This is a genomic window from Mesorhizobium sp. M0923 (genome assembly GCF_040319365.1).
Classification (GTDB): Bacteria; Pseudomonadota; Alphaproteobacteria; order Rhizobiales; family Rhizobiaceae; genus Mesorhizobium.
In genome coordinates, this window is sequence record NZ_JAMYNW010000031.1 from 1 (window position 1) to 56799 (window position 56799).

General features: G+C 59.9%; 56 protein-coding genes and 3 pseudogenes (1 of these 59 only partly in view). 15 read left to right on the top strand and 44 right to left on the bottom strand.

Annotated features, from left to right (window positions below):
• From NKH89_RS32350 to NKH89_RS32415, 14 genes are all read right to left on the bottom strand, one after another.
• A partial coding sequence (locus tag NKH89_RS32350; protein ID WP_352710931.1) for a hypothetical protein occupies nucleotides 1–237 on the bottom strand: 237 nt, incomplete at its 3' end.
• 415 nt (nucleotides 238–652) lie between these two features.
• Nucleotides 653–928: a hypothetical protein gene (locus NKH89_RS32355; protein ID WP_156948355.1), complete on the bottom strand. Its 276-nt coding sequence runs from the start codon at nucleotides 926–928 to the stop codon at nucleotides 653–655.
• Nucleotides 822–1040 (bottom strand): HK97 family phage prohead protease, encoded by a 219-nt coding sequence (locus NKH89_RS32360; RefSeq protein ID WP_084643140.1) that lies wholly within the window; start codon nucleotides 1038–1040, stop codon nucleotides 822–824. Before NKH89_RS32360 ends, NKH89_RS32355 begins: the two co-directional genes overlap by 107 nt.
• Nucleotides 1041–1055: 15 nt before the next feature.
• Nucleotides 1056–1298, bottom strand: a complete 243-nt coding sequence (locus NKH89_RS32365) for a hypothetical protein (protein WP_023722868.1) — start codon at nucleotides 1296–1298, stop codon at nucleotides 1056–1058.
• 34 nt (nucleotides 1299–1332) lie between these two features.
• A complete protein-coding gene (locus tag NKH89_RS32370) occupies nucleotides 1333–1701 on the bottom strand; it encodes a hypothetical protein (protein WP_156948351.1) in 369 nt (122 codons plus the stop codon).
• A gap of 24 nt (nucleotides 1702–1725) precedes the next feature.
• The gene (locus NKH89_RS32375) at nucleotides 1726–2337 is read right to left on the bottom strand and encodes a hypothetical protein (RefSeq protein ID WP_352468039.1); all 612 of its coding nucleotides are present in this window, start codon (nucleotides 2335–2337) and stop codon (nucleotides 1726–1728) included.
• Nucleotides 2338–2630: 293 nt separating this feature from the next.
• Entirely contained in the window at nucleotides 2631–3260 is a 630-nt protein-coding gene (locus tag NKH89_RS32380) for a hypothetical protein (protein ID WP_023722865.1), read from the bottom strand.
• Nucleotides 3261–3330: 70 nt separating this feature from the next.
• Nucleotides 3331–3510, bottom strand: coding sequence for a hypothetical protein (locus NKH89_RS32385; protein ID WP_031195317.1), 180 nt, complete (start codon nucleotides 3508–3510; stop codon nucleotides 3331–3333).
• Nucleotides 3511–3858: 348 nt separating this feature from the next.
• Nucleotides 3859–4305, bottom strand: a complete 447-nt coding sequence (locus NKH89_RS32390) for a hypothetical protein (protein ID WP_156948347.1) — start codon at nucleotides 4303–4305, stop codon at nucleotides 3859–3861.
• A gap of 77 nt (nucleotides 4306–4382) precedes the next feature.
• On the bottom strand, nucleotides 4383–4610 hold the full coding sequence (locus NKH89_RS32395; protein ID WP_156948345.1) for a hypothetical protein: 228 nt from the start codon (nucleotides 4608–4610) through the stop codon (nucleotides 4383–4385).
• Nucleotides 4611–4641: 31 nt separating this feature from the next.
• Nucleotides 4642–4848, bottom strand: a complete 207-nt coding sequence (locus tag NKH89_RS32400) for a helix-turn-helix transcriptional regulator (RefSeq protein ID WP_084643138.1) — start codon at nucleotides 4846–4848, stop codon at nucleotides 4642–4644.
• Between the two features lie 296 nt (nucleotides 4849–5144).
• Nucleotides 5145–5606, bottom strand: a complete 462-nt coding sequence (locus NKH89_RS32405) for a tyrosine-type recombinase/integrase (protein ID WP_051409784.1) — start codon at nucleotides 5604–5606, stop codon at nucleotides 5145–5147.
• On the bottom strand, nucleotides 5497–5883 hold the full coding sequence (locus NKH89_RS32410; protein ID WP_023722859.1) for a phage integrase central domain-containing protein: 387 nt from the start codon (nucleotides 5881–5883) through the stop codon (nucleotides 5497–5499). Before NKH89_RS32410 ends, NKH89_RS32405 begins: the two co-directional genes overlap by 110 nt.
• Nucleotides 5884–6231: 348 nt before the next feature.
• Nucleotides 6232–6498, bottom strand: coding sequence for a DNA -binding domain-containing protein (locus NKH89_RS32415; RefSeq protein WP_031195313.1), 267 nt, complete (start codon nucleotides 6496–6498; stop codon nucleotides 6232–6234).
• Between the two features lie 646 nt (nucleotides 6499–7144).
• Here NKH89_RS32415 and NKH89_RS32420 point away from each other — a divergent pair.
• Nucleotides 7145–7615, top strand: a complete 471-nt coding sequence (locus NKH89_RS32420) for a Ros/MucR family transcriptional regulator (protein WP_031195311.1) — start codon at nucleotides 7145–7147, stop codon at nucleotides 7613–7615.
• Between the two features lie 237 nt (nucleotides 7616–7852).
• Here NKH89_RS32420 and NKH89_RS32425 read toward each other — a convergent pair.
• From NKH89_RS32425 to NKH89_RS32500, 16 genes and pseudogenes are all read right to left on the bottom strand, one after another.
• Nucleotides 7853–8052, bottom strand: a pseudogene (locus tag NKH89_RS32425) (cold-shock protein).
• Between the two features lie 1687 nt (nucleotides 8053–9739).
• Entirely contained in the window at nucleotides 9740–10168 is a 429-nt protein-coding gene (locus NKH89_RS32430) for a DUF309 domain-containing protein (protein ID WP_031195309.1), read from the bottom strand.
• Between the two features lie 778 nt (nucleotides 10169–10946).
• Nucleotides 10947–11738 (bottom strand): calcium-binding protein, encoded by a 792-nt coding sequence (locus NKH89_RS32435; RefSeq protein WP_352468040.1) that lies wholly within the window; start codon nucleotides 11736–11738, stop codon nucleotides 10947–10949.
• A gap of 197 nt (nucleotides 11739–11935) precedes the next feature.
• Nucleotides 11936–12637: an IS6 family transposase gene (locus tag NKH89_RS32440; protein ID WP_023722851.1), complete on the bottom strand. Its 702-nt coding sequence runs from the start codon at nucleotides 12635–12637 to the stop codon at nucleotides 11936–11938.
• Nucleotides 12634–13155, bottom strand: coding sequence for a hypothetical protein (locus NKH89_RS32445; protein WP_198030579.1), 522 nt, complete (start codon nucleotides 13153–13155; stop codon nucleotides 12634–12636). Before NKH89_RS32445 ends, NKH89_RS32440 begins: the two co-directional genes overlap by 4 nt.
• A 158-nt stretch (nucleotides 13156–13313) precedes the next feature.
• Complete coding sequence (locus tag NKH89_RS32450) at nucleotides 13314–13691, bottom strand: hypothetical protein (RefSeq protein ID WP_156948343.1); 378 nt, start codon at nucleotides 13689–13691, stop codon at nucleotides 13314–13316.
• 93 nt (nucleotides 13692–13784) lie between these two features.
• Entirely contained in the window at nucleotides 13785–13988 is a 204-nt protein-coding gene (locus tag NKH89_RS32455) for a hypothetical protein (RefSeq protein WP_031195303.1), read from the bottom strand.
• Nucleotides 13985–14431, bottom strand: coding sequence for a hypothetical protein (locus NKH89_RS32460; protein WP_023722846.1), 447 nt, complete (start codon nucleotides 14429–14431; stop codon nucleotides 13985–13987). The genes NKH89_RS32455 and NKH89_RS32460 overlap by 4 nt, the downstream gene beginning before the upstream one ends.
• A gap of 435 nt (nucleotides 14432–14866) precedes the next feature.
• Nucleotides 14867–18337 (bottom strand): ATP-binding protein, encoded by a 3471-nt coding sequence (locus NKH89_RS32465; RefSeq protein ID WP_352911377.1) that lies wholly within the window; start codon nucleotides 18335–18337, stop codon nucleotides 14867–14869.
• The gene (locus NKH89_RS32470; protein ID WP_023722843.1) at nucleotides 18334–19593 is read right to left on the bottom strand and encodes a metallophosphoesterase family protein; all 1260 of its coding nucleotides are present in this window, start codon (nucleotides 19591–19593) and stop codon (nucleotides 18334–18336) included. The genes NKH89_RS32465 and NKH89_RS32470 overlap by 4 nt, the downstream gene beginning before the upstream one ends.
• 268 nt (nucleotides 19594–19861) lie before the next feature.
• A complete protein-coding gene (locus tag NKH89_RS32475) occupies nucleotides 19862–22867 on the bottom strand; it encodes a TrlF family AAA-like ATPase (protein ID WP_352911380.1) in 3006 nt (1001 codons plus the stop codon).
• 95 nt (nucleotides 22868–22962) lie between these two features.
• Entirely contained in the window at nucleotides 22963–23256 is a 294-nt protein-coding gene (locus tag NKH89_RS32480) for a hypothetical protein (RefSeq protein ID WP_023722841.1), read from the bottom strand.
• Between the two features lie 170 nt (nucleotides 23257–23426).
• A complete protein-coding gene (locus NKH89_RS32485; protein WP_352516077.1) occupies nucleotides 23427–25535 on the bottom strand; it encodes an N-6 DNA methylase in 2109 nt (702 codons plus the stop codon).
• Nucleotides 25536–25617: 82 nt separating this feature from the next.
• Nucleotides 25618–26424: a hypothetical protein gene (locus NKH89_RS32490; RefSeq protein ID WP_352516078.1), complete on the bottom strand. Its 807-nt coding sequence runs from the start codon at nucleotides 26422–26424 to the stop codon at nucleotides 25618–25620.
• Nucleotides 26425–26828: 404 nt separating this feature from the next.
• A complete protein-coding gene (locus tag NKH89_RS32495; protein WP_051409787.1) occupies nucleotides 26829–27158 on the bottom strand; it encodes a hypothetical protein in 330 nt (109 codons plus the stop codon).
• A 118-nt stretch (nucleotides 27159–27276) separates the two neighbouring features.
• On the bottom strand, nucleotides 27277–27720 hold the full coding sequence (locus tag NKH89_RS32500) for a hypothetical protein (RefSeq protein ID WP_023722837.1): 444 nt from the start codon (nucleotides 27718–27720) through the stop codon (nucleotides 27277–27279).
• A 261-nt stretch (nucleotides 27721–27981) separates the two neighbouring features.
• Here NKH89_RS32500 and NKH89_RS32505 point away from each other — a divergent pair, with 261 nt between their 5' ends.
• Nucleotides 27982–28188: a hypothetical protein gene (locus NKH89_RS32505; protein WP_023722835.1), complete on the top strand. Its 207-nt coding sequence runs from the start codon at nucleotides 27982–27984 to the stop codon at nucleotides 28186–28188.
• Here the strand turns inward: NKH89_RS32505 and NKH89_RS32510 are convergent.
• Entirely contained in the window at nucleotides 28185–29969 is a 1785-nt protein-coding gene (locus NKH89_RS32510) for a RecQ family ATP-dependent DNA helicase (RefSeq protein ID WP_023722834.1), read from the bottom strand. The two genes, NKH89_RS32505 and NKH89_RS32510, sit on opposite strands and share 4 nt — an antisense overlap.
• 21 nt (nucleotides 29970–29990) lie before the next feature.
• On the opposite strand from NKH89_RS32510, the gene NKH89_RS32515 reads away from it, so the two are divergent.
• Nucleotides 29991–30296 carry a hypothetical protein gene (locus tag NKH89_RS32515; RefSeq protein ID WP_352468043.1) on the top strand — a complete coding sequence of 102 codons (306 nt, stop codon included), beginning with the start codon at nucleotides 29991–29993 and terminating at the stop codon, nucleotides 30294–30296.
• Nucleotides 30297–30645: 349 nt separating this feature from the next.
• On the opposite strand, the gene NKH89_RS32520 is transcribed toward NKH89_RS32515, so the two are convergent.
• Entirely contained in the window at nucleotides 30646–31677 is a 1032-nt protein-coding gene (locus NKH89_RS32520) for an RHE_PE00001 family protein (protein WP_280940438.1), read from the bottom strand.
• On the opposite strand from NKH89_RS32520, the gene NKH89_RS32525 reads away from it, so the two are divergent.
• The 5 genes and pseudogenes from NKH89_RS32525 (at nucleotide 31585) to NKH89_RS32545 (ending at nucleotide 37901) form a co-directional block, all read left to right on the top strand.
• The gene (locus NKH89_RS32525) at nucleotides 31585–31782 is read left to right on the top strand and encodes a hypothetical protein (protein WP_031195293.1); all 198 of its coding nucleotides are present in this window, start codon (nucleotides 31585–31587) and stop codon (nucleotides 31780–31782) included. The genes NKH89_RS32520 and NKH89_RS32525 overlap by 93 nt on opposite strands.
• Nucleotides 31783–31817: 35 nt before the next feature.
• Nucleotides 31818–33470 carry a TnsB C-terminal domain-containing protein gene (locus NKH89_RS32530; protein ID WP_023722830.1) on the top strand — a complete coding sequence of 551 codons (1653 nt, stop codon included), beginning with the start codon at nucleotides 31818–31820 and terminating at the stop codon, nucleotides 33468–33470.
• A 7-nt stretch (nucleotides 33471–33477) separates the two neighbouring features.
• Nucleotides 33478–34355 (top strand): annotated as a pseudogene (locus NKH89_RS32535) (TniB family NTP-binding protein).
• 5 nt (nucleotides 34356–34360) lie between these two features.
• Nucleotides 34361–35428 (top strand): TniQ family protein, encoded by a 1068-nt coding sequence (locus NKH89_RS32540; RefSeq protein WP_023722827.1) that lies wholly within the window; start codon nucleotides 34361–34363, stop codon nucleotides 35426–35428.
• A gap of 154 nt (nucleotides 35429–35582) precedes the next feature.
• Nucleotides 35583–37901 carry a TOTE conflict system archaeo-eukaryotic primase domain-containing protein gene (locus NKH89_RS32545; RefSeq protein WP_352549423.1) on the top strand — a complete coding sequence of 773 codons (2319 nt, stop codon included), beginning with the start codon at nucleotides 35583–35585 and terminating at the stop codon, nucleotides 37899–37901.
• 82 nt (nucleotides 37902–37983) lie between these two features.
• Here the strand turns inward: NKH89_RS32545 and NKH89_RS32550 are convergent, their stop codons facing one another.
• Genes NKH89_RS32550 through NKH89_RS32560 form a run of 3 tightly spaced genes read right to left on the bottom strand, consistent with a single transcriptional unit; the run spans nucleotide 37984 to nucleotide 41458 of the window.
• The gene (locus NKH89_RS32550; protein WP_023722825.1) at nucleotides 37984–39801 is read right to left on the bottom strand and encodes an SWIM zinc finger family protein; all 1818 of its coding nucleotides are present in this window, start codon (nucleotides 39799–39801) and stop codon (nucleotides 37984–37986) included.
• Nucleotides 39798–40499 (bottom strand): SMC-Scp complex subunit ScpB, encoded by a 702-nt coding sequence (scpB, locus tag NKH89_RS32555; RefSeq protein WP_352911384.1) that lies wholly within the window; start codon nucleotides 40497–40499, stop codon nucleotides 39798–39800. The genes NKH89_RS32550 and scpB (NKH89_RS32555) overlap by 4 nt, the downstream gene beginning before the upstream one ends.
• Before the next feature lie 2 nt (nucleotides 40500–40501).
• Nucleotides 40502–41458 (bottom strand): DUF1403 family protein, encoded by a 957-nt coding sequence (locus NKH89_RS32560; RefSeq protein ID WP_352468045.1) that lies wholly within the window; start codon nucleotides 41456–41458, stop codon nucleotides 40502–40504.
• A 126-nt stretch (nucleotides 41459–41584) separates the two neighbouring features.
• On the opposite strand from NKH89_RS32560, the gene NKH89_RS32565 reads away from it, so the two are divergent.
• Nucleotides 41585–42700 (top strand): tyrosine-type recombinase/integrase, encoded by a 1116-nt coding sequence (locus tag NKH89_RS32565; protein WP_023723132.1) that lies wholly within the window; start codon nucleotides 41585–41587, stop codon nucleotides 42698–42700.
• A gap of 38 nt (nucleotides 42701–42738) precedes the next feature.
• Here the strand turns inward: NKH89_RS32565 and NKH89_RS32570 are convergent, their stop codons facing one another.
• The gene (locus tag NKH89_RS32570) at nucleotides 42739–43431 is read right to left on the bottom strand and encodes a nucleotidyl transferase AbiEii/AbiGii toxin family protein (protein WP_023723131.1); all 693 of its coding nucleotides are present in this window, start codon (nucleotides 43429–43431) and stop codon (nucleotides 42739–42741) included.
• Nucleotides 43431–43694 carry a hypothetical protein gene (locus NKH89_RS32575; RefSeq protein ID WP_084643174.1) on the bottom strand — a complete coding sequence of 88 codons (264 nt, stop codon included), beginning with the start codon at nucleotides 43692–43694 and terminating at the stop codon, nucleotides 43431–43433. The genes NKH89_RS32570 and NKH89_RS32575 overlap by 1 nt, the downstream gene beginning before the upstream one ends.
• A gap of 612 nt (nucleotides 43695–44306) precedes the next feature.
• Between NKH89_RS32575 and NKH89_RS32580 the strand changes: the two genes are divergently transcribed.
• Nucleotides 44307–45239, top strand: coding sequence for a recombinase family protein (locus tag NKH89_RS32580; RefSeq protein ID WP_031195486.1), 933 nt, complete (start codon nucleotides 44307–44309; stop codon nucleotides 45237–45239).
• 301 nt (nucleotides 45240–45540) lie between these two features.
• On the opposite strand, the gene repC is transcribed toward NKH89_RS32580, so the two are convergent.
• The 4 genes from repC to NKH89_RS32600 form a co-directional block, all read right to left on the bottom strand.
• On the bottom strand, nucleotides 45541–46884 hold the full coding sequence (repC, locus tag NKH89_RS32585; RefSeq protein WP_023723128.1) for a plasmid replication protein RepC: 1344 nt from the start codon (nucleotides 46882–46884) through the stop codon (nucleotides 45541–45543).
• A gap of 155 nt (nucleotides 46885–47039) precedes the next feature.
• Nucleotides 47040–48074 carry a plasmid partitioning protein RepB gene (repB, locus tag NKH89_RS32590; RefSeq protein ID WP_031195483.1) on the bottom strand — a complete coding sequence of 345 codons (1035 nt, stop codon included), beginning with the start codon at nucleotides 48072–48074 and terminating at the stop codon, nucleotides 47040–47042.
• A complete protein-coding gene (repA, locus tag NKH89_RS32595) occupies nucleotides 48071–49252 on the bottom strand; it encodes a plasmid partitioning protein RepA (protein ID WP_023749471.1) in 1182 nt (393 codons plus the stop codon). Before repA ends, repB begins: the two co-directional genes overlap by 4 nt.
• A 1006-nt stretch (nucleotides 49253–50258) precedes the next feature.
• Nucleotides 50259–51389, bottom strand: coding sequence for a site-specific integrase (locus NKH89_RS32600; protein ID WP_051409794.1), 1131 nt, complete (start codon nucleotides 51387–51389; stop codon nucleotides 50259–50261).
• Between the two features lie 275 nt (nucleotides 51390–51664).
• Between NKH89_RS32600 and NKH89_RS32605 the strand changes: the two genes are divergently transcribed.
• The 4 genes from NKH89_RS32605 to scpB (NKH89_RS32620) all read left to right on the top strand — a co-directional run bounded on the left by NKH89_RS32605 (nucleotide 51665) and on the right by scpB (NKH89_RS32620) (nucleotide 54453).
• On the top strand, nucleotides 51665–51961 hold the full coding sequence (locus NKH89_RS32605) for a hypothetical protein (protein WP_352468047.1): 297 nt from the start codon (nucleotides 51665–51667) through the stop codon (nucleotides 51959–51961).
• Nucleotides 51951–52544, top strand: a complete 594-nt coding sequence (locus tag NKH89_RS32610) for a type II toxin-antitoxin system VapC family toxin (RefSeq protein WP_023723123.1) — start codon at nucleotides 51951–51953, stop codon at nucleotides 52542–52544. Before NKH89_RS32605 ends, NKH89_RS32610 begins: the two co-directional genes overlap by 11 nt.
• Nucleotides 52545–52786: 242 nt before the next feature.
• A complete protein-coding gene (locus NKH89_RS32615; RefSeq protein WP_352516347.1) occupies nucleotides 52787–53737 on the top strand; it encodes a DUF1403 family protein in 951 nt (316 codons plus the stop codon).
• Nucleotides 53738–53739: 2 nt separating this feature from the next.
• A complete protein-coding gene (gene scpB / locus NKH89_RS32620; RefSeq protein WP_352468048.1) occupies nucleotides 53740–54453 on the top strand; it encodes an SMC-Scp complex subunit ScpB in 714 nt (237 codons plus the stop codon).
• A gap of 132 nt (nucleotides 54454–54585) precedes the next feature.
• On the opposite strand, the gene NKH89_RS32625 is transcribed toward scpB (NKH89_RS32620), so the two are convergent.
• The 3 genes and pseudogenes from NKH89_RS32625 to NKH89_RS32635 form a co-directional block, all read right to left on the bottom strand.
• Complete coding sequence (locus NKH89_RS32625) at nucleotides 54586–55020, bottom strand: RES family NAD+ phosphorylase (RefSeq protein WP_352516346.1); 435 nt, start codon at nucleotides 55018–55020, stop codon at nucleotides 54586–54588.
• Nucleotides 55017–55403 (bottom strand): hypothetical protein, encoded by a 387-nt coding sequence (locus NKH89_RS32630; RefSeq protein ID WP_023680933.1) that lies wholly within the window; start codon nucleotides 55401–55403, stop codon nucleotides 55017–55019. Before NKH89_RS32630 ends, NKH89_RS32625 begins: the two co-directional genes overlap by 4 nt.
• 89 nt (nucleotides 55404–55492) lie before the next feature.
• Nucleotides 55493–55729 (bottom strand): annotated as a pseudogene (locus NKH89_RS32635) (hypothetical protein); the annotation flags it as partial.
• A 246-nt stretch (nucleotides 55730–55975) separates the two neighbouring features.
• Here NKH89_RS32635 and NKH89_RS32640 point away from each other — a divergent pair.
• Nucleotides 55976–56799, top strand: the 5' portion of a protein-coding gene (locus NKH89_RS32640) for a Do family serine endopeptidase (RefSeq protein ID WP_031195538.1). Its footprint extends 571 nt past the window's final position; only the first 824 of its 1395 coding nucleotides appear in the window; the start codon lies at nucleotides 55976–55978; the stop codon falls past the right edge of the window.

Below are 56799 nucleotides of genomic sequence, written 5' to 3' on the forward strand. Positions count from 1 at the left end.
TGCATAGCCGAGCGACCGCTGAGGGCGATCGTGACGAATTGGTGGCGAGGAAAAAGTCCCTGTGGGTAACAGATCGGCGATCTGCAAAATTGGCTGCAAACCCGTCCGAAAGCTCGCCAGAACCCAAGGCAAGAGCGCGCGGTAAGTGAAGCGTGCCAGCCTCTTGCCGCGCGTACTTCGTTCGCATGGTTCGATTACATTAGCTTGATCTAATATACTAACCAGCCAGTCGAGCATTCCCGAACGCTCGCTGGTCAGGCCCAGCGGCCGCCCCCCTAACCCAAGCTGCTGGGCCGCCCGCTAAGGAAGTGCGTTGTATCACTGATACGGTCGTCGGTGACCGCCTCCGTACCGCGGCCGTGATCGCAACCACGTCACCGATGCCAACGCCCCGCATCGTACCACTCAAACGAATGGCCTGGATGCGTTTAGTATCCATTCTCGGGAGACCCACGCCTGGGTGTCGCTTGGGAGACAAGTGACTCCCCTTTAAAGGCATCGAGATGCTACGAGCGCCGAAAAGTCAGTTCCTTAACCTAAAGATCGGGCGATTTGCCAGCGGGTTGTCGACCAGATAACCGCCGACGCTAAATGGTACAGCACTTCGATAGACGGTCAGATTCTGGCCTCGACCACGCTGAATCTCTTTCAATCAGGGGTCGTAAACGAAACGAATTTGCTGGCACATGTTGGCGCGCGGCGCCACGACTTCACTAAACTGACAGGCTAGCTCCACCCGGGCGGAAACAGCGCGTTTCAGCAAATCGTGAATTGACCTGCATCCATGGAAGCCGGTTGGCGGCACGGCAGTTGGCTGAAGATCAAGAGCTACATGGTGGAAGAATATGACTTGCTCGGCGGGTGGACCGGCCGCTGCGATATTTGCTGTCGCGGCGGCCAACACACCCAAGTGGCCGGCTGCTGTCATGCGACCACAGAGCCGCCACGTCAGGATTGTGGAGCAATGAGTTGTCGAAAGATCCGCGCGCAAACTGTTCAACGAAGAGACCCGCGATAGTCGCGGGTTGGCTCCATTGGATGGCGTAGCCCGATACTCAGCCATTCGTCAGCCTCTGCAGGCGCTTCTCCGCTTTGTCTAGCGCAATGCGGCGCGCGATGACCTTTGCGCTGTCACCACGCTTGGTGTGCTGTTTATCGCCCGGCAGTCTCACCAGACGTTGACCAGGGCGCCCCTTATCCGTGGCGGTTTCGTATTCTCGCCGTTCCATACTCACACTCCCTTGCGCACAGCCGCGCAGAACGCGCTGGAAAAATGCGAAAGATTCCCGTGCGGCCATTGAAAATGACCTGATGCATCGTGAGCTTCCAAATCTATGCGCAACTGTTCCAACTCGCGAAGCGGCACCATCGCGGCCTCCAATGCGGCGGCGCGCGACAGCAGCACGGCTGCCGTATGTCGCGACGCTCCCGCAGACGTTTAGAAATGATGTCAATGGCAACCATAAGATCGCCGACCAACTTGCTCAGTTCGGCGGCACGCTGCCGTTTTCCCGTCGCCGAGTCGGGTTCATCACCAAGCAGGGCTGCAACGCTGGACGGAATGGACGGACCGCGCGCTTCGGCCAGTTCTTCACGCGGGCTCGCAAGCTCGCGATCGGCCAAACATTTTTGGGAGTTTAGGTCCTGAAGTTGCCGTTCGAGTTTTGCGAATTCCGGGTCGACATCGGTCAATTCGGGCATTACGAAAGGTCAGCTTTTGACATTTTACTGGTCTCCAAAAAGTTCATTGATGACGTCGACAAGCGCGGCGGCATTGATTTCGACAGATTTGCGATGGCGAGAGGCCTGCCAGTGACTTGGCGCGCCCGCGTTGAAGCGTCGGGTGTCGATCTGGTCGATCGGCACGACTTCCGGCCAACTATTGACTACGGTGATGATGGTCTTTGCTGCCCGTGCTTTCGCCTCTGGCGAGCCAGTTGCAGCGATCTCGGCCAGGACGTCTAGCTCTTCACCAGTTGTGGCAACACTGATAGCAAATGGCGCGCCATCAGGAACGCCTTCACGGCGCAGGGCGCGGTAATCGCGCACCGCGTCAACAACAGCACGCAAAGGCACGTCCAGCGCCGCGCCAAGCATGAGTGACGCCACGTCTTGCGGGCTGAGATCTGGAGATGTCCAAGGCGCACCGGGCGGCAGAACAGCGGCGTCCGTGAGTATGCGGGCTACCGCGCCCACGCGCCCTTCATCGAAGCCGATACGCCGCACAATGGCGGCTACGGCTTGTAGGCATATTTGATCCTTGAGTTTGGAAATTCGTGATTGCGATGGTTTAAAAAAAACACCGTCGCAGCCCTGAAGGCTGGACGGTGAGCGCACGCAGCCTGGCCGGAACGCGCGCAATAATTCCCGCCTCTGGTGCCAGATTGACGGGTTGCGCCTGACGATGACGAGGCGTAGGGCCCAAAGCGGGTGGGACGCCGAAGCGCCCCATTCGTTGCTGTTGCCCCTTTAGGTTTTTGGGGCCACGATTTGGCACACGTCCCTAAGCGGCCCTGATTCTCGGGTTGTCATTCGCCACCGCCAACTTCGCCCACTTGCCAGCCGCCAATAGCTCAGCGCCTCCGCGACGGTCTGCATATCCGCCTTTAGCGCCGAAAGCCTTGCCGACCTCAGCAATTGCCGCCTGCTAAGATGACCTCGATGACAGTATCGATATTGGCCGGTGGGGTGATCGGATCGGCAGTTCCAGCCAGCCGTACGTCTCCACGACTCCTGCCCAACTTAAGCTGGCCTAGTCCGCCTATTGCACCCAGAAAGAATGCGCCAGGTGCGATCTCTGGAGGATGGAAGCTGAAGCAAGTTGCCGACGTGAATACTGCGTCGGGATGTATCCACTCCTGCGATTTTATAGAGACACCTCGCGACACCGTATCCCAGTTGCCTGCTCGTGCCGGTTCCGGTTCGGCATCGCCGAGCCGCGGTTGGGCAGACGGCAGCGCTATGCAGGCATCCAACGAACGTGGATCTGGATTCTTCCCTCTTGGCCTGCCGTCCTTTCGGCTCCGGTCGACATGCAGTCCCGCGTCAGTGGGCAGGTTGTCGTTGGCGGCCTGCGGAAGGCGCTCTCGAACGATGAGCCACAATGCGGCGGCCCCCTTCCCGTCGTGCTTTTTCAGCCAATTCCAAGCTGGCCGACCGCCACGAAAACGAATCCGTACAGCGGTGCGCTTCTCCGCCGGGTTGGCCTTCAGGAAGGCGTCTGTTGCTTCTAGTATTTCCTTGCGGGTGGTCTTTGTCATGGGTGGTCATCCCAATTCGAGAAACCGGCCAGGCCGGGTAGTCCGTTTCCGCAATGCGCGGGACGGGTAGTCAGTCGTCATCCTTTAAATCTTCGGCTTCGTCCTTGAGCTTCTGCCAGTCAGCGCCGTGCTTCCGCAATAATGTGCGCGCCTGTTTGGCCGATAGGTCCGTGACTTCGGTAAGGTGCTCTACCTCAAGTTCTGCGCCCTTCTTAACGCGGCTATCGTCGCTCTTTTTCTTCACGGCCATATCTCCGCGCTCCTCGCCCATCGATCAGAGGCAACGAGCGCTAGTGAGCATTGTTCCGGACCTGTGGAACTATCTGCCCGCCGCATTGGTTTCTCCATTGAAAGGAGGACGATCATGCTAAAATTTTTACTTGGTCTTGGCGCGCTCATGCGGTGTTCCAAATCGGCCGAGACTTACAACGACAATCCTCCTAAGTCCCGCTTCAAGATGACCTGGTTTGACGACATTGCTGATAGCCGCCCTAAGAACTTTCTCATCAAGGGCGTCTCTCTCTCGATGTAAATAATCCCGGCCGTGTCGGCGTCACATTCTGGAATGTTGTCGACCACAACGCACCAGCGGAGGGCCTCACTGATATCTGCAGGTTCGTTGTCGGATCGCGGCTGTAACAGTTCGCGCTTGAACGTGTAGTGGTTCCCAGGCCACGTCTTCCGGCGCAACCATGATCGATCCGCCTGTCCTGGCCATATTGCCGTAGTGAAAACTGGCCAGCCTCTCTGCGTCGCCATTGTTGATAAGGTCGAGGAACCTTTCTGCTTCAGTGTGGGTGCGGTCATTCGGCGTCGGCTCCATGAGCGCGGCAACAGCGGCGCTGGCAATTTCGGCAACAAGAGAACGAGAAAACGTGACGACGCGCCCACCATGAGCGTTCGGCGCGAAAACGGCGAAGCCGCCATCGGGTCGCTTGGACACCTTCAGATTATAGATTTTCACGGCATCATTCAGTGCTACGTCGACGCGCGCAATGACGTTGCCGCAGCCTGGCGGCTCCGGTCGGGCATCAAGGATTTTCAAGGGGAGCGGTCCAGTCTTGGAGTGCCGCCGTTGGTCGGCGGTGTTTTTTGAAGAAACGCCGCGGCCCGTCAGTGTGCTCACTCTCGAGCGATGCGCATTGCTGTCATTTCAATCAATTCGCCAAGGAAGCGGATGCTGACTAAGCCCTGCGCTTCTCGATCTTTGTCTGTTCGGTCGATGGGCCACTCCTCTTGCAGTAGGTGCAAGCCGGTTGCGAACTTTTCCCTATTGAAGTCCGGAACATCCTCTATCAAGCGGATCAGAAGATGCTGCAGGAACGCCTTCTCGGTAGCCTTCCAAAGCATAAACATTTCGCAACAGTTTCGGCATTGTGGCTCATGCTGCCGCGCTCGCGGCGATATGCTTATCAATCCACTCTTCGACCTCGGCACGCATATATGCACTACGTCGTTCGGATAGCGAAACGGGCTTCGGGAACCCCCCGGCTTCGGCCATCAAAATCAATAGTGTACGAGAAAGAGACGTGGCTGCCGCCGCGTCTTTTGGTGCGATCAGGCGCGGTCGGTTGTCGTTTGCTGTCATCGGAATCCCCAGTGCAACCCGGCGCAAAAAGAGCGTGCGGAAAATCCAACGTGCGAAGGGGCACGTTCAAACTCTGAATCTTTAGAGAGGGATTCGGGTCGCCGTTAACTTAGGCGAGGTAAGCCAAGGTGAAGAACAATATGCGTTTTCGCCTGTAATGTCGATATGGTCAACGGGCTTTATTTTCACAATACTGTGCCAGTCTACCATCAAGCCGCGTCTTTTTTGCGACGCGGTGCCACGTCTGTATGCGGCTTCGGTCTTGTCCTTGAGCACATGAGCCAAGGCCGCCGCGGCTACATCGCGCGGGTAATCGGTCTATCGCCAGCCCAATCACGGAACGATGAGCGCAGACCATGCAAGGTCGCATCGCCCGCACCAGCGGCCCTAAGCGCCTTCGTCATCGCTGTGTCGCTGATTGGCCTTCCGTCGCGTCCACCTTCGAACACCAGATCGCTGGTCGACTGCTGCTGTGTAGCGCGGAGGATTGTCACGGCGCGCTCGGAAAGCGGAACCTCATGGTCGCGCGCAGCCTTCATCTTTGCGGCGGGTACCGTCCACAAGGCCGCATCAAGGTCGATCTCCGGCCACACTGCGCCGCGAACCTCACTGGAACGCGCTGCGGTCAATGCGGCGAACTCCACAGCCCTAGCTGACACGCCAGCGGCGGCTCGTAGGCGCTTGATGATGGCAGGCAGTTCCTTGTAGCCGACTGTTGCGTGATGGCCGCGCGTGAGCTTCTGTCGAGCCGGAAGCATATCCTTCAGGCCTCTCCGCCAGTCGGCAGGGTTGTCGCCGACATAAAAGCCGCCTCGCCTTCGCGTGATCCATTACTGCTGCAATGCACATGCGGAGGCGGTCAGCAGTCTCTGGTATCTTCTCCCAGATCGGCTTCAGCGTCTCGACCACGTCGTCGCGCGCGATCTCGGCGATCGGCCTCTTGTGCAGCGGCTTGGCATATTCACGCAACGTCATCGACCACTGCGCCTTGTGCTTCCCATTGCGGAAAGACTTCTCCTTCACCGCTATCTTCATCGGAAAGCGAGCCGGGAAAGTGTCTCGCTTGACGATTCGAAAGACCCGCTGTTTATAGCTTTTTCATCGGCTTCTTTCGTTATCGTTGGCGTCGGAATTGTCCTGCCTGCATGGTTGGCTTTTCATGTTGGCGGTTCGGGTTTGGTTGGCCTCGTGTTGCTGTCGTCCAGCGTGGCGGGTCTGGTGCTCGCACCGGTCGCCGCCATCTGGTCGATCGTCATGATGGAGCAAAGAACTGAGGTCTTTCAATTTGAACCTAATTCCCGCAGCCCCGACCGTGAGACCGCTCTTTTCGCGGACGCCGTAACCACATCTGAACAGGCGGAGCGTGTCGCCGCCTGTTCGCCCTCATCCGGCGAACAATTCCTTGTAACCGGTCGTCACCATCCAGTTCGCCCGATCGAGATGGCTTCGCACAGTTTTCCGGGCCCGCTCCGGCTCTTGCACCGGATCGATGCCGAGGATGACCTGCGCCATCTCCTCATAGCTTGCCTCGTCGGCACCTGCATCCAGGAGCCTCAGGTAGGTCGTGAAGTGCTGACGGTCGTAGCTGGTCAGGCTGTCAGACCAGGGCACTTCTTCTTTAAGACCTGGTTTAACGTCTGGATATTTCATCATGACATCGGGCTCCGGAAGTAAGTGATCGAAGAGCGATTGTTCTTTTCGACAGCCTAACCAAGGATGGGAAACATCGTAGCTAAGACACCATCGCGATCATGACCCGCAAGCGCCCGCTCGAGGCGATATGCGCATCTTCTGACCGGTTCGACCCAGGTGAGGGATGAATTGCAAAAAGCTCAAGACCGTGCGGCGCGCACATCGGGTTTCGCATTGTTGGCCATCAAGGTCGTTTGTGACCACAGGATTAACAGGCAAAGCTTGTGCTTGAATTACCGTGATGCTCAGCATCGGTTCAACCACCTTATTCGAGTTCGTAGCGCCTGCCGAGGGCGCGCTGGCCGGGGCGCAGGTCAAATCGAAAGTCAAGAACCGAAGACTAGCTACCGCGTCCGTGAGGGCTTCGTGAGCTGCGCAAGGACGACCTTGGGGCTTCATGGGTGGCGCAAAGCATCTTTGGCCCTTCGTTTTGCCCGGCCGACAGCGCGCAGATCAACACGCCCACGACGGCGGATGCAGCGCTATGGTCCTCGGTGCCGACGAGCATCGCGATAGTCCTGCCGGGCTGTATTTGCTTTCAGCGGCGACCGCCACTATGAAGCGACGCTTCGCCGACTGTGTTTCACGCCGCCTGGAGAGTTTCATGACAGAAGAAGCCGCAAAAAACATTGACACCCTCATCGAGCTCACCGCCGATGTCGTCTCAGCCTATGTCTCCAACAATCCGGTCCCGGTGGGGGATCTCCCTGCCCTGATCGGCCAAGTGCACGCGGCGCTGAAAGGCACGGCCGCAGGCGTCACCGCACAAAAGCCGGTTGCGCTTACGCCTGCTGTCCCAATCAGGAAGTCGGTGACACCGGACTACATCATCTCCCTTGAAGACGGCAAGAAATTCAAATCACTAAAGCGCCATCTGTCGACCCACCATGGGCTGACGCCAGATGAATATCGCGCCAAATGGGGCCTGCCGGCGGATTATCCCATGGTCGCGCCGAACTACGCCGCGGCGCGCTCGACTTTGGCCAAGACGATGGGGCTCGGCCGCAAACCGAAAGCGCCGGAAGCGCCGGAGCCGGCAGTGGCGAAGCGGACCCGCAAGAAGGTCGCAGGTTAGAATTTCGGCAATCGAGGTTCGTTCTGGAGCGCGCAACTGCCGTCGGCATTTGCGCAGAATACGAGAAGGCGGGGACAGCCCGCCTTCAACTGCAAACATTCTCGTTTCACAAGAAGCGCGTCCGCTTGCAGCAATCTGCTGCGCCGAGCCCTATTCTCGCCCGCTCTTGTCGAGCGGCCGTCAGTACATCCGGACTTGCCGCGTCCTCCCGGCTCTTGCCGGGGGGCAGGAGAAAAATCAGCCAGCTTTGCTGAGGCTGCCAGCGGAGGATTTGCCAGTGCGGCGATCCTGTTCGATCTCATAGTTGATCTGAGGGTCGAGAGGCCCGCGCGTTCGACAGCGGAAATGTGGACGAAAACATCCTGACCGCCATTGTCGGGCTGGATAAATCCAAATCCCTTGGTGCTGTTGAACCACTTCACGGTTCCAGTTGCCATGTGCGTATTCCTTGTAAAGTTTGCAACACGTTCTGGTTCGGCGATCATGCCGGGCCGTTCATAGTATAACGCAGCAAATGCGAAAGACCGGAAGGCCCGGAGCGACACGCCGTGGTAAGCGCATCGTGCAGCCAGTGGACTGGCCGCGACCAAGCGGCAGTCGCAAAGGCAGACGAAACTAACGCATCACGTGGTGAACCTTGCAATGAGGAGTCGGGGGCCGGCACCTCGTACGATCGCCATCGTCAAGAGGAGTCGGAGCGTTAATCACTGCGGCCAGCGCGGATGCGATCGATCGGGCGTGCGTTTTGCTGGGATCAGTCCAAAGGTGAGTCAGGAACAACCGCCCAAGCGATCGACGACTTCCTGCTTGATTTGATGACCCTGGTGGTTGTTGTAGAAAACACCCGCAAGAGGCTCTACAATCCGGCGAGGCAGTTGGCGCGCGTGAGATTGACCAGGATCAGGCCGTTCTAGGCTGATTAGAGCGCCCACTCTCGCGAAGAAGGGGGCCGATCTGATCATCGACAAAATCGAGCGCAGCAAAGCTGACCTGTATCCTGTGGGTGATCGCTGCTGCGATTCCTCATTCACCACCCAGCGTCTGGATCAACGACAACGAGGGCTGCGGAACAAGCCTGGTCAGCGCCACCTCTTGCGACTTCTCAACCCACACTAAGGGTTGATCGGTGGAGGAAAGCCGATGCGATGTGCACCAAGTGTAGCTTTGGGATTGCCGACCGCTTGCGGAGCGCAATCCGTGCCCGGCCACCCATGACATCCGGCATGCGGACCATCAGCAGCATAATCAGTCGCAGGTGACCGATTCAAAAAATGCATTGGACGGGTCCGATTTACACGGGAACATGCGAGCATGGACAAGGGTGGCGGCCATCTTCATTGCATTTTGAATATTTTGCGGCTTCGCGATGGGCCTAATAAAGGCGACTGCGTGGGCGATATTGTCGTTATGGCGGTCATGCTGACAGCAGGACAAGAGATCGGGAGCGTGGGCCCCGGCCTCAGCGGTTAGCCGCTTCAGTCGTGGCTTGGACGACAGCAACGTCTTGGAAAACCGTTGGAGAATGCGTGGGGGCGGGTGGACGAAAGCGTGCGATCGGCCTAGACGACATTCGCAACTCTCCTGAGTCTGCCGAGAGCCTATGAGGCAGCAGCGACCCTTTGTCGTCGAGATCAAACAGAAGCGTTGGCTCGTGAAGCGGCCACACTCAATCTGGGCCGGCATCGACTTGGCCGCCATCACGAACGATATCGCGGAAGCGAGACTGAAGGTCCGATCGCTGAAGCGCCGATTGTTCCTTGCGAAGATATCCGTTCTCGGCCCATGGCCGCCGTTGGTGAAGCAGTACCCGACGCCAAGGACGTGATCATGCCCGACGTATCGCTTCCTAAGCCGCCGACGGTTGAGGAAGCGCCGGTTCCGAAGGCATCGAACGCACCGACTGGAGGCAGACGGACCCGCAAGAAGAAGCGGTGGCAGAAAGATGTTGCTTTGCCGCGAGATGAACGATGGAAGCGGCGCCTGCCATGGGTGCTCCGCCAGCGCCGGGCTGTGCCGTAGGTCAACTGCGCCAGGATTGAAGCTGCCCTTGTCGAACTGTCCATGACAGGTCGGCAGTGCACCCAAATAACTAAGAGGCTTGAACCGTACTGTAGGGGTTGCCTATCAGACGCCCTCGGATTTAGGGGCGAGAATGAAATCGAAAACGGGCTCAGGCTGGCCAGGCATCGGCTCTCGCAAAACAGCCGGGAAAGTTGTGGCCGCTTCGGCGTGTACCGCGAGCGCGGCAGGTGTCATTCCGAGTGCGGCCTCAAAGGGCCGGCTCGGCAGAGGCGCCACCCGACGAAAAAGCGCTGCAGCTCTCGCCGCATGGCGCGCGGCAGCGACCGGCTTTCCCTCGCGGATCTTCACCCCGGCCGCCGCCAACAGGATCAATCCCTTGAACAAAAGGCGATGCTGAGTGCTTTGTTTCGCAGCGTGCCAAAGAGGCTCCCAAGCCTCATGGGCTTCCCAGTAATAACCGTGATTGAACAGGTCGATACCCCATCGGAACCCGTTTGAGCTGAGTGATTCCTCGACGGCAACAACGGTCATCGGGTCGCTTTGGTAACTGTGACCCAGCGGGTCGCGAACCGGATGCGGATGTTTGCCAGGCAGGTATGCGTAGCCCGGGAAATTCTTTTCGGGTAGCAAGCGACGACGTGACATAGACCCCAGCAATCATGAAAGCACGTCGATGACAATCATGTCATATGGAATCTGATGGACACCGCTGCATTGGCTGCTGGGTCCTTCCATCCCTGAGATTTCAGCCTCCGCCGTACACGCACGACGCCGGACGTCTTCGGTGGCAGACGCCGATAGCGCTTGACCGTCTTGAAGCCCGACTACTCGCGCACCGAAGACTGACGCTGCTTCTGCGAGCAGCAAGCCCGGTCGCAAGGCCGAAGGCGACGCCAGGGTAGTTCGGATCGATCTCTGCCCGGAGCCAGTCGCGCCGGCGTTCAACGTGAGCAGTTTGATGACGGGAACGAAGCTGGGTCTCACTGCGGAGCGGCTGCTGCTGGCGGGGATTCGCGCGCTGGTGCCTCATCGCCGCCGCGCCATCTGCTTAGCCCGCAAGCTAGGAAGCGGCGCTCAGCCGGCTAGAACGGGCGAAGTGACCAGAGCTCCGAAGCTGACGCAAGCGTACGGTCGGCAGCAAGTGGCATATGGACGAGACGTACATCAAGTCCGCGGCCAATGGATGTATCGGCTTCATCAAGCTCTACACGCTGCGACTGCTCCCGGGCGCCCCGGCCCATCGCAAGTAGCGGAAACGGAAAGCGCCCGCCCAGGGGGGCGGGGCGCTGTTCCGTATGGGTTTTCTGGATCAAACGAAGGTGAAGTCCGACGCGGTCAGGCCTAGGTCGGCCACGGTGACCACACCGCCCAGGTGGACGAACTCATGCGCGCTGTTGTCGGCGGTGACATAGGCCAGAGTTGCGACTCTGTCGCTGTAGCTGCTTTGGTAGACAATGATGTCGCCGGCGTGCTCGCCGGAGATCGCACTCGCGGCTTCAGAAGCAGAGTTGAAAGATTCGCCAGTGATCACCACGACGTGTTCGCCGTTCGCACCCGAGGCCGCACCACTGTAGAAGCTGCTCACCGGGTAGCCGGACTGTATGCTGGCGTTGTTGACGAAGTTCGCGCCAAAACCGTCGTTGTAGAGGCCCACCGCATCGAAGGCGAACTTGTCCTCCGCCGGGTTGAAATCGGTGATAGTGGAAATGTCCGACTTCGACCCGACAACCCCAGGCACCGGATTGTGGAACTGGAACACGAACGTGTCACTGTCGGTGCCCCCGGTCAACGTATCCTGGCCGTCACCCACGTAGAGGACATCCTGGCCGGGACCGCCGCTGAGCCTGTCATTGTCCTCACCGGAGATGCGCGCGTTGAAGCGGCCGTTGTCGCCGGAGAGATCGTCCCAGCCATCTCCGCCGAAGATGCGGTCGTTACCCTCGCCGCCGATGACTCGGTCACTGCCCGCGCCACCCGAGATCTCGTCGTTGCCGCCACGACCGTCAATCCAGTCATTGCCCCCGAAACCCTCCATCCAATCTTCAAGCTCGGTGCCGAGGAGTGTTTCGGAACCCGGGCCACCCTCGATAATGTTTGCCATCGAAAATACTCCTAATGATGCACCCTGCCTGGCGCGTTCATATTCCTCATCGGATAATTAGAGAAATCGATTGCTTGGATAGACACACATTTACGAAATGGATGCACTCACGTTCACTTCCTTCTGCTGAGCAGTTGCGGGGGCATCGTAAACTTAAAGAGCGCGAGGCGGTCGTAGCCCGCTTGCCCCACGGCGGTTCAAGCCCGCGCGATTTTTGCCCAGAGGTTCATTGCCTCTGAACGCAGTTCGCGATGATGGCTGGAGGAGATTTCGTGGCGGGGGATGTGGAACAGGTTGGCAATCGGATCATGAATTGAGACGAAGCGCTGCAAATGGCGTTGTGACTTGAAGCGTTTCATGATCCGTTCCCGTCGCCGGACTGGCTGATGGGAATTCTCCGCCCGATTGTTCAAGCCTTGATGCGAACGGTGATCGACGCCCGGCATGATCTCTCGCTTTGCAGCGTCGTAAGACCGAAGCTTGTCGGTGATCATCACGCGCGGCGCGCGGCCTTGGCCCTTCAACAGCTTGCGCATCAGACGCTTGGCCGCCTTGGCATTGCGACGACTTTGCACCAGAACTTCCAGGACGAAACCGTCCTGATCGACGGCGCGCCAGAGCCAGTGCTTCTTGCCGCGGATCGAAACGACGGCCTCGTCGAGATGCCACTTGTCACCCAGCCGACCCGCTGAGCGGCGGCGGATCTCGCTGGCAAAGGTCCGCCCGAATTTCTCTGCCCAAAGCCGGACTGTCTGATGCGAGACAATAATCCCTCGTGCCGCCAGCAAGTCCTCGACCATTCGCAAACTGAGAGGAAAACGGAAATAGAGCCAGATAGCATGGGCGATGATCTCGGCGGGGAAGCGATGGCGGCGGTAGAGTGGGTCACGCTCTGTCATAGCCCGTCATCGCACATCGGTATCCACGCTTCGTTAAGTTGACGATGCCCCCCTTGCTCCCCGATAAGATGGGCAAGATTGGGTTTGAGATCGGCCAATCTGGCCAGCACCTCTTGGGCATCGCCTTCACGGACTGCCCAATGCGTGCGGTAGAGCTGGAACCGGTCCGCGCCGAACACCGACCCGGCCATCTCAATGTCGTCGAAACCCACCTCGCCGAAATCGACCAATGTCTCGAAAGTGGTGGAGACCTCTCTTCGCCCTGGCGTGGTGTCGGAGATCCGACCGTACTTGATGAGCATGGAGACGGCGTCTCCGGCCGACTTGATCTCACTGCACAGAAAAGTCGGCAACTTTTCGAGAAAGGCGATCGCAGTGGAATCGAGGCTTTCAAGCCGCTTCTCGGTGTCAGGCGGCGTGTATTCGAACATGCGCCCTCGCCCGATGGTGACGACATCGACGTTCCCCTCGACATATTCCCAGTTGCCAAAAGAGATGTAATTGAAGTTCTCCGTCATGAGTCCCATTCCGTTCGCCAAGCGCATTCTCTAAAGACGCCGGGCGGCGAGAGCAATTTAGTACTCGAGCGCATAACGGACACCTCTGCGATGCGGAGACGAACGAATGCTAGATTCCGTCAGCGGAATGCTCCCGCTGACTAGGATCGAACCAGCGCTCACGATTTGCGCTTCGCAACATAGTTGCGAAAGGCCTCTTTGAATTTCGCTTCGAGATCTACTGCCTGGGCCGAAGTCGGTGACGACAGGTCGAACTCCCAACCGGCTTTATGGTAGGCAATCATCCTTGCTGCGGAATCGGAGGTCGTGTTGGTCACCAGCAACCGATCTTGCTTACCGAGTTCTTCGGCGAGTCCGAGATATCCTCGCGCCAAACCCAACTTCAGGGTGCTCGCGTAAAATTTACATTCGGCTGCGTTCAGGACCTTGCTAGCACGAGGATGCACCTTTTCTTTGCGACAGACGCGCGCTTCGTGTTGATCGATCACGGCGAGATCGCATTCGTGGAGGACACCCGAGCGCCCCGACACTTTCACGCCGATATGCGCCTCAAGCGGCGGGCAGCCTGGTAAGCCTATAACGGCGTGGGTGTATTTCTTCTTCGGGCTGAAGATGTCGCCCGGCGAGGTTCAGAAAATCAAGTTGGTGGTGGCATTTCCATCGTTCGCCTCGAAAGCGATGGTGGCCCCAGCGGCGCGGGCCGCCCTCACGACGATCGCGAGCGTATAGCCTTCGAACACGTCGTTGGCGTCCGACGCCGCGGAGTAATTCATGCCATGTGCCGGACCGAGAATCGCGGAGATCTGTCCGACGAGAGTCGATGCGGTCATCATGCGGCGGTAACTCCAGCTTGCTGGCGCAGTTCCCGGAAGCGGCGGCGGGCTGCCTCCTGCTGTTTGCCTGAATCGCTGCGCAAGCTGTGGCCATCATCGCCTTCTCGTTCAGAAACGAACGTCACGCTCTTTACTTCCAAGATCTTCAGCGCATCGGTTGCGAACTGCGGGAGAGCCAATATGCGATCGATGGCATCGAGAAGAAGATTTAGGCGCTCAATGTTGGAAAAGAGCTGAGTCGTAACGAACTCCTGCATTTGCCGTCTGCCGCGCCGCTGACCCGCGACTTGGTCATCGATGAACTCGCTGGCATCAGCTTTAGTGATGACCGTCTTCCCGAGATAGATGCTCTCCTCAACTTGCTCTACTACCCAATTCAACCCGACCTTTCGGAGCACATCCGATATTTCATCATAAGCGCTCTTCGCCTCTTGTTCATCCATCGTTTTTCCCCCGGAGCTGTTGTTGTGTCACGCCATGATAGCAGCTGCGGTGCCTACCTCTGCTCAATGCGGTAGAGAGATCAAGTACACGGAGGCATTTATACCGGTCCGAATGTCCACTCTCCTACAATTCAATGTCGATTGTCAGCGAGCGGTCAGCATCCGGGATTCGCGGCGGGGTCCAATCCCAATCAACAATGCCTGGTCCTGCAGAAAATTGTCGTTCGGTGTGACCCGCGTGGATGACGGCTTTGTCCCGGCGCAGTCGCTAGGGTCGCTCGCCGCCGAGACCTCGGAGGAATGACCGGTTTCGGGAGAAGCGTGTCGTCGTCCGAAAGGCGGAGATGGGGCGCAAAGCGGCCATCCAAGGTTCGGCCTACGGAAGTCGTCTTTGGGTAGCAGGTGCATCAACTCATGCTACGCGACAGCAGGCAACTATCCGAGCTCGTGGATCGTTACGCCCGGCACGACAGCCTTGGCGATCTCGCATAGGTGCTGGTGATGCGTAAGGTAGATCACCTGACCCGCACTTGCCATCTCGCCAAACAGTCTGAAAACCTCCTCGGACCGGAAATGGTCGAAAGTCTCCATTATGTCATCGGCAATGAATGGCACTGAGGGTCGAAACTGGGCAAATTCGTAATACCCGGCAAGCCTCAGGGCCAGGTAGAGCTGAAAACGCGCGCCCTTTGACAACGCGTCGGCGACCTTGGACTGCCCGTCGCGCTGCAATGCGATGAGGACTTCGCCGCCCTTCACCGGTTGGGTTGCCAGGCCCGAGTACTGACCGCGCGTGATGAGCGCGAAAGCGTCAGATGCCCGCGCCATCATCCCGGAGCGATGACGCTCGCGGTATACGCGCAGAGCGTTTCCAGCCGACATAACTCCCAGTTTAAGCTCGATATAATGGACGGCCTTTTCTTCGATTTCCAGAAGGACGGTGCGACGTTCGGCATCTATTCGGGCAACAGCACTATCGCCGCCAATGGCGTCCAGTTTGTCCGCCGCTCGCGTCTGCCGGATAAGCTGTTGTTGTATCGCTTCATCAAGATCCCGAAGCCGCTGCTCGCCTTCAGCCTTTTCGATTGCAAGGCTATCGAAATCGAGAGCATTCAATATTGAACACGCCTGTTCGATCCCCTCCACAGCGAGCTCGGTCGACAACTGCTCCTCAAGGTCGGCTACAGCAGCGCGCAGACGATCTCTGTCCCGCAGCAGCTCGTCGCGTTCCACGACTTCGGATAGGGTGGTTACGCCAAAGACGCCCAAGACCTCGTTCTTGCGGCGTTCATGCGCCGCGATCTCGACATCGAGTGTGCCACGAGCATCTTGAAGGCGCTGCAGGTCATTGACGAGGTTTGCCTTCGCCTCGCGAGTGCGATCGGCGCGCTCCAGGCGCTCAGCAAGCCGGATCGCCAACTGTTCCGGTTCGTCGTCGTTCGGCGGTTCACCCGCTTCGGCTGCAGCTGCGGTAATCTCGACAATGAAATTATCTCTGTCTGCCTCCATCTTCCCGATGCGGAGCTGCATGGCATCCCGATCCTGAAGGGTTTTGGACAGTTCAGCCAATTGATCGAGTACGCTCCCCACTCCGGGCGCCGAAAGCCCGCTCTCGAGCCAGGTACCCTTAAGCGCCTCCGCAACGCCGGCCAGCCATTCTTCCTCACGCCTTTCTGCCACGTCCACGGCCCGTCGTCTGGCAGCCAGATCCTCCTCCTTCGCGCTGACTGTTCGGAGCGCCTCGGCACGTTCAGCGTCCACTTTGAGCTGCCTGTCGAGGAACAGCTCTGTGACGGCCATGATCGTCTCCAAACTCTCTTCGGAGTCAGACTGTATTCCGACGCTCTCCAGCGCCCCGCTCAACTCCAGGCGTATCTGGTCTCCCTCGTCGGCCGCCCGACCAGCCTTCTTACGTGCGACCTCGATCCCCTCCCACGCCGCGAGCGCATCGGTCCGGGCAGAAGTACGATCCTCGATCAGTTCGATCATTCGTTCAGGCGAAGATTCCAGGCTATCTCCGAGCAGATCTCTTGCCGATACGCGGATTTCCGACAGTGCTGCTTCCACGTCCAAATCGACCTGGGAAAGTTGGGCGCTCGCACGCGAGATGAAGGCCGCGGTTTCGGCAAGGCTGCGGGTCGTGGTTCGGATCTCGGCGAGCTCCCGCACGTTGGCCAGACGAACTGCTCCAACACTGTCGTCACGAGCCAACGCTACCGCGAAATCGTCCGCTGTTTCGCCCTTAAGGTCATCTCGATGCCTTGTCCAAGCCTCGTCCCGGGCACGCCGGATGGCTGCGGCGGCTTCATCGTCCGTTATGTCAACCGAGCCACGAAGGGCGTCCAGCCGCGCCGAGAGCAACTCGTGATTGGCCTGGTATTCGGCAAGACGTTCTGAAAGGACTGCCCTGCTCGTCCCAAGCTCTGCTGAGCGAGTTTTCCATGCACCAATCTGCCGGGCCGTCGGAACTGAGATCTTGGCCAGCGCCTGAGCATCTCCGGACCAGGGATGCATGCGATGGACCGCTGTTTCCCATCGAATTCCGCTCTCGTCCTCTGCCTCCCGTGCCATCTTGATCTCCTTTAGGTGCCCACTCCCCCTCGCTTTCGACAAAGCCGAGGTAAGCCTTGCCCTGGCAGGCTCGGGCACGGCCCTTTCTTCACCGACCCGTTCGCGTGCCGTCTGAAGCGCATCAAGGGCTGCCGCGGCTTCGTCTCGGGCGACGCGCACGCTGGTAGCAATTCCGGATCGCTGCTCGACCATATTGCGAACAGCACCAGCAATGGCAGCAGGCAAAATCAGGGCGGCAGGCTCTGGCTCGGAGGACCTTCCCAGTGCGGCAAGGCAAGTTGCCATGGCGTTATCGAGTATTTGCAGCTCCGTCCTGCGACTGGGCAGGTCCAAGCCTGCCGAGATATAGCGCACCTTGCGATCCGCCAGTCCGCGAACCCGCTCGGAGATTGCAAGGATCACCTCGTCCACCTCGACCGACGCGATTTTCATCGTCACTCGCTCGACTTCGTCGACGTTTGCTGACAGCCGAGTTCTCAGGCTGGCGTCCTCATCGATCATTTCGGCGACACTACCTGTCCAGGTCCGTGGCGGTGAAGCGATGTCAGGCAACTCAGCCAGCCGGGCTACCTTACGTCGGATATCCGCGAGGATCGGGACTGCGCGGAGATACTTGGCAATGGTATCGAGCCTAGCCGACAGCACCGACCGTTCGGTGATGCTGCGATCGTATTTTTCCGCCGCATCAAGACGTTCGGCCTCGAGGGTCTCGAACGTCGAAGCCAGTGTGTCGATAGCATCCTTCCGGGACTTCAGTTCCGCAAGTCGCTTCTTGAGAAGCGCGAGTTCGGTTCCGTGTGCCTGCTTCCGATAAAGCCCGTCCGCTTCTGCCTCGAGCGCGCTTAATGTGTCACTCGCGTGTCCAAGACCGGCGCTGGCCGTGAACAGGAGCTTGCCCAGGTCTCCACGCGACTCCAGTATCGATTTTCCGCCGGCTTCCAGTGTCTCGTCGTCCAACGAGAACATGGTGCCGTATGCGTCCCGGGACAGACCTGCGAGATGTGCCGCAATCGCCAGTTCGCTCACCGGCTGGCCCATTGCGTTCAACAACAAGTTGTTGCGCTGTTTCGTGCGTGAGAACGTATGCTCCTCTCCCCCGAATTCGAGCACGCCGCCGATGCGCATCGCGCTATATTCATGCAGGAAATTGTAGCGGCTGCGTTCTTCAATCCCGAACAGCAAGTCCAGATAGCCGGAAAGCGCGGTTGACTTGCCGGCCTCGTTCAGCCCGAATACAATATGCAAGTCGGGCCCGGAATCCGGTTTTGGTCCGAACTCGATCGTCCTGTCGGTGAACTTTCCATAACGAATGAGATCAAGGCGCCGGAGCCTCATTGCGATCCACCTGCCTTGAGGCGGGCCGTGACCAGGTCAGCGCCGCTGGCAAGAACCCTGTCGAGGAATAATTCCAGCGCGGCCTCGTCTTTTCCGGCGAAGTCGCGCCCGTCGGGCGGAAGGTCCGCGATGGTTTTCAGGACGAATTCCCTCGCTTCAGCACGGAAGGCTTCTGAACTTGCATCGGCGCGCATGGATTCAGCGAGTTCGAAAATCGGATCCGCGACGCCTTCGAGTGCTTCCGTCCTGGGCGGAGAGAGGCCCAGCTCGAGCTTTTCCACCCATGTGTCGCCGGCCTGTTCCGCTACCTGCTCGGCTTCGGCCAGGAGCAGGTCCCTGTCGCGGATCAGTGCCCAAGACAAAGGCGAGTCACCGGTCAGACCGAGACGGACAACAACGTGACGGGATCTGACGGAAGCCCGGATATCTTCGAGCGCGGATCGGATTCGCCCGACGACTTCTGGCCACTCGACAGTCCCTGTCAGGTCGACGTTCACCCGCTCGAATTGCGCGATACTGGTCAGCCTTTCCTCGACCTCGACGGAACGGTCGTCACGTATCGTTACCAAAGTGACTGACTTTTCGCCGGCCTCGTTTATGTCCCTGCCTTGCGGCATTCCTGGCATCACCACCGTGCTCGCTCTAGGATGAACCTTGCGGACGTGGATGTGCCCGAGCGCCCAGTAGTCAAAACCATGGCCGTGCAAGTCAGCGACGCTGCAAGGGGCGTAGACGTCGTGACCGGGCGATCCGGCAAGACTCGTGTGCATGACACCCACATTGACCGCCCCTTCACGGGCGGCTGTATACTTGGGCAGCAGACTTTCAGGTGCCTTGGGGCTTGCGAAGCTCAATCCATGGAACATGACGTCAAGACCGCCGGCCGTTTGAAGTACGGACTGGGGACGGCCGCTGAAGATCGTTACCGTGTCGGGAAAGACGAGCTGTTTCGATATCCGCGACAGGGCGTCGTGATTTCCGCGGATCTTGAAAACCCTGACGCCGGCCTGGTGGAGGCGTGTCATCTGCGATGCCAGGAACCGTGCTGTTTTCATCGAAGTCTGATCGCCATCATAAAGATCGCCGGCAATGACGAGCGCATCGACGCGCTCCGCAAGGCACAGATCCACAATGGAGACAAACGCCTGGCGACTGGCGTCTCCGACGAGTTCGGCAAGATCGGGGCTTCGCATCGCGAGCGAACGCAGCGGCGAGTCGAGATGAATATCGGCCGTATGTATAAATCGAAATGCCATTCGGCGGTCTCCGGCCACTGAACATAGGGTGTTCGACTGCGGCTCGACAAAAAATTATACGACACGCGGTGTTGGCTGTCCTGAGCTCAGGCTGCCATTCATCTAGCACTCATGCCGGCGTAGTTTCGCTAGGCTCCTATCACGTCGCAGGATGCAGTTGTCAAAGCTCTGGCGGGACTTGCTATGTGCCTTTGCACCATCGATCTAGTTCCGCTTCGCCGGCAGTTCTCACAGGGCTAAACCCTGACGCAGGCCTGACGATGCACGGCTAGAAATTATACTTTAGGCGCCTCTTAACGAACGCCGGCTGAGACCCTTTCAATACATCGACAATACGCCGGTTAATATTAGGATTTTCAATTGCGCCACTCTCGTAGGAAAACTTGTAATTCTTGGTCTTGTCGAGTTTCACATAGACGATTTGCTCGGCATCCGCACCAACAGCTAGGTTCGGGTTGTGCGTCACGAGAACGACCTGACGACGTTTCTTGGCCGTTCGAATGCAATTGGAAAGCACCGAGAAGATGCTTTGATTGTCGAGATTGTCCTCGGGCTGATCGATGATAAGCGGGATGTCGTTCTTGTCGAGCTGCAAATAGAAGACAAGCAGAAGGAGTCCTTTCTCACCCGGCGACAGCTCCTCAAGATCCTTGCCGCTAAGACGCAACTTGTACGATGGTTCAATGTATTCGAGACTGAATAGGAAGTCGTAAAACTCCTTCTGGTCGCGCACCTGGTCGGTGAACTTCAAGTCCTCCGTCTGCATCGCGTCGAGAATTCGGTCGAGGCCCGCTGAAATCGCGGCGAAATCATTCCAGCTGACATCGCGGAGGAAGTCGGACAAGGTTTGGCCCGGCTCCTTGATTTGGCCATTGAACGGGCCTCGTTTGTTTTTGCTGACCTTGGACAGAAAGCTATCCTGAAAGTCCTTACTGAGAACGAACGACGCGTCGATCTCGACGCTGAAGCCCTCGATCGCAACCTCGGATAGCTTGGTGTCGACACTCTTCTTAAGGTCGGCATAGAATTTCAGGATCTTGTTCTTGCTCGCATAGATCGCTTCGACAAGCTTACGCCTCGCCTCCCGAGCCGCGACGATTTTCGCCGGCAAATCATTGTCCAGAGCGGTGATCTGGCTCTCGATATATCGAATGGTGTTCGGTTGCGGGTCGGTTTCATTGCCCGTGATCAGGATATTTCGGCTCTTCCAGGCGTCGAGGCGCTCCAGATACTGCTGATATGCGCGCCGCGGCGCGCTAAGCTTGTCCCGCGCGAGATTGACGGCATCGACCAAATGGTCGATGGCCTTCCGGATGTCCGGCAGGCTCTCAAGGGTCGAGAAGTCAAACCCGTGCTCAAACGTTAATTCATTGTTAGCTTCGAGCTTGCCGATCTGGTTGGTCAGGTCGGCAGCAAGGCTAAGCAAGGCCGCATTCTGGATGCGCAGCGAAACGATTTGATCGGCATCAAGCCCGAATTTACCAAGATCCGATCGGATCTGCTCGACCGCATCTGCGACCCGCTTGGTAAGACTTTCAAGTGACTCATTAACACCTTCGAGAACTTGCTTTTTTCTCTTTAGCTCAGCCAGATACTCGATGGCGGGTTGCTCCCGAGAGCGCAGAGCTGTAAGCTGGGCGCTGTATTGTTCGACGGTCGCTGAAAGGACTTTCTGTTCTGGGGTTTCAATATCATCCGGTGCGTCCATCACCTCCGGCTTGGCTAAAGCGTTCAATTCATTATACTTAGCATCAAGCTGCGCTTTCAGAGTCCGGCGAAACTGCGGATCAGCTTGTTCCTCCAAGGCGACCAGATTCACGTTCTGGGCACGAAGGCGCGTCTTTAGCGCACTGGTCTCGTCCTTGCTGCGCAAAGTTTTCAGATCCTGCAACTCCTTGAAGGAGGCTTGACCCATCTGTTCGGTCTCGTCCACGTGGGAGAAAACAACGTCTTCGATCTGCCGCCGGAATTTCTCGATCTGGATTTCGTTGGTGAGTTTTTCAAAATAGTTCTGCGGCAGGTAGCGGACCAACTCCGGCTTTGTACTTTCGACATGGTCACTCAGCCGCTTCGCGGTGAGGCTTCCACTCTGCCATTCAAGCTCGGCCTCGAAGTTCTCTGCGTAGCGTCTCTGCCGAAATTTCTTGTTTTCGGGGGAGTCTGACAGGAATGCGAAGTATTCCTCAAGGCGGCTTTCGCCGAGCAGACCGATGATGTCGACCAATGCGCTCTTGCCACTTCCCTTGTTTCCGATGATTGCCGTCAGTTCGGGATTGAGTGGAAGGTCTACGTTTTTAAACCACTGCCCCTGGGCGCCATCATAGCCTCTCACCTGCCCTATCTTGAGTCCTCTGAGAATCTTCGTCGGATGTTGGATCTTTCGCGTCTCGACGGGAGGTTCTTCTCCGATGAACACCCGAGCTTCGGGCTCGTAACAGATCTGTTGCAGGCCGCGAAACGTCGTGTCGGCTTTGATCCACGTGTATGGGTAGGAGGGGATGTTTCCCTGCAGCCGCTCTAAATCTTCAAATGAATGCGCGTCGCTGCCCCAGATCACGGGCTTGGGCTCCGACTGGCCGTCGTCATAGCGATCTTTTCGCAAGAAATGGTCGCGGCTCGCGCCATAACCTAGAAAGGCGTGGCATATCCGGTCAATGTTGTCCGCTACCCTCACTTTCCGAGGTGAAGACATGTCGGTGGACTTCATGCCATCGTTCTTAGCGGGAAACGCGAGGAGATAGGGCTGGCTATCACCGAATGCTTCGTTGAGCTTCTTGTTAAGATCCTCGAACGCCACCGAGGCGGACTCATAGTCCGCAGGCTTTGAAAGTTCAGCGCAGGATATGGAGGCGCCGGAACGATCCACACCTTTCGTTGTCAGCAGCTGCAGAAATTTCTCGATCTTTCTGCGGGGACAGAACTGCTCGTCGCTGTCGAAAATCACGTGAAGATGCGGGCTGTCACTCGCTGCGTTAATTGCGTCGGAGAGGCGAAATTCGATGTTAATGAAAAATGCCTTAGGGGAATCAGGATGCCTCTTGTGGAAAGCGTCAATTATCTCGAACGACCTGTCACAGCTGAAATAGTCAGTAATTCCGAAAACTTCGATGGGAGACGCTTCGAGTGCATCAATGTACTTTTCATCGATCTCTGGAGACGAATTCCCATATCCATTGGACATCTTGGTCCCCGGTGGGTGGAGATGTAAATCCCAACGGCGCCACACTGCCCCATTCTTGGAACCTGGTTTCATTCGTCCCCCGATCTCGCCCATTTGTTAGTGCCGTCTGCAACGATTATCAACTTGTCAATTGTTGTTGCCATTGAATGTATATCGCGCTCGGCCTCTGCTGGAGGCGAGAAGGTGGATCATTTGCTCGTCCGGTTTCCCCACAATGCTTCCAAGCCCTCGCGCACTTGGTTGCCGACCCTCTCGATAACGGCGCATTCGTAAAAGTCCACGTCGATATGAATCATGTGGTCGCCCACGAGCCGCGAGGTGATCGTGACTTTGGTTTTCCCTTTGAGCGGAAAGAATTTGTCAGGTTTCACTCGGAATCTCTTGCACTGGTATTCGACCAGTGACTTCACCTTCTCGTAGTCGATCTCGTAGTCGATCTCGGGGCGAGCTGACGCCCTGGCGTGTTCCAGCTTTTCGAGCACTGCGGGAGCCGATCCGAAGCGTTCCGTGAATTTTCGTTCCAAAAGAATTGGATTGAGTCCGTGTTCCGCCGCGATTTGGTAGCAGCCGCCAGCTCGCCACCACCTTCGACTTCGCCCCGCAAATCAGCGAGAGCATCTTCCACTGCATTGGTCATGCGGATTACCCTTGATTACGACAGCAGCTCGAACACGATCTCGTTGATCTCGCGGCCTTCGTCTGTGGAATCCAGGAGTTCCCGGATATGTCGTCGCGTGGCCGCGAAATGGAGATCACGGTCGATTGCAAAGCCTGCCACAATGCTTTCGGCCGCACTGCCCAACCTCGATAGCGTCCGATGAATTTCATTATTGGCATCGTATAGCGGGATAGGCACTTCCCAGACGTGCTTGTGGATATCGCGCTCGTCCTTGCCATACGACATGAACGGCCTGGCAAGCTCCGTGGTTACAGGCGCGTTCAACACCGCGCAAAGGTAATCTGCTTCCTGGACGGAATGAACCGCAGCCCAATAGAGCCCGTTGGCGACAATGGCTCTGCGGTTATCGATTTTAGCTGCGGCGACATGCATACCAGCACGGTTGTAGACCACCCGAAGCGGGGGGATCGGAAGCTGCTTGGAAAGGGTCGTTTGATAGTCGAGCCGATCGGCAAGTGTCATCCGATCGCTTGAGCGATTGCTGTCCCACAACTCGACGGCTCGAGACCACCATTGATGCAGGCCGGGGTGCATTTCGATCTGGCTTTGGTCGAGAAGTTCTCGCGCACTGCATGGGATCACCGAAAGAAGCGGATTGCCAACCCGGTAAGGAAACACGTTGTCGCCCGTAAAATACGGCCGCACGAATTCCGACTCAATCACGCCCTCTATCGCGGGCGAGTCCTTCCACGGCTTCTTTTCTTGAACGCTTCGCGACGATTTCACCGCAACGGTGCCCTGAACCCGTCCAAGTGGTGACACCTCTTGTTTCTCGACAACAAAAGCAACTCGCGGCGTGAAGGTCGCCCCTTGCGTAAACGCCGGAGCATATGGCGATTTCGTAATCTGCCCGACCCGGCGGACTTTGCCGTCAGCCCGCACGAGAGAAAGGCGGGCTTCTTCCCAGTGGCTGTTGGGTGTCCGCAAGCGGCCAGACCAGATTTCCGCTTCTTCAGGCATCGGTCGGCTGACTTCCGACCTCGTTCCGAATACCACACTCGCCGCCCTCGGGAAAAAGTGGGGTCGTATGCGCCGGAGATCCCATGAAGGGCCGAATGAAAGCGCAAGTCCTCCAGCTCCGTCGCCATAATGCCCGCGCCGGAAACCATCATAATGATCCCGGTCGATTGCCGCATTTGGCAGCACGAGACCGAATTTGCCGTCTTTGCGAAGATAGAGTTCGCTAGCCCTTACGACAAAGAGACCCGCCAAATCCTGATGGGTCGCGATTTCTGCGCCAGCCCAAAGACCACGGGCCTCGCTCATCTTACGAAAAGTCGCCTGCATGTTTGCTGGCATATGTCGGTAAGCAAGCCATGGCGGATTCCCGATCAGCACGTCCACGCGGTTGCCTGGACGCGACATCCAGAGCGGCCTCGCCAGGTTCCGCACATAGTAGCCCCAGATATGGTCTCGTCCTTCGTCGTGAAGGCGGCACATCGTTTTGAAGGTACCATTGATAACCGCGCGGTGCTGCTCCGGAATAGCCAACCGGTTGAACACAGGGTTCAGCGAAGGGATGGGATCACCCGCTTTCCTGCCTGCCGCCTTGTTGGCCATTTCGTTCACAAGAAGGTCAAACCTGGCCGCGTCTTCGAGCAGAGCATCGGGAAAGCGGAGTTCGGAATCGAACAACTCGCGCTCGTCGTCTGCACGGATGACAAGATTTCCTGCCGACCAAAGATCGACACCCTGTTCCTGAAACTGCAGGGAGTCACCAAGGTAGACAGGAATCTGGATTACGCCGCGATCCTCGTCGGTGAGCCTTTCGCGCCCGATCGCCAGAAGATAGGTGACGCGGGCAAGCGTGACGGCGACAGGATGCAAATCCATGCCAACCACGTGCTTGGTAATCCCATCGATCATTTCCCGAATGCCGATGCCAGCGGATTCCGCGGCCGCGACATATTTTCGGATCGCGTGAAACAGGAATGTTCCCGATCCGCAGGCGGCATCTAGCACTCGTGATTCCAATGGATCAGTGACCGTCTCGGCAACGATCACATGAGCCAGCCAGTCGGGGGTGTAGTATTCCCCCAGCCGCTTTCGGGTTTCAGCGCCAATGACGCTTTCGTAGAGCACCTTGAGAACGTCCTGCTCAACAGCGCTCCAGTCGAACCGCGCCAGTCTCTTGGCAAGCGTCCTGACGAATGTGTCGCCTTCCTCAACCTCTACAACCCAATCGAATTAAATCTGGTTCGACAACGCCGTAGATGCCGCTCTCATCGAATTTATCGCCAGCAAGGAGGGCAGCAGGCGAAATGGATTCGAGATGAAGCCCGAGAACGGCGTGCGCGATGATCTCCGCCGAATTTACCAGCAGCGTGTGCTCAATAAAGAGGTCATCGGTATCTTCGAACTGGGTCCCGAGTGCCGATGTCAAAAGGCGGGCCCAAAGCGTCCGCTTCATGATTACGCTCGGGTTTGTCTTGTTCCGTTCGTAGAGTGAGGACAGCGTTGCCCGATCGAGCGCATAGGAACTGCTGCCGGCACCAAGGCGCATTTCAATGTTCTGTGCGGTCGGCGCGATGCCGTGGGCAGTCGCCAAGACACCCTCAAGCCAGACGACGAGCCTCTCGACCTCGCCAGCGACGAGCGTTATCGCGGATACCAGATGGAGGCGGTCATCAACGAGGTTGTAGCAAATCCACTCGGTGCCGTCGGTCAGCACGCCGACATATCGAAGCCCCGTCTGTGTCATGCGGCGGGCAACATAGTCCGCCAGCTGTTCTTCCGCTTCGCGCTTCGCTTTCTCACGACGAAGATCTCGCTTCACCTCGATGACGGTGGAGCCGACCTCGACGTCAATCCGCTTGCCGTCACCCACCTGGGCTTCAAGATTTACGATGCGGACATCGTCATCCTCTAGTTCGAACGGTGCAGACAGAATAAACTGTCGCACGTCCGCCTGGATTTCCGATTCCGTCCGCTTGTCGTTCCGCCGCGCTATCCGCGAAAATAATTCGAGCAATACAGTATCCGCCCCGTCAAACCGATCACACCATTCACCGTTCGCACCTCTTGTGCAACCGGAAGGCTTTTTCGTTCACTGCTGCAGCGAGCTTATGCACTCGCCATAGAACGTCTGGGTGTCCTGACCGGGAGCGCTGACGCTTACGTTCGCAGGGAGCCTTAGGGAAAATGTGAATTCTTGAGCGCCGTAGGCTGCTGTCATCAAATTCGATCCTACACTCATAGGAACGGGCTTAGTCTGGCCAACTTGAAGCGAGTTGTCGTCGGCACCCATGCCACCGCGGAATGTCAGGATCATGGGAGGCATCTTCTCGAACTGGCAACTGACGACGGTGGGTTCGGCGGCTGTCGCCATGGTTGGCAGCAGTAAGAGCCAGGCGGACGCGAGGAAACGACGCGCCATTAGAATTTGAACTCTGGTCTTGATGCCGACGCGTTCGCTTCCATTTCGACGCAGCCCTTCAGGATTGAGTAGGAACTTCCACTGACATTGGCGACTTCGTCACAATAGCTGCGAGTCTGTGATGGAACGCCAGACCACACAGGCCTGAGATCGTCGTAAGCCTCTTGTTCCATTTTCATGCATCCGTTGTAGATCATCGCTGATCCGCCGCTCACATCGGAAACGTCCTTGCCGTACCCCGCCGGGTCATACCTTGGGATCTCCTGCGCGTGCGCGTACAACGTCGACACGATGAGAAACGACGCTATTAACACTGTTCTGATTGTCATCATGCCCCTCCACGACCGCGGCGACACTCGGACAAAGAGGAAGGGAATTCAAGCACCATTCATGGCGCTCAGCGGGTACATGCCTGATCTTCCAGGCCGACAATCGGCCCTTCTACCTCTAGAATGCCTTGGTTTTGCAGAAATTGGCGTTGAAGTAGCTTACAGCAGCAATAATCCGGGACGGTTCCCGCAGGATCGAACCGTGCATACTGTCGCTGTTGCACTTGATGTATCCACCCTCCCGAGCACCGCATCCGAAGCCGGGATCCTGCCGATACTCGTAAGGTACGCCGTCCTTCTGTGGCCAATAGACCGTGCTCGAGCTGAGAGGCGGATAGACAGTCTCTTGGGTTTGCCGATTGATCATGTCGATCTGCGTCTGGAGGGTTGGTGGTTCTTCCGACAATCGCTCGAGGTTGCGTGCCCTAAACATTTCAGTGACGGGTTCACTCCCGGTGTCGGAGATCCCGCTAAAGAGAAAGGCGGCAGTCTCTGCGGATTGTGCGAAAGCGGAACCGGCATCAAAACCAGATACATCGCTACTGTCCGAAGCATTCGCCATCCCCAAGCCCGACCCTTCGTCGACACAATCACATCTATCTGAGCCCCGGCAACAGAATTATGAAGCCGTACAGCTTTCCCGTTGCTTCACTCGAGAAGCCCCTTTTTCACCACGATTTGGTACGTGTCGGCCGTCAGCTTGCCAATCGGACAGCCGCTTTCCCGGTCATCCAAGGCGGCATGTCATCGTTTGCCATGCGGCTGACGGGCGATCCGTTCAGGTGAAGGCAACCGGTACGGACGCGGACCGGTCTTTCGGCATATGGACACGAGTACTGATCACCTGCTGCTTTTCGACATCGATTTCGACAGCCTCAAGGGTGAGGTCATCTTCAAGGGCCCCGAGAAGGTGGCCTTGGCAAAGATACCCGTGAGCTGGATCGGGCAGCGTCCGGTTGCCAAAGGCATCATCCGGGCGGCTGACAAATCTGTAGACGATCGAGATCGGCTAGGGCGCATAGATCGCTAGCTGAGAACCCCGGCAACGTATCCGCTCATGCCACGCCTCTTGATTTCGGCCCGGTCGCAATGATCACAGCAAGCTCGAAATCCCATTGTGGGCGAGCGGCTCCCGAATACCCAGTCGAGAATTCTGACTGACAGACTCGGACGTTCCCTGGATTTCGGGCCTTGGAAGTAGGTCGAGATCGCCTCTCTCATACAGCTCTGCGACCTCATCATCTCGTTCACCTGGTCGATCTGGCGGAAGCGTTGTTCAAGCCTGTGTTCGCGATCGACAATCAAGACATCAGTCGATGCGACTGTTTTCTCGGCCATGAATCGAAGACGCGAGACGTCGCGGTTTACACTTGAGCCATTGTGGAACATGACAGCCACAGAGGGCCTTCCGTCCCGGCCCGCGCGGCCGAATTCTTGCAGTTGATCCTCGACAGAGGCCGACTGCTGCCAGTGGATCACCAGGCGGACGTTCGGGACATCGAGACCCATCCCAAACGCGTTCGTGCAAATGATCTGGTCGACTGACGGTCTGCTCTGCCCGAGGAATCTTTTCACGAGTTCCTGACGATCCCAAGAGGTTCCCAGCTTCGAATGGTACAACGGGACATCAAGCCCGCCATCGCATAGTGCCTGCTGCAAGTGCTCGCCGACTGCTACCGACGGCACGAAGATCATCGCCTTCTGGCCGCGGAGCTGAGGCAATCTGAGCAGAGTAGCGATTTCCGTTGCCCTGTGTTCGGTCGCACACCTCCAACGGGCGAGCGCGATGTTGGGGCGGTCTACGTCCCGGACGAAAACTACGGCATCGTCAACACCAAGCGAAGCCAGGATGCGTTCCTGCATCTCCCTCCCTGCCGTCGCAGTAAATGCGAGCACGGGTGGCGATCCCAATTTCTCCCTGACCTCACGTAGGCGGCCGTATTCAGTTCGGAAATCGCGACCCCATTGGTCGACGCAATGGGCTTCGTCGACGACCAGGAATGTTGGCTTCGTTTGCTTGAGGCGCTGTCGCTCTTCCTCGCTGCGGACGAAAAACCGCTCGGGTGCGAGATACAGCAATTTGATCGCGGATTGGCCGAGCAACGAAAACCGCGTTTGCTTCTCTTCTGCATTCAGATCGCTATTGATGAAGGTGGCCGGAATCTTTTTGGCGAGTAGGTCCGATACCTGCTCCGCCATCAGGGTCTTCAGCGGACTGACAACCATGGTGAGACCGCAACGGAGAACCGCAGGAAGTTGGAAGCACAGCGTCTTGCCGGATCCGGTTGGGCTGACGACGAGAACGGATTTGCCTGACAGGGCAGCCAGAACGATCGGCAGTTGCCCTTGGCGGAACCGATCCAACCCGAAGAGACGGAGAGCCGGGCCGAAATTCGCGACCGCTTCCGAATACTGACCGTCAGTATCCAGCCATCTGGCCAGCCTGACCGCCCATCTTTCGATAACCCTGCGTGCTAGTCCGCCTGCAAGATTTGGATGATGAGATGCGTGGCACCCATCGCAGAGGGTGATGAGGTTCGAGAGTTCGTCACTTCCGCCCATTGACCGCGGCAGGAGATGGTGAACATCAGCCTCGGCGGATTTCACGGGTGTCGAGCAGGCCACGCAGCGGTAGTTGTCGCGTTTGAGAACCAGGAGGCGAGTGACCTGCCATGTGCCTGCGTTAGACGATTGGTCCATCATCCGGTCATGCCCATCCCCCGTGAAGGTACAGACCTGTAGCAGACGTGGGTTTACCAAAGACTGACCATTGATCAGCGCCACCGCTTTGGTAGAGAATAGGCTGGGCAACGGGGGTTCTTGAATTTTATGATGCGTTGGGCAGCCGTCTGCGCGATGATGGGGCTGGCAATCTTTTCAAGTTCAGCGATAGCCGCCGAAGTCGAACTTCTCGATCTCCCGGGCGACCTCGAAATTATCAGCATCAAGGGCGAGATCACCGATGGCGCCACCGATCGGTTCCACGAGCTGGTAGAGAAAAAGGAGCGGATATCCGTCGTTCTTCAAAGTCCGGGTGGCCTGATCAAGGAAGCCCTGCAGATCGGCGCAGAAATCCCGCTCCGAAATTCTCGACAACGGTTTTCGCCGACGGCGAATGCTACTCCGCCTGCGGCCTGATCTGAGTATCCGGTGCCAGGCGTTACATGTCGCCAGATTCAAAGATTGGCTTCCAGGCAGCTTTCCGCAGCCGTCGCCGCCCGCACGATGGCAGCGAACCATTCTTTCTCGTGTGTGAACGCCTGTAAGCGCTCATCCGACCCCCTCGATTCCGGCCCTGCTCAGCCTGGCCTGACCATGCGAAGAATCCTCTGATTTGGACGGAGGTGACTGCATGGATAGAGACGGCAAAATGGGCGTCCAATTGGACGCCTCAAGCGACGGCTATGCCGGTCGGCTGGAGGTGATCGAGGGCCCGACGGGCCGGCGGCGACGCACGGACGCCGAGAACGCGCTGCATTCCCGGTCATCAGACAACGGCCCAGGCCTGGAACCGCTTTCGGCCGGTGATTTCGCGCAGATTGAGCGCACCTACAAGATCCTGCGCACCCTGCCGGCTGACCTCCAGTTCCTTCTGGACCATGGCCGTCGACACCAGCGGCCGCGCCAGGACCAAGTCTATCAGCCGCGGCAGTTGCGAGTTCGTCCGCCGCGACCGCAAGCGCCGCTCCAGCTGGCACCGCGCCAGCACCAGCCGGTCATGTTCTTTCAGCCCGGCCGATGCCGCCGCGTGGATGGTCTCGAGGACAGCGAGCAGCCGCACACTTTTCTCACGGGCGCGCCGCCGGTCCCTTTGGATAGCGCGCAAGCCGACAGAGAGACTGGCGAGATGGTTGGCGGTCGTGCCGGTCTGACGCAGCAGGGCCGCGGCCAAAAGCGGCCCGAGCCATGGCGCGTGCTGCAAGACCTCGATCTCGGTCCAGGCGTCGATAAGCAACGCGACGCGCAGCACGGCGGGCAGGTCGATTGTTGCCTGCAGCACTGCCTGCCATTCAACCAGCCGTGCATCCTCATCCCAGTCGAGGTCGTAGACCAGCGCCGGCCGGTCGTTCGCGATCGGCCTTTTTGGACCGGCCTCGATGCCGGCGAGCACCTTTGTCGATCGGGCGAGCAAGGCGTCGATTTCGGCGAACTCGTGCGCCAACGCGTCCTGCTCGGCCGACGACCCCCCCTCATCGACGCCCTCTTCAGAAGGCCAGGCACCCTCGCCGTCGCGGCCTTTTTGCGCCGGCTCCGCAGCTGCGCCGCCGCGGCCAGTCAGCGCCAAAAGCCCGTCGCGGCCGAGCGCCCAGTTCGGCTTGTTCGCAAAAATGTGGCGGCGGGCGCGCAGCACCGCATGTGCCCGGGTGAGCTCATGGGTCGGGGTGCGGATGTCCATATGGGCGTCGTGCAGGACGAGATCCTCAAGGTGCACGAGCTCGCCCTCGATCCACAGCGCGGCGGCGGCATCTGCAAAGTTCTGGCGTTCGACAAAGCCGTCGCGGACGGGCGAGCGGGCCAGCCGCTCGTCGAGGCGGGTCAGTGCCGCGGTTGTGGCTTTTACTTGCGGATTTCAATCCTGCGAATGTCATATCCGCGTTGGCTTTGGGTGGTATTGCGCGACTGATTTCTCGCTAAGAATTTCAATCATGGGGTGCCGCCTTGCAGAAGCTGGTGCAAAAGGGGCCTTCGGCCGCGTCCCGAACTGCGACCGACGACCACTGGTCGCAGGCGCGGCGGATAGCGAGCGAACTCGACAAGGTCCTCGATGGTTCCGCGCCGCGCCGATCGGCGATTGCTCGCGTAGCGGCTGAGCTGCAGTTGTCGACCCGTCAGATCTACAATCTCCTGGCGCGCTATCGTGACGACCGAACAGTAACGGTGCTCTTGCCGAAAACGGGCAACACACGCCGGAAGCGGTTGCCGTCGAAGATCGAGGAAATCATTGCTGCGACATTGCGCGAGCAGTGGCTTGTTCTGGAAGCGCCGCCGCTTGCCCCTGTCGTCGCCGAAATCCGCGCGCGTTGCGAGGAGGCCGGCCTTCGACCGCCGTCCTACATTGCCGCCGCGCGCCGCATCCCGGCTTTGTTCACGCCGGAAGAGATTGCCAAGGGGCGGTCAGCCAACCCGAAGCACCTTCGTCGCCTCAAGCCGCGGCCGGGCTATATCCATGCCCCGCGCCCGCTCGACGTCTGTCAGATCGATCACACGCCGACCGACATCAACTTCGTCGAGGTGGTCGACGGTGCCGGCATTTTCGTCGGCCGCGCCTACCTGACCATCCTCACCGACGTGTTCTCGCGCTGCATTCTGGGTTTCTGCCTGTCCCTGGAAAAGCCGTCTTCCCTCTCCGTCGCACTCTGTCTTGCGCACGCAATGTGCCCGAAGGAGCAGTGGATGGCCGCACGCGGCCTTGACCATGACTGGCCAATGCTCGGCCGACCACGCCGACTCGTCACGGACTCGGCCAAGGAGTTCAAGGGGCGGGCGTTTCAGCGCGGCTGCGAGGAATACGGCATCGGCATCCGATATCGTGACCGCGGCCGCGTCCATCAGGGTGGTGTGGTCGAGCGTCTGCTGGGCAAGCTCAATGCCGTGCTTGCTACGCACCCGGGATCGACCGGACGATCGGTGGCCGACCGTGACGAATATCCGTCCGAGAAACGTGCTTGCCTGAGCTTTGCCGATCTCGAGCGTTGCGTCGCGCTTGCTGTCGTCGATCACAATCTCCAGGAGAACGCCAAGACGCTAAAAGTGCCGCTTACCGAGTGGCAGGCACACGCGGTGGATAATCCGCGCTTCAATTACGACGCGCATGACGTCCTGCTGACGTTTCTGCCGGGTGCCGAACGGCGCCTGACGCCGCAAGGCATCAGCATGTTTGCCCTGTTCTATTACGCGCCATGGCTCGGTTCGTTCGTTCCCGAACGCGACCGGTTGGGCAAGCTGGAGATTCGTTACGATCCGCGCGACATCAGTCATGTCTATGTCCGCGACCCCGCAGGTGTCGCCTTTCGCTCGGTCCGGCGCCGTGACGGGATTTTGACGCCGGTCACCCTGTGGGAGCACGAAAGCGACCGCGCCAACCGCCGGATGGCGAATGCCCGGTCGAATGTCGAGAAGGTCCAGCTCCGCCGTGAGATTGCGTCCGTTGCCGGAACCGCCAAGCACAAGAAGACGGAATTGCGCAACGCCGTTCGCGCTGGCCATGCGGCGGGAGCTTCCAAGCCTTATGAGGCAATGGCGCCGGTGCCGCCGGCCCCGGTGGAGCACCCGGTGCGTCAAAAGCGGCGGCTGCCGATCGAAGAATGGTAGCGCGTGAATGGCCGATCATCTTCTCGACCATGTACGGCCCTATCTCGATGGAAACATCGAGGAGCGGATCGCCTTCATCCGCTCGCCGCGCTGGATCGGCCATCACGCGGCGCTGGACGCTCATGAGCGGTTGGCCGACTTGCTTTCCCGTCCGGCTGCACTGCGCACCGGCGGCCTGATGCTGATTGGTCCTTACGCCAACGGCAAGACGATGGTCGCCGAGCGATTCGCAATCGAGCATTTGAGGATGTCTCCGACGCAACGGGTCTGGATCGTGCAAACCCACGAGGGCGCGGGGCTTGCCCATTTCTATGCCAGCGTCCTTCAGGCGCTGAAAGCGCCGATCGGCAACGTCCGCAATGTGGTCGGAAGGCTGCGCAACTCGATCACTTGCTCGCCAGCCTCGCGCCCCGAATCCTGATCTTCGACGAATTCCACAACGCGTTACGCGGCCGCACCCGCGACGTCGAGGCGATCTTCGCCTTCCTGCGTCGGCTTGGCCGGATTCACGACATCTCGCCGGTGCTGATCGGTGAGGTCGCCGTCTATGACTTTATCAATGCGACCGATGAAATGGCGAGCCGGTTCGAGCTGTGCGCGGTCCCGCGGTGGCGCTATGGCGAAGAATATCTGGCGCTCCTCGACAGTCTCGAGGCGGCCCTGCCGCTCGCCAAAAGCTCCGACCTGTCGGAGGAAGAGATGGCGCGCAAGATCTTTTCGCTCTCGGAGGGCCTGATCGGCGAGGTCGTCGCCATCCTCACCAAGGCGGCGGCGGTCGCCGTCCGATCCGGCGCCGAGTGCATCTCGATGGCGATGATCGATCGGTTAGGCCACATTCCACTCTCGGCCCGTCGTCAGGCGCCGGTGCGCGAAGCCCTGCTATAGCGGCTATGACCGGCACGGCCGAGTTCGCGATCGAAGTGCAGTCGCACTACCGGGAGATTCATTCCGACCGCTGGCCAGTCGTGGTCGTGCCGCAAGCGGATGAGCTGCTATCGAGCTGGCTCAATCGCCTGGCGTTCGCCAATGGCATCGCACCGCGCCATTTTGCCGACGTTTTCGGGATAGACGGCGGCATGTGGTCGGCGCGGCTCGATCTTGCGCTGCCGGATGGCGCGGCGCGCCTGCTTCATCACTATTCCGGAGTTGCGCGAGACACTTTGGCTGCAATGACCCTTGCGCAGGATGAGCGCACGCGCCTCCTGCTACCACTGCGCCAGACCGGCCACCGAGGGCGCTCGACCTGGCTGCAATTCTGCCCTCAGTGCCTCACCTCCGATTTGGCGCCTTACTTCCGCCGGCGGTGGCGGATGGCGAGCAGTATCTCCTGCCCGATGCACGGCTGCGGGCTGCGTGACCGGTGTCCGTCTTGCGGCAGCGGCACTGCAGCATTTAATCAATCGGGCCTTATTCCGCAGCATCATTGCGCCACTTGCCATTTCGACCTGAGAACAGCCGCGAAAGTCAGCGTGAAAGCGGCAACGCGGCGTTTCGAGCGCTGCCTTCATGACATGCTCCGCATGGAGGCCGCCAAGGGCTTTCTCGCAAAGAGTTCGCTGATCGCGCGACTCCTCAGCCTTCCGACGGCCGTTGATCCCGGCTCGGCCAGGACGCTGATCAACCTATCTTCAGCCGCGCGCATCCGCTGTTTCGACCAAATAGCAGAAGAATGTCACGATCATCTGACGGCCGGGACGGAGGCTTTCGAAATCATCTTCTGGCGTCAGCGCATTCTCGCCGCCGGTAGCCTTGCTGCAGCCTTGCAACCGCTCTGCCAGTGGATGCGCAAGCGTGTCATGATCGAGGACGAAGCTCCCCAAAGGACGATTGATATCCAGGGCGTCGATCTTTCTGCCCTGATTGGCGCTTATCGACGTGTTAGAGAACGGCAGTTAGGTGGTCATGGTACCAGAGCATATCGGCCTGTTGGAGGCCGAGCTGACATATCTGGCGTTTGATTGACAGACAGTGGTTCAGGCTGTGTCGAAATGCGATTTTGAAAGAGACGATGAGATTGACCGTATCCGTGCCCGCCTGGAATCGCTGGCTGCGGAGCGACGAGCCCTTGAAGCAAGACTTGTCGAGCTTGATCAGCCACAGGCACTGCTCCCCTTGGCGGACCTGTCCGCGCCTTTCGCCGAAGCCGCGCCGGTCACCAATGCGTCAACGGCGGTAGACAAAATTGCTCTGTTCCGCCGCCTATTTGCTGGCCGATCGGACGTGCATCCGGTCCGCTGGGAAAACAGGAAGGCGGGGCGGTCGGGCTATGCGCCGGCCTGCGCCAATGAGTGGGTGAAGGGAATCTGCGGCAAGCCGCGGGTAAAATGTGGCGAATGTCCACGTCAGGCCTTCATTCCGGTCTCCGACGACGTAATTGAAAACCATCTGCGTGGCGCGACCGGGTCGCGACGCGGCTCCGAGAACTTCGTTGCCGGGGTCTACCCGCTGCTGCTCGACGAAACCTGCTGGTTCCTGGCGGCTGATTTCGACGGCGAGAGTTGGTCCGCGGATGCAATCGCCATGATGGAAACTTGCGATGCCAAGGGCATTGATTCCGCGCTCGAGCGGTCGCGGTCCGGCAATGGCGGGCATCTCTGGATTTTCTTCTCCGAACCGATCCCGGCGCGCACCGCGCGACAGCTCGGCTCCCTCCTCGTGACCGAGACCATGGAGCGACGCCCGGAAATCGGCGTTGCTTCTTACGACCGCTTCTTTCCAAGCCAGGACACCATGCCTATTGGCGGATTCGGGAACCTCATCGCCCTTCCGCTGCAGCGGCGCGCGCGGGAACAGGGCAACAGCGTCTTTGTCGATCGAGATCTGCGTCCCTATGCCGACCAGTGGGCGTTCCTGTCGTCATTGCCGCTTCTGCCCGCCGACGCGGTGAGCCGCTTGGTAGACGAGGCGGAGATGCGGGGCCGCGTGCTCGGCGTGCGATTGCCGGTCGAGGACGAAGCAGCGGATGAGCCCTGGCGGATGACGCCTTCCAGGCGTGCTCCGATCGTAGTCACCGAGCCGCTGCCAGACCGAATCAAGATCGTGCTCGCGGATCAGGCCTATGTCGAACGCACCGGCCTGCCCGCCACCATGGTGGCGCGGCTCATTCGGTTGGCTGCTTTCCAGAATCCGGAGTTCTATCGCGCCCAGGCCATGCGCCTGTCGACCTTCGGCAAACCCCGGATCATTTCCTGCGCGGAGGTGCATCCGAGTCATGTCGGCCTGCCGCGCGGCTGTCTGGACGAGGTGATCGGCCTGATCCGGAATCACGGCGGTGACGTCGACCTGGAGGATCGCCGGGAATCGGGAGCTTCGCTTCCCGAAGGCACACGGTTTCTCGGCGCGCTGAGGGGCAGGCAGGTCGAAGCCAATGAAGCGCTGGCGGCGCGCGACTTTGGCGTGCTAGCTGCCGCCACGGCATTCGGCAAGACGGTCGTCACCGCGGCACTGATCGCGCAGCGCGCCCGCAACACGCTGATCCTCGTGCACCGCCGAGAACTGCTCGCCCAGTGGGTCGAACGTCTGAAAGCCTTCCTCGCAATTGACCCGCAGCATATCGGCGTCATTGGCGGCGGGCGCCGCAAACCGACAGGCATTATCGACATCGCGCTTATCCAGAGCCTTGTCCGGCGCGGCGAAGTTTCGGATCTGGTGGCCGACTACGGCCATCTCGTCGTAGACGAGTGCCATCATCTGTCCGCAGCAAGCTTCGAGCTGGTGGCGCGGCGCGCCAAGGCGAAATACGTCCTCGGCCTGTCGGCGACTGTCGCGCGCAAGGACGGGCACCATCCGATCATCTTCATGCAATGCGGACCGGTCCGGTATCGCGCGAGTGCGCGCCACCAGGCAATCGAAAGCACATTGAGCCACCGTGTCCTGGAACGATCGACCACATTCCAGCTTCCGCTTTCCCTTGCGAACATGGAACGCCCCTCGATGCCAGCAATCTATGCCGCGCTTGCTGTGGACGAGCCCCGCAACGATCTGATCTTCGACGACGTGCTGAAGGCGCTGGAAGCGGGGCGGTCGCCGGTCGTGCTGACCGAACGGCGGGATCATCTCGAACGCTTGCAGGCGCGATTTGCCAAGTTTGCTCGCAATCTCGTGGTCCTGCGCGGCGGCATGAAGGCTGCGGACCGCAATGCGGCCGAGGCTGCCCTTCGCGTATCGGACGATCAGGAACGGCTCATTCTGGCGACAGGCCGCTATCTCGGAGAAGGCTTTGACGACCATCGGCTCGACACGCTGTTCCTGACCATGCCGATCTCGTGGAAGGGGACGCTCGCCCAGTATGTCGGGCGCCTGCATCGCGAACATCAGGGCAAGTCCGACGTTCTCGTCTATGATTATGTCGACGGGGCCGTGCAGGTTCTGGCGCGTATGGCCGCGAAGCGGCGGACCGGATATCGGACCCTTGGCTACCGTCTGGAATAGCGTCGGTCAGGGTCTATCGACGATGTTGCCGCGTTCGTGCGACGATATGGCGGTTTGGCTCTCCAAGGCCGTCCGGCCATGCCTATGCGCCCGGGCGCAACGCTTGGAGCAGCGGCTTGAGCTTGTGCTTGCGCCGGTGTTTTTCGATAAGCTTGTCGATTCTTTCGATCCAGTCGTCGAACCGGCCCGCCGCATCATAGGCGAGCACCGCCTTTTCCAGCCACTGCGCCGCCAGTTCGTAGAATCCGGCCTGGCCCGAATCCATGACGTTGACGGCCATGCGCTCGCAGACATCGATGACCCAGTCGGGATGGCTGGCGTGCGCCGCCTCGGCGAGGCGCATAAGAACCGTATTGGACGGATTGCGCAAAACGTTCTCGACGTCGACGGACCGCACCGCCTCGTCGATCCTGCCTTCGTTCAGGAAAATCTCGGTCCGGTCGTGAGCGTGTTTCGCCGCCGCCAGCTTCGCGAGAAGGCGGGCGCGCATCGCCGTCCATTCCGGTCCGGCCAGGGTCTCGGCCGCCCGAAAATCATCGAGCGACAGACTGTGCTCGAAAGCGGCGCCCGCCGCCGTCAATGCGGGTTCTCTCCTGGCCAGCGCGGCGGCGCAATCGCGCAGCCAGCGCGCGAGACCGACAATCCCATAGGAGCGGTCCTCTTCCGCCTTCAGCGTCAGACCCCATTCGGCCAGTTCCAGCGCCTCGTCGATCTGTCCCGCCTCCTTCAAGACCTGTGAGAGCAGCAGAACCTCTTCGGCGGAGCGAAACTGTTTCCGGGCATAAGCGGCAGCTTCCGCGACACGTGCCAGCCGCACGAGCATCGCGGCATGATCGCCATGCCGTCCCGCCGCTCTGGCGAGGTTGAGAAATTCCTCCGCCCGCCCGCCGATATCGAGCACCCGCAGCCGGGCTTCCGTCAGCCGCTCCATGATCCAGTCGCCCAGGCCCGAGAGCGGCCAGGTTCGTCCCCGGCCGGCCATCACGTCCGCAAGACCGATCTCATCCCAGCCCTGTTCGAGCGCATCGATCGCGACCTGCAGATGGTCGTCGAGGCCGTAGCCGTCGAGTTCGCCCTGCCAGACATCGAGCCGCGCCATCAGGTCGTCGCGTTCGCCAGGTGCGAGATCGCTCATCAGGACCGCCTCGGCGATCAGTTGGCCGAGCACGGGAAAAAACTCGTGCAGCGTTTCGTCCCAGTCGGCCTGTTCGAGCCATGCGGGCACCAGGGCCTCGGTGACCGGCTCCAAAATGGCGAGGGCGTTGCGACCGTCACCCGCCTCGAGGAAAGGCCTCGCCTTGTCGATCAGCGCCGCGACGCCGTCCTCGTCGATCGCGGGGACATCGTCGCTCCAGCCGCGTCTTCGGGAATTGCGCCCCGACAGCAGCGCCTCAGCCTGCCGTCTGATCGGTTTCGGATCGACGGCGGTGCGACGCGCACCCGCCAAAAATCCGTCCGGCGCGCCGACGGCCAGTTCCGCCTCGAGCCAGAGCACCAAGCCCGGATCCTCCTCGGCCCGGCTGATCAGCAGCGCCGCCAGCGCCGCCCGATCGAGGTCCCGGAGCATGTCCGCGAGCGGAAGCCTTTCCACGACCTCGCCCGGCTTGGCAACAAACTTCAGGAGCACGGCGACGACATGCTTGCAGGCGCCGCCCCAGTCGTAGGGGCAGGAGCAGCGTGTCTCGATCACGCCGCGCGTGTCGGCGACGCCGCCATCGCGGAGCCTGACCGACACGACGTAAGGCGCGAATTCGCTGCCTTCGACCTGCGCGGTCAGGACATCGCCGCGGCGCACGAGTTCGGAAACAGCCCCGCTGCGAAAGTAGCTTTTGCCGCGCGCGAAGGATTCCTCGGTGGCGAGGGCACGGATCGTGTCTTCCCCGAATGGCGGTGGCGTCATGGCAGCCCCTGCTCCTCCGCCTCTGCGTCTTCGCTGACAATGCCGAGCGCGCCGGACAAGTCGGCGAGCAGTTTTGCCTTGTCGAGCAGGCCGGCGTCCTCGAGCTTCTCCATGTCGGGGAGATCGCGCAGCGTCTCGAAGCTGAAGTGGGACAGGAAGGTCTTCGTCGTCACATAGGTGTAGGGCGCCCCCGGCTGCGGCGCGCGCGGTCCGGAAGCAATGAAGCCGGCGCCGCGCAGATTGCCAATGAGGTCGCGGCTGATCTCGCGGCCGAAAAAACCGGACAGCTCGGCGCGGGTGATCGGCTGGAAATACGCCACCGTCATCAGCACCAGCGCTTCCGATTGCGACAGGTCGACGGTCTGTTCGCTGACGCCCGAAGCGGCGCGGATAGCGTCTGAAAAAGCCGGCCGGGTGCGGTGCTGCCAGCCGTCGGCGACCGCCACTAGATCGTAGGGTCGGCCGCGCAGTTCGGCGCGGATGTCGTCGATCAGAAGATCGAGATTGCAGTCGCGGCCCACCATCCGCGCAAGAACCTCCCGCGACACCGGCTGGTGGGAAGCGAAAATGACGGCCTCGACCCGCCCCATCCTTTCACGCCACCGAACCTCCGGCGGCAGGTGGTCGAGATCTCGGTCAAGCAACAGTCGTTGCCCATCCCCATTTCCTCGGCGAGCCTTCGTCGGACGCGCCGCCATCATCACAGCCCGTAGATGCGAAAGGTGGCGCGGCCGGACAGTTCGCGCACCGCGCCGAGACCGGTCAGCCGCTCGAACAGGCGCCGCGCGCCCCATCGCGACAGATGGGGCGTCTGCAGCGAGCCGGGCACGGCGTCCTCGTCGAGAAGCAACCTGATCGCCTCCCCCGCCCCTTTCGCCCTGAGCTTGGGCGCCGCCGCGGCAAGCCGGGCGGCGTTCCGGGCGATGTCGGCGGCCAGCCGGCAGGCCTCCACCGAGGCTTGCGCGACCGCGAGGCAGACCGCCCGCTCGAACTTTTGCTCCCCCGGCCGTATTTTTGCGCCTCGTGCGCCCTCGGTGCGAAAGGCTGACGAATGCACCTGCGCCATCAGGAGCGGCACCGGCCGCGGCCAGCGCAATCTTTGCGCCAGCGACAGGTCGGCGAGCCACCAGCCCAAAAACGCCGCCTCCGGCCGCGCGGCGTGGACGTGCCCGGCGATGGCGGCGGCCATGAACGGCGCCGGCGGCGCGGACCGCAGCAGATCGTCCATGCGTTCGGGGATGGTCGCCAGCGCGCCATCCCAGCGGACCCCGAGCAAGTCGCAGATTCCGCGCAGGCCGTCGGCGTCGACCGCCGGCGAGCGTGAGGCCAGTCGTTTCCATGCCACAAAAATGGCGCCGGAGGGGCCGGGATCGTCGCCTGGGCTGCGCAGATGCCAGGCGTCGCGCAGCGCCGCCTCGTCCTCGGCGCGGCCGGCGAGGCGCACGGCGGCCGCGGCGCATTTCAACGCCTGGCGCTGGCGCCAGGCGCCGGCCCAGGGCGGTGCCGCGCGCACCAGAGTGTCGAGCGCATGCAACGCCGCGCCGGCCATGAACGCCGCCTCCGCATCGCTTGTCACCGACCCGCGCTGGGTCGCCCAGCCGGGCACGGTGGGCGGCTCGCAGGTCGATGCAATCGGCGACATGGCGGGACGAATCATGGCGTGGACGATAACGCCATCGTGCGCTTTTCGCTAGCGATCCGGTGCAAAGCGCACAGCCTGTCGCAACGCTTTTATGTCCGATAAGCTTGCCTTATCGGACGTATTCTGATAGCCTCCCAAATCATGCAAAATCCCCCGGAAAACAGGGCCATAACCGACGAACCGACCCACGACGATTTGCCCGACATCGTCGACCTTGTGCTGGAAATGGGCTCCTCACCCCCCGCCTCGCGGGCGCCGGCGCGTCTGGAAGCCCTCGTCGAGACCGCGACGGCCTACGCCAAGGCGGCCAGCTCCGACAACACGAGAGACGCTTACGCCAAGGATTGGCGGCATTTCACCAGCTGGTGCCGCCGGGAGGGATTCGATCCGATGCCGCCGTCGAGCCAGGTCATCGGCCTCTATATTGGCGCCTGCGCCGCCGGGGATCCGAGACGCGGCCTCCCCCCACTTTCTGTCGCGACGATCGAGCGGCGCCTCTCCGGTCTTGCCTGGAACTTTACCCAGCGCGGCGTGCCAATGGATCGCGCCGATCGGCATATTGCCACCGTGCTCGCCGGCATTCGCCGCAAGCACGCAAAGCCACCGCGGCAAAAAGAGGCCGTGCTCGGCGACGATCTCATCGCCATGATCGCGACGCTCGGCCATGATCTGCGCGGCCTGCGCGACCGCGCTATTTTGCTGCTTGGCTTCGCCGGCGGGCTGCGGCGCTCGGAAATCGTCGGCCTCGACGTCGCGCGCGACGACCATCTCGATGGCAACCACAGCGACGGCGCCGGCTGGATCGAGATTTTTCCTGACCAGGGCGTCCTGGTGACGCTGCGCGGCAAGACCGGCTGGCGCGAGGTCGAGGTCGGCCGCGGCGCCTCCGACCAGACCTGCCCCGTCGCTGCCCTCGAGAGCTGGATCCGCTTCGGCCGCATCGCGAGAGGCCCGCTCTTCCGGCGCATCTTCAAGGACAACAAGACCGTCGACGTCGAGCGGCTCTCCGACAAGCATGTCGCGCGCCTGGTCAAGCAGACCGCACTCGCCGCCGGCGTCCGCTCGGATCTTCCGGAAGGGGAACGGAAACTGCTGTTCTCAGGACATTCGCTGCGCGCCGGCCTTGCCTCCTCGGCCGACATCGAGGAGCGTTACGTCCAGAAGCAGCTTGGCCACGCCTCGGCCGAGATGACGCGCAAATATCAGCGGCGGCGGGATCGGTTCCGCGTCAATCTCACCAAGGCGTCTGGGCTCTGAAAGCCCCTCCCCCGCTTGAAGCCGGCTGCCGGCGTTGGTCAGGATGATGTCGCTGGCGACAGCACCTCTTCGAGCAGGGCTGTTGCAGTGGCAAGGCTATCAGCAGCCATCTCCTCGTAGTCTGGCATGATCATGAGCTGTGCAATCGTCCGTCTGACGAACTCCGGATTCAGCTCTGCAAGCCGCTCCCTTGTTCGAGCGACACGATCCGGAAATGCCCGGAGGGCTCCGACAACGCCGGCTCGATGCGATCGCGCGGCGGCTGCGATATCGAAGATGTCCCGCGGTCTGGGCTCCGCGCCTCGGTAATAAACCTTCTTGGCAATGATCTCGGGAATGGTCTCAAGCCATACCGAACGACCTTCTACCTCTCGCTTTTCGAAAGGTGTCCCGGTCAAGGCCCCGGCCACGATGAAGTCAATCTCGCCCAAGCCCTCGAACGCGAATTTCTGAAACCTCGTCCCGTCGCCGTCATATGCGGCAGGACCCGTGCTGAAGCTCAGTTGGCTCTTGGATGGGTCAATGAAGCCGAGTAGCTGAGGGTCGTCGAGGAAGATATCGACGTCGTGGCTTTCGCGATGGTTGATGTGGATCATCATCGCCGTGCCGCCGCCAAACGACCATTCGAATTCAAAACCTCCGGCCTTCTCCCGGAGCTGGTCGATCAGATCGGCAGCAATGGCGAAAAGCCGCCGCCATTCGGACGGACGACGGCTATGGACCTCGATCATCAGGCAGCGAGTTGATAGCTCTCGCCGGACCAGGCAGAGAAATGGGCCGCGAAAGCCTTCAGATCATCAACCGCTATCTGGTGCGCGGCGGCGAACTCCATCTGCTGCTCGACCGGTACTTCTCCAAGGAAGGCACTGACCTGCCCAGGATACTGCTTCGCCAGATCTAGATCCGAAAGACAATGAGCCAGCGCCACCCCGTCGAGCTGTTCGCTGTAGGGCGCGTTCACTGTCGTCAGAACCAAGGCCAGATGCTCACTCATAGTCATGCAAAATAGTCAATTCGTGGATGGGGCACAAGCTGCGAGACTCGGGCACTGCAAATGGCTCGCGAGACTCACAATCGTCCTTCCGTCGACCACAGTGACGCCTGAGCGGCCATGCGCGCGTAAACGGACGAGCTACAGACGCGCGCGGGATCGAGCGGCATTCGGCCAGCTGCGAACTGATCTTCGGAAGCACGACTCCGGCACGTCTCGCCCTTACGAAGCCGCAGGGCGAGATCGGCGGTGGCGCGATCGGTTCCGCGTCGACCTCACCAAAGGCTCTGAAGGTCCCCTCCCCGCGCTTGAAGCCGTAAGGTGTAAACGGCGGTACTGAACTTCAGCTTACGACTTCAATTGAAATCGGGAAATAAAAGCGACAGTCACAGGCGATATCTTCGGCAAGAAAGCTCACTATCGATAATGACCTCATATCGGGACTGTACAGCACCACGCCCTGGGGCGGTCAGGAGGCTAGAAATGGTTGATTTTCAGCCTCATCGAAGCCGTAGGAGCTACCCAAAGGGCCACTAGAGACGTTTACAAACGATCGTTTGTTGATATCTTCGGTGTTTGTACAAACGCCCTTTCCTAAGCTGAGAGACGCCGCAAATGGCCCGTGAAGCGCAAGATCGACGCTCCGGACGACCACAGGGCCGACAAATCGGGTACGCGCGCGTGTCGACGGACGAACAAGCGACGGAAGCGCAGGAAATTGAGCTGCGGTCGGCTGGCTGCGACGTGGTCGTTCAGGAACATGGATCCGGGGCGTCAAGAGCTCGCCCTGCCCTACTGCGGTTGATGAGCGATATCGGCGCCGGCGATGTCCTGGTCGTGGTGCGCCTCGATCGCCTCGCGCGCTCGGTAAGCCATCTCCTTCAGGTGATCGAGGATCTGACTGAGAAGGGCGCGCATTTCCGATCTCTCCGAGATCCGATCGACACGTCGACGCCACAGGGCATGTTTTCGCTACAGGTACTCGGCGCCGTTGCCCAACTCGAGCGTGCGCTGATTTCAGAGCGGACCAAGGCCGGCATTATCGCTGCACGATCGAAGGGGCGGCTGCCAGGCAATCCTGGTATCCGGGAGCGCAGGCCCGAAGCCCTGGCGAAGATGACAGCGGTACAAAAGGCAGCCTATGGCCGACGGCTACAATCAACGATGAACCAGTGGCTTCCGACGGTCCGCCGGATGCGACCCGACCACAACTGGGACGACATCGTTCGGGTCTTGAAGCAGCGCGGCCTCGACTGGACGCCTGAACGACTGCGGCGGGCAGTGAGGTGGCTCGTCACAGAGCACCTGGCCGACTCCACACTGCTAAAGCGGGCGTCTCCTCTGTCTCCCGAAGATCGCCTGATGACTCTCGTGGCAGGGATTTCGCAGTCTAACCCAAACCTGTCGCTCCGCGACATCGCTGGCCAGCTCGAGCGTCTGCATGAGCGAACCCCACGAGGAAGCGCAAAATGGTCTGCCTCCTCAGTCAAGAACCTGCTCGATCGAGCCCGACGGCTTGGACTCGTCGCCGAACTACCTGCGAACTGACCGCCATCCCGCTGCAGAACAGTCCTCAGTTTACGGTCTGTGGCTGACGCTCAACGTTCCCGAGCCGCTTGTACGCGGCCCAGGCATCAGCTGGAACGGCGCTGCCGGCCCGCGCCAGCCAAGCCGCACGATCGGATTCGGTAAGCGAATTCCACCACACCATCCCGGCGGTTTCATCGGGCGTCGGTTGCGGGTCATGTTCTTTTCTCATACCTTCGATGCTCGCATAAGACGCTCGTCCCGACAAGCGCCGCAGCGACCCGCCCAAGCTCATAAAGCGGATCGAAACCCGCCCACCTCATCATGATCCGCGCCCCGGCTTGTCGAGGCTGCGGCGCAACGCATTGCTGATTTCCAGCCGGGATTCGGTGCGCACGACCTTGCCCGCCATCTCCAAATCGACGGCAGCGGCTTCAGCTCCGGTTCCGGTCATTTTCGACGCGTCAAGCTTGGCCCGCAACAAGGCCATCACCATCGGCCAGACCGAGAACTTTCCGACCTTTGCTCGATCTGTCAGGCTGCGCAAATAGCCGCCGGCGCTGTTGATCTGGTCCTGCCGCTGGTAGATCGCGGCAATGGAAATTGCCGCCTGCTGCTCACCCATTGCCGTTCGCGCTTCCTCCCAGGCGCTCGGGCTGACGCCCATGGACGGTCGGGCAACCTCGGCCGCGGCCAGAAATTCACGCCAGTTGCGGATTCCGCCGCCGCCCTTCACCAGCCAAAGCATGTTCGGGCAGGCATCCAGCACGATCCCTAGCGGCAGTTCGCGTTTCGGTAGGCTCCGTACGTTGTCGGTGTCCGCAACGTTTCCGCCCGCTTCATCTTTATTTCCTGAGCCGCTTTCAGATTCAAATTTAGAGTCTGGTTTTGAATTCTGTATGTGGCGCCCATTTTGGGACTCATTGGCGTCCACTTTCTGTGTTTTTACAAATGATTCCAATGCTTCACGCACTTCAGCCCAAAGGCCTTCAAGTTCTTCGGCAATCACCTCGAGAGTCTGCCTAGGTGCAGTGCGTGGTATCTGACCAACAATCGCCTGGTAGGCCTGCTGGACCCTGCCCCAGTTCGCCGGAACGCCTTCCTCAATCCCCGCGTCGATCATCTTGACGATGTCACGGCGGCATATGGTTAGCCGCTCCTTAACGAGACGAAAGGCCTTCTTCTCAGATCTGACCGCTTCCGCAAGATCCTTGAACTCCTCAGCGCGCGCCACGATCGGCGAGATGTCAAAGCCATAGGCTTGCTCGATCTCGCCCGCCTGCCCTTTCCGGGCGAAGCGCTTGCCGTTTGGGCTGTCCCGACGGATGATCAATCCACACTCGACCAGAACGGCCAGGTGTCGCCGTAAGGTCGTTGGGGGCATGCCATTGGCGCGGCGGATCAGCTGCTCGTTGGATGGCCATACAACCAGTTCACTGTCGCCATAAAGTGCCGTGTCCGGATGGAACGACAACAGCGCGTCGAGAATAGCCAAAGCGCGATCAGTGGCGCCCAGAGCGATCCTGGCATCCTTGATATCTTGGAAGACATGCCATTTGTGGACGATCGCGTCCTTCGGCACGGCCCTTGCGGTGACTTGGCTTGAAATCATGCCAAGCGTCATCGGCCGCCGCCCAAAGGGCGTCGTCGCAATATTCGTCTCCATTTTCTTTCACCCTCGATTAGGCAAAAGAAACCTGCTCGCCAAAACGACGCCAATGACTCTTGACAGTGATTCGTGGAGATGCGATTCTCAGAGTGCTTAGTTCAGAGAGAGGCTTCCACGGCTTGCCGTTCGGGGGCCTTTTTCTTTTGCGGTTTTCAGACTCCTTGTTTCGTGATGGACTTCCGAAAGGCCTCAAACAGGTCGTCCAGTTGTCCGGCGATAAACGCTGCGAAACGCGATCCTTCAGCCTCTCCCACCGCAATCATGGTAGTTTTTCCGTTGTCTTTGAGGCTGACGCTGACTGTTTTGTCTGGAGCAGCCCAGGATTTCATAGCAATCTTGGGCTTTGATGGCTTGGCCGGACCCGCAGGTTCTTTGATCGCATTATGATCCGATGGAAGCGTCTCAAGCAGAATAATGAATCTGTCGTCGGACGTTGCCTCGCGGAATTTGTTTTTGCGAATAAGATCGAAAGCTTTTGCGGGTGAGCCGTCTATGGAATAGCGGTTCGAGAATTCCTGCCATCGTCCTCGACCAATCCCGGGAGCTTTACCAATCGATTGCAGTATCTCCTTGTCGACCGATGAGGCGATTTTGATCATCTCGGAGACATGCGATTTTCCTGTCGACAGCGAAGCGCAGATGGTGTCCCGTTTGTATCCCGCTTCCTGCTGCGCAAGCGCAAAAGCGCACTTCTCAATGTATGAAAGATCCTCTCGAGCGGTGTTTTCTTCGCCTTGGAAAATGACTGCTTGTTCATCAGTTAACTCGCGGACGGCCGCTTTGAATCCGATCCCAAGCTGCTTAGCTGCCGCTAATCTTCTGCGACCATAGACGATTTGAAACTCGCCATCCTTGCCTTGTACTGGCCGAACCAGTCCAGGCACAATCTGACCGCGCTCCCGCATGGATTCAGTGATCTCAGCAATGGCGGAAATCTCGTAGGCGTCATCATATCGATCGGTAATAGACGACGGCCGTATTTTGTCGGGATCGAGTTCAATGATCTGTTCGCCTGACTTCAGTAACTTGTCGGCGATATCGCTACGCTCTTGCATTTGGCGAACACCAGCCGCCACCTTCATCAGGTGCGGCGATGACGTGCGGCGGCTGACGCCCTCCTCCGAATTGTCCTCCCCGAGTTGCCCCAAAACAGCAGCAAACATGCCCTTAGAATCTTTACGGCTCACTGTTCACGCCTCCATGCCATTGTGATGAGGCTTTCTATTTCCGCGTTCGCGGCATTGATCGATTCGATTGCACGATCATAAGTTTTAGGTGCCGAAAACCTCGATCGTTGCACTTCATAGAGGCTCTGCTTCCAAGTGAGAGCGTCCGCAACCGCAGTGGATTTGGAGACTGAATTCAGAAGTAAATCCTCGCCAAACACTTGGCGCATTAGGGCCTGCATGTTGGCTTGCGGGTGGTCGTTGGCCTCAAACTTTGTGATGAGGAATTTGGCGAAATCCCAACGTGCGCCTGCACCAGCCTCATCCAGGATTTGCATATAAGATGCGGCCAGCTCCAAAAACTTCCCTGTGGAGTCGACATCGAGCATGTGCGCTGGAACTGGGATTAGGACTCCGGTAGCGGCAGTGAGCGACGAAAGTGTCAGGAAATTGAGTGACGGCGCACAGTCGAGAAGGACGATGTCGTAGTTATCGACGATCTGTTCGAGCGCCTGTGACACTCGAAGCAGAAAACTGGTTCCACCGCTCTTGCGCATCTCAAGGGTGACGGCCGTCTCGAATTCTGTCAGCTCAAGACCGGCGCAGATGACGTCGAATCCGATGATATGCGTCTGATGAATAATCTTTTCCGTTGGCACCGGATCATCAAACCGAATCGCTGAGTAAAGGGTGTCACCTTCTCGGTAGTCAAATCCGGGTAACGCTCCTTGCAGACTTGTCAACGACGCCTGGGGATCCATGTCGACTGCGAGAACGCGATATCCACGTAGTGCCAACCAATGACCCAAGTGAATAGTGGTCGCTGTCTTGGACGATCCACCTTTGAAGTTCGTGATCGCGATGATCTGGCAATCCTCGCCTTTAACACGACGAGGATTGATCCATTTCTTCCGTGCCTTTTCCGCCAGGTGCATCCGAAGGTCCAGCACCTGCTCCACAGAATATAAGCGCTTTCCGGTGGTCGTTGTCTCTGGCTCAGGCCCCTGCCCTTTTAAGGAGACCTGCCGTATGTAAGCTTCAGTCACTCCTAGCAATGCTGCCACTTCCGTCGAAGTGAATTTGCGCATCGTACGAATCGCATCTGGAGGATACTGAGCCAGCGAAAGATTGTTGAGTGCCTTCTCGAGTTTCGTCGAAAAGGTATTCATGAACTGAAGGCTACTTAGATGCCGCGTCACCCAGATTCTCCTCTTGCACCCAGCGCCTATTGATAGCGACTGTGGTTAACAAGCTGTTAACGCCACGCCAACTACGCCAACTTTTCGAATTACGCGGTTTTTCCGTTACTGGAGGTATGCCCGATTCGGAGAATTCGAGCAAATGGACACAGGGCAGTTCCCAGCTGGGAACTTTTCGCTATCGCTGGCTTCCCTGTGCCGTCAAAGTTGCGCATCAGGCATTGAAAAAGACAGCTATGAAGTTGGTTACGCAGCATGGGGGCACGGGCGGGCCCCGTTGCCCGTTTTGTTCTCGTAGATAGTCGACGTTGGTGTACCGGTTGGCCTCTGGCTTCCGCGTACGGCCGCGAGCGACCTACAAAAGCGCAGGTAGGTTTCGGCGCATGGAGAGATACCCCCTCCCCCCACTTTGGCGCGGCGGCGAAATTCCCGTTGTGACGGAGGCACTGAGCTCGCGCAGTCCTAGGGAAGTCACCATCCTTTGCGTCGGGGACGATGGGTTGTGTTTGTAATGCAGCCATGCCGCGCCGCTTCCGATGTCACTTCGGTGAACGCCCCCAGGCAGACAAGTTAGACGCCCCACGGCCCCTACCCTGCAACGAGGCATTCCTTCCGGGCCGAGCGACTCTCGCGAATGGCAACTCAGCGGCTAGGATCTATCGCCAGGCGTCCCACGCGATTTGACAGCAATCAGCACCGTTTGGCACGTGGGCGTCCTGTCCACGCGCACTTTCCTCCAGCGTCGAGCAAGAGGCTCCTGCAGTCGCCAGGCAACTTCCCTCGGGGGCTAGTCCAAGTGTCGGCGAAGGATCCTGGAGAACTCATCGAGAAGCAACTTCTCGCACAACCCGTATTTTGAGTTCCCAGCTGGGAACAGCTCTTCAAGTTGGAGGCTTGCGCCCGCACCAATAAACCTTAGAAACCCATCAACTTGATGGTTGGATCTGTGGCGCCGGGGTGGATTGGCGCATCCAGAGGCACCTGCGGCTGGGGGGCGTACCGCACTCTACAATCCTGACGCCTTAGTTAGATTGACGCGGAAGCGATCGCGCCGGCGCTGGTATTTGCGTGTCATCTCTGCCGAGGCGTGACCAAGCTGCTTCTGCACGTAGCGCTCGTCAACCTCGGCAGAGGAGGCGAGGCCAGCGCGCAGCGAATGGCCGGAAAACTTTTGGCCGCGCTCGCCCTCGGAAAGATCACCGCGCACGCCGGCGGCCAAGGCCGCGCGTTTGACCAGCCGCGCCACCTCCTGATCGTTGAGCCGCTCGGCGCCCACAGCTTTGCCCTGCCCCGTGACGCGGCGGAAGAGGGGGCCATGCGCGATGCGGGCCAGCTTCAGCCAGGTCTGCAGGGCGACGACCGGGCAGGTGGCATCGGACGAGCCGCGGCCAATCTCGACCTCGCGCCAGCCGGTCTTGCCTCGCAGCGTAACCAGCACGCCCTTGTCCGGGAAAAATTCAATCCAGCCGCAGCCGTCCTCGGTTTGATCGCGCGCAACATCGAGGCCCACGATTTCGGAGCGGCGCAAGCCGCCGGCGAAGCCCAAAAGCAACATGGCGCGGCCGCGCAGACCGCGCAGCGTGCCACGATCGAGCGTTTCCAGCATGGCGACAAGATCGTCGCGCAGGATGGCTTCCTTTTGACGGGGAGGGGAGGCGTGTTTATTGCGGATGCCGGCGAGCACGGTGGCGATATGCCGGTCCTTCCGGTCGAGCGGTTGACCGCGTTGCGTATAGTTCCAGGTCAGCGACGACAGGCGGCGCTCAATGGTCGACACAGACTTTTTGTCCCGTTCCGATCCTGAGGCCTGGGCCGTGATGTAGAGGCCGACGACTTGTGGATCTGGCGGCAGCGGATCAAACGCCTGGCGCCGGCACCAGGCGCAAAAATGCTTCCAGTCGGCGGCATAGGCGCGACGGGTGTTTGCCGAACTCGCCGCCTCGACGTAATCGCGCGCGCGGTCGGCCAGCTTTTCGAGATGGGCAGGCAGTGATGCTCGTCGCGAGTCGAGGACCTGCGTGGGAGGAGCGGGAGCCTCATCCGGATGCCCCATTTCCATGACGACGTCGACAATGTCAGGCAGGTCGCTGGTGTCGACCGCGTCGATGGGCGTCATGAAATTACGGGGACTGCCCATCGAAACTCTCGATCATTTGAATGTCACAGTGGTGCGATTCTGAGAGCCCCAACGTGCGACCAAAGCGCCCAATTGTCCACCGCGAGGTGCTTGACCAGTAGCTCCCGAGATTTGCGCCGGTCGCGTACGACCACACGCTGGGTCGTGCTTTAGCATGACCGGGCGACGGACCATGTCCGATCCAGTGTTGACCCTCCTAGGGCCCTCTTTCTCAGTGCCGATCCTTGCCTTCATGTTCAACATCCCTTATGTTTCGTTCAACAGGAGAATCCAGGATGAGCGTACGTGGCGCAACGGCAGCCGAAAGCGAGGAGCGGATCGCCCACACCCGGAACCGTCTGGTGCTTGAGCAGGCGAGGGCGGTCGGCCTTCTCGGCGCGGCCAAGAACACACGCCTTTCCGGGAGGGTGCCGTCGGAATTGATCGAGGCGGCAAAAAAGCGCGCTCATGTGACCTCCGACACTGAACTGCTGGAGCTCGCCTTGTCGCGGCTGGCCCTCGAGGACGATTTTGGCGCCCAGCTCGTCCGCCGCAAGGGCAGCATCTCCGCAGACATTGATCTTGGCGTTTGATCTCGGGAGCGCACTGCGTTCCCTCAAACCACAGCGGCGTGCCGGCGGGCTGGAACGGCGGCCGGATTCCGCTCTGTCCTGGGCAGGGGACCAGCCGCCTGTCGGCGGTGCATTGCTTCTCGACACGAGCGTCTATCTGGATGTCCTTCAGGGGCGCACGCCCAAAGTGGTCGATGACCTTCTGATCTATAGGCTCTGTCAGCACTCGGCCGTCTGCCTTGCCGAGCTCAGCCACCTGTTCGGCCGGCTCGACCCAGCGCACCCCACGACGAAGTCGGTCCTGAAAGTGGTTGCAGGCACGATTGAAGACATTCCAGTGCACCGGCTGCATGCACCCGACGCCACCGCCTGGGGACGCGCCGGCATGCTTGCCGGCCTGCTGTTCCGGCTGAGCCGTCTGCCGAAAGGGGAGGGCCATGAACGCCGCTTCCTCAACGATGCGCTGATCTTTCACCAGGCCGGTCTGCTGGGCGCGACGGTCCTGACCGGCAATGTTGGGGATTTCGATTACCTCAACCAGCTTGTTCCGTCGGTGCGTGTGATCTTCTACCGGCCGGTGACAGACTTGCGCCCGCAGGGTTGAAAGCGTCTGTGGCAGATGCCCGTGCACCGTGATCGTCCAACCTCCTTTAATGACCACCAGTCTTCAAAAAGGTCGCTGACACTCTCCTGCGACCGTTGAACCGCGGGCGACAGCGGCCATTTCTAACGTAATGACAGACACGAACGATAAGGCATTATCGTTCGTCATTGTGCAACGACAGGCTGTGCGTTTGAGCCCTCGAATGATGGCGTAAAGCGCACGCCCAGTTTACCATGTCAGACATGATTCGAGCCGACCCCTCACCTGTTAGCGCTCCTCTGCCGCCGCGTGTGCCGGGCTGGGCGCTGCCAGACGGGCCAGTTTCGAGCGATGCCGATGCCGCGTTTTGGGCTGGGGCAGCCTTGACTTCGCTCGATAATCTGGTGCGTTCGGAGCCGCCCTGGGCCGGTGCCTGGCGGCAGGGGCGGGCCTTGAAATGCGCCGCCGCCGTTCGGCTGGCCGGCCGCAGCGAGGACGAGGCCGCCCTGCGCGATGCCTGGTATATGCGTCCCCCCGACACCGATCCTGGACCTGCCGGCGCTGTTTTGGGCGCCTGGCGACAACTGGCGTTGCGGCCGCCGGTGGTCAATGCCGCGAGACTGGCCGAAGTGGTCGCGCTGCTCGGCTTGCGCTGGGACGATGCCTTTGCCGATCTTCCCGAGGTGATCGACAATCTTGCCCGTTCCGGGCGACCGGCGCCGTTCGCTGCCGGGGCAATCGCCGGCTACGTGGTCGCAATGCGGTCGGAGGCCGAAACGCTGGCCTGGTGGTGTGCCGATCTGGTCTTGGCGCAAAAGCTGCGCTGGTCGCGGCCCGTGCCAATGTTGGTGGCGCAGGCGTTTGCTCCGGCCTTCCATGCTGAAGGCGGACGCGGCAAACGGATCCGGCCTGGAGGGGAAGGGTTTGAGCGGGCAGTATGCGTGGCGCTGGCGCAGGGCGCGGCGGATGCCTGCCGGGTCGCCGGCGAAATTTCTCGGCGGGCTGAGCGGCTTATGGCGGTGGCGCCTAAGCTCCGCGCCAAAGGCGCAGGTGAGGCGATCGCAAAACTGCTCGACAATGATGCCGTCTCCGGCTCGCTCGTGACCAAAAACCTGTCGCGGTTCGGGTCACGGCGGCTGTTCGACCGGTTGATAGAATTCGAGGCAGTGCGTGAATTGTCGGGACGGCCGACCTTCCGGCTGTATGGGCTCTAGCGATGGCCGACCAAACGGCCCAGAGAAAAGAAAATGCCCAGCCATCGCTGCTCGACACTGAGTTGGAACACCTGCCGGCGGAGTTGCGCTGGCGCGAATGGATGGGTCGCGTCGAAGCGGTGATTTTTGCGGCCAACACGCCGGTGATGCGCGAGACGCTGGCGCGGGTCGTCGGAAGAAGCTGCAACATCGACCTGGTTATCGACGACATTCGCGAAGAATTGCGCGGCCGGCCCTATGAACTGGTGTCGGTCGCCGGCGGTTGGCAGCACCGGACCAGGAGGGTCTACTCCGATGCAATTCGAGCTGCCACGGGGCAGGGTACGGATGGCGGGCCGGGGTCAAAACCCCTGTCGCAGTCCGAGGCGCTGATCTTGATGTGCATTGCGTATTTCCAGCCGATCACCCGGGCCGAGCTGTCGAGCTTCTTCGGCAAGGAGATCTCGCGCGACCTGATCGGCGTGCTGCGATCGCAGGATTTTATCGCTTCGGGTCCGCGCTCGCCGCAACCTGGCGCGCCCTATACTTATGTGACGACGAAAACTTTTCTCTCGCAGTTCGGGCTCGACACGCTGCGCCAGCTACCGGATTTCGAGGCGCTTGAGGACGCAGGGCTGCTGTCGAAGGAGAAGCTGCTGGCCGGCGATATTCCAGCCGGGCTGGCGAGCGGGGAGGGCGACGGCGAGGACGATGTCGTTGGGGACCAAGCGCCGTGACGGGGGACGTCGTCGCGTTGCGATCCCAGAGACGGTCGATAACTCAGCACCAGGACGACTGGTCGTGCGGCAACCGTTGATCGGGATCGTGAACCGCGACATGGTCGCTGTCGACAAGATTGGCCGGAAAGATCACCAGATTGGTGCCGCCGGCGTGACGCAGCGACGGAACAGGATGCCGCGAAGTCCGGCGGTGATGACCAGATCCGCGAGCTTCCACGATGGCGGGATCTTCTTGTCGATGCGAGCGACCTGGCGCCAGGCACAATCCCACTCCTTCCACGGGCCGTCCCAGATGTCCGGGTCGAAACCCTGCGAAAGGTCGGCTACCTCGGCGAGCGTGATCTTGTAAGCGGCAAGGGTGGCGGGCGGGGTGATGCTGGCTCCCTGCTTGTATTCATCAAGCGCCGTCTGGGTCGCACGCGACAGATAAAGTGCTTCGATGCCTGGCCGGTTGAAACGACCGCCGTCCATCGCTGCGCCTGCACCGCTGGTGGGCAGGAAAGCCCATTTGGGAGTCAGATAGCGATGGAAGATTTCGTCTGGACCGATGCGGGTGATCCTCACCCGCGCGCACCATTCTCGAGATCCCGGATAAAGGCCAGAACCGCCTCGACCTGGCCGCCCGCGACGAGCTCGGCTGCGGTACGATGGCCATAGTCGGCGATCGGTTCATTGCGGTACCAAAAGATCGCCTTGTTGACGTCGCCGGTGAGTTCCGTCGCCGCCGAGATCACTTTCACCATCTCGCGCATCCGGCCCTGCAGGCGCTCCGATGAGGGATTGCGGAGCGTGTTGCGGTGGACACCGGTCAGCTGGGCCAAGTTGGCCACCTTCACGCCCAGCGCCTGCGACAGGCGCTTCGGCGAGATATAAGGCGTGCGCGGCTCCTGCAGGCTATCGACAAAGCCGGAAATCACCGTGGAATGTGCGAGCTGTGCGTGGGCCATGACAAATCTCCGACCTCTCATATGCACAATATATGCACATTCCGATGCATAGCAAGTGGACGGAGGCATCGTCTTGTCCCCAACATGGAGCTGACCGGTTCGGTTGCTCCCGGCGGCATGCGTAGCGCCGGCACCGATTCCACCGCACAGGCATCCGATGCCCAGGACGAAAGGATTGCACGCTTCTCCTGGACGTCCAGCGTCGCGTCAGTCAGCACGTCCTGAGGTCGCTCGAAATGCCGTGCTGGATGGAGCAACCGGTCAAGAAAAACATCAGGACCCTCGGGCCCGATTGGGGGAAAACTCGTCGAAATGGCTCCTTCCATCGATGGTCCTCCGCTTTGAATAGTCTCCTTTGTTGATGTCATCTTTGGTGGCTCTCGCGATTTTCACCAGCCGAAATTTTGGAGAGTTTCGAGCAAATTTCAATGGCCCGACAAGGCCAAATCCTCGCAGTTCAGCCCACGATCAACATTTTTTCGAACCGGTGAAACAATCGGCGTGAATGTCAGTTGTTGCGTCTGGGAAAAGTCGCGCGGCAGCGCCAGGGCGGTCGGGCAGGAGAATCAATCATGTCTTACATTGCCAGGAAGCGACTGAGCATGGGCCTCGTCGCAGGAATCTTGATGCTCTCGGCTGGCGGCTTTGCTCCGGTTTCAGCACAGGAAATCCCGAACGACTTCAGCGCAATCCTGCGTCAGAAGCTGCCGGCCGTGGTCGCGATCACGACGAGGCAGATCATCCAGGACCAAACGATGCTCGACGATTTTCTCAACCCCTTCGACAGCCGCGGGCCTGCCCAGCCGCAGGTGCGAGAAGCTCTCGGCTCCGGCTTCGTGGTCAGTCCGGAGGGCTACATCGTCACCAACAATCATGTCGTGGCCGACTCCACCGAAATCCACGTCGTATTCTCCGATAAGGAGACTTCGCGCGCGCGACTTGTGGGCCGCGATCCAGCAACCGACATCGCGGTGCTGAAGGTCGATCCACGCCCCAACATGACGACCACCGCCTGGGGTGACTCTGACGCAATGCAGCCGGGTGCCTGGACGATCGCGATTGGCAGTCCCTTCGGGCTCGGGGGAACCGTGACCGTCGGCGTTCTTTCCGCCCGCTCGCGCGACATCCAGGCCGGCCCTTACGACGATTTCCTCCAGACAGACGCCTCGATCAACAGAGGCAATTCCGGCGGCCCGCTGTTTAACGCGCGCGGCGAAGTGATCGGCGTCAACACGGCCATCGTCTCGCCATCGGGCGGCAGCATCGGCATCGGTTTCGCCGTGCCGTCCCGAACTGCACGAAGCGTCGCCGATCAGCTGATCCGTACCGGCCGGATTGACCGCGGCTTCATCGGAGTGCGTCTCCAGGAGGTGACGCCGTCGCTTGCCCAAGCGCT

What these genes read in the sequence shown, in the direction of transcription:
- NKH89_RS32495 (WP_051409787.1), bottom strand. Translation starts at nt 27,158, where the DNA reads ATGACAATCAGAACAGTGTTAATAGCGTCGTTTCTCATCGTGTCGACG.
- NKH89_RS32560 (WP_352468045.1), bottom strand. Translation starts at nt 41,458, where the DNA reads ATGATTCGTCCCGCCATGTCGCCGATTGCATCGACCTGCGAGCCGCCC.
- NKH89_RS32400 (WP_084643138.1), bottom strand. Translation starts at nt 4,848, where the DNA reads ATGACAGCAAACGACAACCGACCGCGCCTGATCGCACCAAAAGACGCG.
- NKH89_RS32575 (WP_084643174.1), bottom strand. Translation starts at nt 43,694, where the DNA reads ATGAGTGAGCATCTGGCCTTGGTTCTGACGACAGTGAACGCGCCCTAC.
- NKH89_RS32540 (WP_023722827.1), top strand. Translation starts at nt 34,361, where the DNA reads ATGACCGGCACGGCCGAGTTCGCGATCGAAGTGCAGTCGCACTACCGG.
- NKH89_RS32570 (WP_023723131.1), bottom strand. Translation starts at nt 43,431, where the DNA reads ATGATCGAGGTCCATAGCCGTCGTCCGTCCGAATGGCGGCGGCTTTTC.
- scpB (WP_352468048.1), top strand. Translation starts at nt 53,740, where the DNA reads ATGGCCGACCAAACGGCCCAGAGAAAAGAAAATGCCCAGCCATCGCTG.
- repC (WP_023723128.1), bottom strand. Translation starts at nt 46,884, where the DNA reads ATGGAGACGAATATTGCGACGACGCCCTTTGGGCGGCGGCCGATGACG.
- NKH89_RS32460 (WP_023722846.1), bottom strand. Translation starts at nt 14,431, where the DNA reads ATGGATGAACAAGAGGCGAAGAGCGCTTATGATGAAATATCGGATGTG.
- NKH89_RS32580 (WP_031195486.1), top strand. Translation starts at nt 44,307, where the DNA reads ATGGCCCGTGAAGCGCAAGATCGACGCTCCGGACGACCACAGGGCCGA.
- NKH89_RS32465 (WP_352911377.1), bottom strand. Translation starts at nt 18,337, where the DNA reads ATGAGGCTCCGGCGCCTTGATCTCATTCGTTATGGAAAGTTCACCGAC.
- NKH89_RS32455 (WP_031195303.1), bottom strand. Translation starts at nt 13,988, where the DNA reads ATGATGACCGCATCGACTCTCGTCGGACAGATCTCCGCGATTCTCGGT.
- NKH89_RS32380 (WP_023722865.1), bottom strand. Translation starts at nt 3,260, where the DNA reads ATGACAAAGACCACCCGCAAGGAAATACTAGAAGCAACAGACGCCTTC.
- NKH89_RS32630 (WP_023680933.1), bottom strand. Translation starts at nt 55,403, where the DNA reads ATGGCCCACGCACAGCTCGCACATTCCACGGTGATTTCCGGCTTTGTC.
- NKH89_RS32410 (WP_023722859.1), bottom strand. Translation starts at nt 5,883, where the DNA reads ATGAAGATAGCGGTGAAGGAGAAGTCTTTCCGCAATGGGAAGCACAAG.
- NKH89_RS32475 (WP_352911380.1), bottom strand. Translation starts at nt 22,867, where the DNA reads ATGGGCGAGATCGGGGGACGAATGAAACCAGGTTCCAAGAATGGGGCA.
- NKH89_RS32435 (WP_352468040.1), bottom strand. Translation starts at nt 11,738, where the DNA reads ATGGCAAACATTATCGAGGGTGGCCCGGGTTCCGAAACACTCCTCGGC.
- NKH89_RS32470 (WP_023722843.1), bottom strand. Translation starts at nt 19,593, where the DNA reads ATGGCATTTCGATTTATACATACGGCCGATATTCATCTCGACTCGCCG.
- NKH89_RS32515 (WP_352468043.1), top strand. Translation starts at nt 29,991, where the DNA reads ATGCGTTGGGCAGCCGTCTGCGCGATGATGGGGCTGGCAATCTTTTCA.
- NKH89_RS32395 (WP_156948345.1), bottom strand. Translation starts at nt 4,610, where the DNA reads ATGCTTTGGAAGGCTACCGAGAAGGCGTTCCTGCAGCATCTTCTGATC.
- NKH89_RS32440 (WP_023722851.1), bottom strand. Translation starts at nt 12,637, where the DNA reads ATGACAGAGCGTGACCCACTCTACCGCCGCCATCGCTTCCCCGCCGAG.
- NKH89_RS32500 (WP_023722837.1), bottom strand. Translation starts at nt 27,720, where the DNA reads ATGGCGAATGCTTCGGACAGTAGCGATGTATCTGGTTTTGATGCCGGT.
- NKH89_RS32600 (WP_051409794.1), bottom strand. Translation starts at nt 51,389, where the DNA reads ATGGGCAGTCCCCGTAATTTCATGACGCCCATCGACGCGGTCGACACC.
- NKH89_RS32405 (WP_051409784.1), bottom strand. Translation starts at nt 5,606, where the DNA reads ATGCTTCCGGCTCGACAGAAGCTCACGCGCGGCCATCACGCAACAGTC.
- NKH89_RS32565 (WP_023723132.1), top strand. Translation starts at nt 41,585, where the DNA reads ATGCAAAATCCCCCGGAAAACAGGGCCATAACCGACGAACCGACCCAC.
- NKH89_RS32550 (WP_023722825.1), bottom strand. Translation starts at nt 39,801, where the DNA reads ATGACGCCACCGCCATTCGGGGAAGACACGATCCGTGCCCTCGCCACC.
- NKH89_RS32505 (WP_023722835.1), top strand. Translation starts at nt 27,982, where the DNA reads ATGGACACGAGTACTGATCACCTGCTGCTTTTCGACATCGATTTCGAC.
- NKH89_RS32415 (WP_031195313.1), bottom strand. Translation starts at nt 6,498, where the DNA reads ATGAAATATCCAGACGTTAAACCAGGTCTTAAAGAAGAAGTGCCCTGG.
- NKH89_RS32615 (WP_352516347.1), top strand. Translation starts at nt 52,787, where the DNA reads ATGATTCGAGCCGACCCCTCACCTGTTAGCGCTCCTCTGCCGCCGCGT.
- NKH89_RS32445 (WP_198030579.1), bottom strand. Translation starts at nt 13,155, where the DNA reads ATGACGGAGAACTTCAATTACATCTCTTTTGGCAACTGGGAATATGTC.
- NKH89_RS32420 (WP_031195311.1), top strand. Translation starts at nt 7,145, where the DNA reads ATGACAGAAGAAGCCGCAAAAAACATTGACACCCTCATCGAGCTCACC.
- scpB (WP_352911384.1), bottom strand. Translation starts at nt 40,499, where the DNA reads ATGGCGGCGCGTCCGACGAAGGCTCGCCGAGGAAATGGGGATGGGCAA.
- NKH89_RS32430 (WP_031195309.1), bottom strand. Translation starts at nt 10,168, where the DNA reads ATGACCGTTGTTGCCGTCGAGGAATCACTCAGCTCAAACGGGTTCCGA.
- NKH89_RS32355 (WP_156948355.1), bottom strand. Translation starts at nt 928, where the DNA reads ATGACAGCAGCCGGCCACTTGGGTGTGTTGGCCGCCGCGACAGCAAAT.
- NKH89_RS32365 (WP_023722868.1), bottom strand. Translation starts at nt 1,298, where the DNA reads ATGGCCGCACGGGAATCTTTCGCATTTTTCCAGCGCGTTCTGCGCGGC.
- NKH89_RS32385 (WP_031195317.1), bottom strand. Translation starts at nt 3,510, where the DNA reads ATGGCCGTGAAGAAAAAGAGCGACGATAGCCGCGTTAAGAAGGGCGCA.
- NKH89_RS32605 (WP_352468047.1), top strand. Translation starts at nt 51,665, where the DNA reads ATGAGCGTACGTGGCGCAACGGCAGCCGAAAGCGAGGAGCGGATCGCC.
- NKH89_RS32370 (WP_156948351.1), bottom strand. Translation starts at nt 1,701, where the DNA reads ATGCCCGAATTGACCGATGTCGACCCGGAATTCGCAAAACTCGAACGG.